The following is a 57,671-nucleotide window of genomic DNA, read 5'->3' as shown; positions in this document are numbered from 1 at the left end:
ACGGACTGACCGTCGACGGACCCTGCCGGGAGATCTACTTCGCCGACTGGGACGCGGCGGGACCGCAGGACCCGGTCTGCGACGTGGCCTTCCCCGTGAAGTGACCTGACGGGACATGCCGGTGGGCGGGGCGGGGCGTTGCACGGCTGCCGCGCCACGCCCACCTTCGTGCGGTGCAGCGCCCACCTTCGTGTGACATTGCGGGCGCCGCACCCGGGAGCCGTGTACGAGTGGGGAGTTTCGGTGGTCTCGTCCCCTCTCGGGAGTTCGCTGTGCCTTCTGTCGCTTCCTCGGTCCCCGTTCTCGCCCCCGCGCAGGGAGGCGAGGCGTCCACGGAAGTGGCGGAGTACCGGCTCACGTGGGAGGGCTACGGGTACACGGCCCGGGTCGCCCGGTACGGCTCCCCCGTCACCGAGCCGCTGCTCGTGCTCGGCGGGTCGGACCAGACGCGGTACTCGTGGACGCGGCACGAGCGCTGGCTCGGGGAGCTCGGAACCGTCGTCACCGTGGACCTGCCCGGATTCGGGGACGCGGACTTCCTGCCCGCCGAGCACGGGATCGACTTCCTGGCCGAGTGCGCGGGCCACATGCTGCGCGGGCTCGGCCTCGGCCCGGTGAACCTGTTCGCGGGCTGCTACGGCGCCGCGGTCGGGCTCCGGCTCGCCCAGCGGTATCCGGAACTGCTGCGCCGGATCGCGGTGCAGGGCATGTCGGACCACATTCCGCGCTGGTTCGCCGAGGCGCTCGTGGGCTGGGTCCGGCTCCTGGAGCAGGGGCGCGTGGAGGAGACCGCCGAGGAGTTCGTACGGTGCTTCGTCCCGCCGCCCGGCGACCGCACCGTACGCAAGCACGCCGCGCTGACCCGGCTGATGTACCAGCAGTTCGCGGCGCAGACCCCGCGCGACGTCGCCGTGACGGTCGAGCGGAACCGGCGGCTGCTGGCCCACGAGTGGTACCGGCGGGCACCCGTCCCCGCCGTCCCGTACCTCGTGTTCACCGGCGAGCACGACACGCTGACCACCCCCGACATGGTCCGCTCGGTGGCGGCGGACCTGCCGGGCGCGTCGTTCACCACGATCGCGGAGTGCGGCCATCTGGCCCATCTCCAGCGGCCCCGGGACTTCTGCGACCTGCTCGTGCGCTTCTTCCGCGACGGACGGCCGGAGGAGGCCGGTCTGCCGTACTGCGGGCCGTTCGAGCGGTTCGAGGACGAGCGGTACCAGGGCGAGCGGTTCTAGGGCACAGGGACCCCGGAACCCGTCCGGCGGATCGGGCCGGACAGGTCCCTACGGGGTGGCGGAGCGCTCAGCGCAGCTCCTCCGGGCACGGTGTACCGCGAGGGAGCTGGTACGGCGCCGCGAGCCGGTAGGTGCCCGGCTTCGGGGCGAGCAGCTCCGTCCACGTGTCGCCCGCCGGAGTCTCCTCCGTGGGCATCAGACAGCCGTTGAGGTTCTCGTACGTCTTCGGGGTGCCGTCCGTGCGGCGCTTCGAGGCCCGCGTCTCCTGGGGTGCCTTCAGGCTCTTGCCGTCCTCGTCGACGATGCTCAGCCACGGCGAGTACGGGATGCGGATGAGGATGCGGCCCGCCTGCTTCACCTCGATGGTCATCTCGCCCTGCTCGGCCAGGTCGACGACGGCGTGCGGTTCGGCGAGCGGGGTGGGGTCGGTGACGGTGAAGAGCTGCCAGTTGGCGTCGCCCCAGATCTGCTTCAGATAGGGCATGCCCCGCTGGACGAGTTCGCGTTCGCGCTGGCCGCCGTCGCCGTCCGGCTCGCCCTTGGGCAGCACGACGTAGCGGATGGCCCAGCGCTGGAGCCACTCGTGGTAGTTCGCGGAGTTGAGCGTGTCGTCGTAGAAGAGCGGGTTGCGCTCCATGTCGGCCTGCCGGTTCCAGCCGCGGGCCAGGTTCACGTAGGGAGCGAGGGCGGAGGCCTCGCGGTGCGAGCGGGCCGGGACCACCTCGACGCGGCCCTTCTCGGCGTCGACGAGCTGGAGCTGGTTGACGAGCGGGGCCAGCTCGCGCGCCCAGGACGCCGCCGGGGTCGTGTGCACGATGTCGTCGACCGTCTTGAAGCCGATCCAGCCGGTGAACACGGCGAGGGCGACGACGGTGGTGTACCACTTGCGCGACTTCGGCACGGTGAAGGGCAGCGCGGCGGTCAGCGCGACTCCCGCGAACAGCATCGCGAGGCGCGTGATGTTCGAGCCGATCTGGGAGCTGATCAGCCAGACGAGGAGCACCGCGAGGCCGTACACCGCCGCGGTGATCCGTACCGTCGTCCACTCCTTGGGCACCGCGTAGTAGACCGCGGCGGCGGACGCGAACGGCAGGATGACCGAGAAGAACGTCATCGGCTGGGTGCCCGAGAAGGGGAACAGCAGGGCCGAGAGCCCGACCACGACCGTCGGGGCGATGCCGAGGGCGTAGGCGCCGGGGCGGCGCCGCTGGAGGAACATGGCCGCCGCCAGCAGGCCCACGAACAGTCCGGCGACCGGTGAGGCGGCCGTCGCGAGCGCCGCCAGCGGCGCGGCGCACAGGGCCTTCGCCCAGCGCTTGTAGCGCCAGCGGTGGGGCCAGCAGAAGACGACGGCGACCGCGCCGAGCGCGAACGCCGTGCCGAGGCCGTACGTCACCCGGCCGGAGATCGCGTTGCAGACCAGCGCGAAGATGCCCGCGAGCGAGGTGGCGATCGGGTTCCGGACGACGCGGCTGCGCACGAGGATCAGCGTCAGCAGACCGGCCGAGAGCGTTCCGGCGATCATCATCGTCGTGCGGACGCCGAGCACCGACATCAGGTACGGCGACACGACGCTGTAGGAGACCGGGTGCATCCCGCCGTACCAGGCGAGGTTGTACGCCGAGTCCGGGTGCCGGCCGACGAACTCGGCCCACGCGTCCTGCGCCGCGAGGTCGCCACCACTGTTCGCGAACGTGAAGAACCACACGATGTGGAGCACGCCGGCGAAGGCGGTGAGGAGGAGGACGGGGTAGCGGCGCAGAAGACCGAGCGGCGCGAAGCCGGCCGAGGCGACCGGTCCGGTCACGACGGTCTCGGGGTCGGCGGGTTCGGGGTCTGCGGGTTCGGACGCGGCAGGGTCTCCCGCGGGCCTGTCGTCGGGCTCGGACCCTGCGGGCTCCCCGGCGGGCTCGGACGCGGCGGGCCCTCCGGCGGACTCGGACCCGCCCGGCTTCCCCGCCGGCTTCCCACCCGGGCTCCGGTCCGGGGCCCCTGCGGTGCCACCGTCCGGATCCTCGGCCGTGTCGGTACGCGCGCTCGCGTCCGCGTGCGTGTCCGCGTGTGTGTCCGCGGCCGGGCGCGCCTGCACGCCCGCGCCCGCGACTACGTCGTCCCGCACCGCTTCCTGGATGCCGACGCGCGGTATTCGCGGGCCCGTTCCGTGGCCCGCGTCGGCGTCGTCGGCGTGTGTCGGCTCCGCTGTCGCCACTGCAAGGTTCTCCCGCTGTCCCGTTGGTCCGTTCTGGGCCGGGACCCGCGGCTCGCGAGCAGCCCCGATTAGCGCGACGCTAGCACGCACACCGCCGGACGGCCCCCGCGTGGGGCACCGTCCGACGGTGTGCGGTGCGGGTGCTGCTCCCCGCCCTACCTCACCGATGCGTGCGCGCGTACGTCATCGGCGCGTGTGTGCGCTCAGCCGACCCGGGTCACCTTCGCGCCGAAGCCGGGCTCGGCCAGGTCCGACTGGAGGGCGACGGGGATCCGTACCGCCTCGCTGGAACCGTCGCCGACCCTCAGCTCGCCGACGACCGTGCCGGCCTCGCCGCTGTGCGGGACGGCCGTCTTGCCCTGACCGATGCTCAGGTTCGTCTTCAGGCCGGGCCAGCCGATCGCGGTCATGTTCTTGGTGGCGACGACCGGGGTGCGGCCGCCGAGCTGGTCGTCCACGTAGCCGACGACCTGGCCCTTCTTCACCACCGTGGCGGTGACCAGGCTCTTCTGGACCTTGTCGATCAGCTTCTGGCTGTTGGTGATCGCCAGGTGGAGGCTGTCCCAGACCTTGCCGGTGCCGGCGTTCTGGTTCATGACGGCGCCGTAGATCGTCTGGGTCTTGCCGTCCACGACCTTGGTCGCGGCCCACACCAGGTTGCCGCCCGCGGGCGTCGACGAACCGGTCTTCAGGCCGATCACACCGACCTGCTGCACCAGCAGGTCGTTGTTGTTGTAGATCGGGTTGGGCAGCCCGGGGATGTCCGCCTTGGCCATCCCGACGACGCTGCGGAACACGTCGTTCTTCATGACCTGCTTGGCCAGTTTGACCTGGTCGGTGGCCGTGCTGACCGTCGTCTTCTGCAGACCGCTCGGGTCCGTGTACGTGGTGTTCGTCATGCCGAGGTCCTTGGCCGCGGCGTTCATCTTGGTGACGAACGTCTTGGCGTCGGAGTCCCAGCGGGCCAGCAGCCGCGCCACGTTGTTGCCGGAGGGGATCATCAGCATCTGGAGCATCTGACGCTCGGTGAACTGCTGGCCCTTGGACAACGCCGCGGTCGACTCGTCCGGCAGCTTCGACTCGTCCTCGGCCTGCTGGTCGACGGTGATCTTCTCGCCGTCCTCGTTCCCCTTCAGCGGGTGCTCCTGAAGGATGACGTACGCCGTCATGATCTTGGCGACGCTCGCGGTGGGCGCGGGGGTCTGCTTGCCGTCGGTGCCGAGGCTGCCGACGCCGTCCACCTCGATCGCGGACTGTCCCTGACCGGGCCAGGGCAGGTCGAGGCTGCCGCCGCCGAAGGTGTACGTGCTGTCGGCGCTGAGCGCGAGCGTCGGGGCCGGCAGCGGGCGGAAGGCCTGCGCGACTGCAAAGATCACCACGAGCAGCAGGACCAGCGGCGTCCAGATCTTGACCCGCCGTACCAGCGTGCGGACCGGGGTCTGCGGCGGCGGCGGGGTGTTCGTCAGCTCGGCGAGCAGGTCCAGCGGGGGCTTCGGCGGAAGCGGGAGCTGGGTGGTGCGTTCGGGGCCCACCTGCGGGATGGCCGCGGTGGCCGCAGCGGGCCTGTCGACCGGCTTCGGGGTGGAGGCGGGCGCGGCGGCCGGCCCGGGCTTCGCGGTCCGCTCCGGCTTCGCGGAGGGCTCGGGCGCGGGCTTCGGGCGCGCCGGGGGCGGGAAGTCGTCGAGGCGGTTGAGCGGGACGAACTTGCTGGTGCGCGCGGGGGTGCCGGCGGGCTTGGCACCGGACTCGCCGGTGGGCTTGTCGGCGGGCTTTGCGCCGGGCTTGTCGGCGGACGGGTCCGCGGGCTTGGCGCCGGGGGCGTCCGTCGGTTCGGCGGCGGGCTTGCGGTCGGCGGGCTTACGGGTGGCGTCGCCCAGCTTGAGCATGGTGGTGGGCTGGTCCACGGCCGGGCGCCGGGGGGTCTTGAAGACGGCGGTGGGCTGATCGACGGCGGGCTCGGCGGCGGAACCCTTGCCGGTCTTCGAGTCCGCGTCCGAGTCCTTGCCGGTCGTCGAGTCCGCGTCCTCGCCGGTCTCCGTGTCGCGGCGCTCGTCCGGCACCGCGTCCGAGGGCTCGTCGGACACCGTGTCCGGGACCGCGTCGGCGGGGGCGTCCGCGAGGGCGTCGGAGGACTCCTCGTCGCCGTCGCGCTCGTCCTCGGGTTCGGGTTCGGCGTCGTGCTTGCCGTCGGACGCGGGGGCGGGCTCGTCCTCGGCGGCGGTCGCGGAGGCGGGTTCGTCCTCCTCGTCCGCGGGTGTCTCGCCGGAGGCGGCTTCGGGTTCGGCCTGCGGCTCCCGGCCGGACTCGGGCTTCTCGTCGGTGGCGCCGTCGGCGGGTTCGGCGGCCCCCTCGTCCGTGCCGGACGCCGCGTCGGACGCCGTGCCGGACGCCGCGGGCGCCTCGGACGCGCTCTCGGCCCGCGCGGAGTCCCCGGGCTCGCCCGGCTCGTCGTCACCCTCGGCCGCGTCGGCCGGCTCCGCGTGGTCCGTGTCCGCGACCGCGCTGTCCGCTTCCGCGTCCGACCCGTCGGCGTCGGAGGCCTCGTCGGAGGCGTCGTCGTCGGAGGCCGTGGCGTCGTCGGCGCCCTCGGGGCCGTCGTCGTCCGCCGAGCCGGCGCCGCCCTCGGAGCCCTCGGATCCGGCCGTGTCCGCCGGAGCGGACTCGTCCGCCCCGGAGACCCACGCGGCCACCGCGGCGCGCAGCCGGGTGTCGCCCTCGGCGTTCTTGTCACCGGCCGCGGCGTCGCCGGCCTCGGACCCGGAGGCCCGCTCCGGCTCCGCCGTACCGGGGGCGTCCGCCGTGCGGGCGCTCTCGCCCGAGAGCGCCTTCGTCGAGAACACGGCCGTCGCCTGATCCACCCGTACCGTGGCGGCCCGCTCGCGGGCCATCGCCATCCGGGGGTCGGCCGGAGCCGAGCTCTGGGTCGACGCCGGCGCGCCCGACCGCGCCGGACTCGGAACCGATGCCGGGCTCGCCGGCGTCGCTTCTGCCGACGACGCCGACGACTCGTGCTGCTTCGACCTGTCGGGGGACTCGCCCGCCACCGATGCCTCCTCCATGCGGCGCGCGCCCTCCGCGCACCGAAAACGAACCGTCAAACCCTTGAACCGCCGCCCGGACACCGCTGCCCGAACCAGGTACCAGTGTCCTGTGCCAGGGCTCGACCCTTGCGGTAGACGAGAACGACATACCTGCCGGTTCCCTCATATTCCGGTCACGTGCTCTCGACAGACCAATGTGAGAGGGGTCACCCTGTCATTCATCCACGCGGGGAGGCATGGATGGGCAAGAGCCGCAGAACAATTCCGGAGGAGCTTCTGCTGCTGGCGTTGGACCCGGCCACGGGTACCACCGCGCAGCCGCAGTCGCTCGACCTCGGTCTGGCCGGAGCACAGCTAGTGGAGCTGGCGCTGGCCGGACGGATAGCCCCAGACGGGGATCGTATCGCCGTGGTGGTGCCACGGCCGACCGGAGATCCAACACTGGACTGTGCGTTGGAACTCCTTCGCCGACGCGGAGCACCCGTACGCGCGGTCAACTGGATCGGCGGACCCCGCCTGGGGCTCCGCCAGACCTACCTCTCGCATCTGGAGAGGTGCGGCATGGTCCATGCCGTGGCCGGCCAGATGTGCGGGGTCCTTCCGACGACTCGCTACCAAGCGACGGACACGGAGATCAGCCGGGAGATCCGAACCCGGCTGGACAACGCGATCCGCACCGGCGTACCGCCGGACCCGCGGACCGCGGCGCTCGCCGCGCTGGCCCACGCGGTCGGTCTCGGCAAGCACCTGTATCCGGGGAACGAGGGACGCTCGTCCCGCTCCCGGCTGCGGGATCTGATCAGGCACGACCCCATGGGCGGCCTCGTGGCGCACGCCGTGATGGACGTTCAGAGCGGTGTGGCCGCACAGCCTCGCCGCACCCCGGCACCGGCAGGCCGTCCGGCCACCGCCGGCGTCAGGACCGCACCGGAGACCGCACGCGGTGTTCCGATGCAACCGCGCCATGGTTCGATGGCGCGCGCCGTGGCGCACTGAGCCGCGGGCCCACGACGGCCCGCGTCCCGCACCGCCGGCACCATCGGCGGCACACAGCACCCGCACCGCCCGCACCGCCGCACCACACCAGCGCCGCACCGCAGTCCCCATGATCCGGTTCGGGAGCCGCCGGCTCGCGCGGGGTGGCTGAGACCGTACGTCCGGACGACGACACGGTCCCAGCGCCCCGCGCGACCGCATCGGGGCGAGGGAAGGCCCGTCCCCGACCCGCCGCGATCTCGCCGACCCGTCAGCGGAGTTCGGCCGGGCCGTCGACTCGGGCGTACGAGCACGTATACACGCCGAATCTGCGAACTTGCGCCCACCAGGCGCATATACGCCGTTTCCCAGCGGTAGAAAGCACCTTGGTGGCAATCTGCTCAACAGCAGATACGCAAAGTACAGGCCCGCAGCCGGAGGTGCACGTCCCGTGGCGTCAAGTGTCAATCCCACCGTCCGGCGGCGCCGGCTGGGCCAGGAGCTTCGGCGGCTCCGCGAACTCAAGGGCATGACGGCCGAAGAGGTCGCCGAGCGCCTGCTCGTGTCCCAGTCGAAGATCAGCCGGCTGGAGAACGGCCGGCGCAGTATCAGCCAGCGCGACGTCCGCGACCTGTGCGGAGTCTACGAGGTCGAGGACCACCGGATCGTCGACTCGCTGATGCAGATGGCCAAGGACTCGCGCCAGCAGGGCTGGTGGCACTCCTTCGGCGACATCCCGTACAGCGTCTACATCGGTCTGGAGACCGACGCCGCCAGCCTGCGCGTGTACGACCCCCAGGTCGTCCCGGGCCTGCTGCAGACCCGGCAGTACGCCGAGGCCCTGATCGCGGGGGCGCTGCCGGAGACCGCTCCCGCCGACATCGACAAGCGCGTCCAGGTGCGGATGAAGCGGCAGGAACGAATCTCCGCCCCCGACAACCCGCTGCGCCTGTGGACCGTCCTCGACGAGGCGGCCCTGCGCCGCGCCGTCGGCAACCGCTCGGTCATGCGCGAGCAGCTCGAGTACCTCGTGGAGCAGTCCCAACTGCCGCACGTCACCGTCCAGGTGATCCCCTTCGACATGGGCGCGCACCCGGGTCTGAACGGCCAGTACGCGATCCTGGAGTTCCCCGACGCGGCCGACTCCAGCGTCGTCTACATCGAGGGCGTGACCAGCGACCTGTACCTGGAGAAGGCGAACGACGTCCAGAAGTACAGCGTGATGTACGAGCACCTGCGGGCCCAGGCCCTGAACGTGGAGCAGTCACGGCAGTTCATCGCGGACCTCGCGAAGGACTACGCGCGCTGATCGGCACGGGGGCGGCCCGAGAGGGCGCCCCCGCCGATGAGTGGCCGGACCCTACACTGTCGTCACCCCGGGGCGGAAGACCCCCATGGAATATGCCATCCAGTCGAGTGAATAGTCGCTTCGTCAGCCGATGTTGGCGAGTAGCGTCGATCACGCCATCGAGCAACAACGTTGGCGCAATCCGGACCGCGGGACTCCTGACGGATCCGCAGTCCGGTGGCAGTGCGCCGACGGCTTCGTGGCGGCAACTCATCGACGAACGACAGCTTTCTGGAGCGATCATGGCAATTCAGCAGGGCGCCCTCGACACCTGGACCAAGTCTTCCTACTCCACCGGCAACGGCGCCTGCGTCGAGGTCAAGTCCCCGGTCGTCTCGGCCATGGCGGTCCGGGACTCCAAGGTCACCGCCGGCCCCACGCTCGCCTTCCCCGCGGACGCCTGGAACGCCTTCGTCACCGAGGTGAGCCGCGGAGCGTCCGACCTCGTCTGACCCTGTGGCCGGAACAACTTCATACACCCCACCGAAGAGCCCTCTCGTCCGGCCCGCCGTCCTGGCCGAGAGGGCGGGTGCGCGTCAGCGCAGACGGTCCACGTAGGTGTCCGTCCCCGGGATCGTGGGGATGAACGGGGCCACCAACTCCACCCGCCCCAGGCCCGATTCGGCAACGGCCTCGTCCAGGCCCGTGAAATGGGCCTCCCAGCAGTCGCGCGGGTCCTCCTGAAGGAACCACAGCAGGGTCAGCCGGGTGTCCACGCCCTCCACCTGCTTGACATAGGTCATCCGGTCGCCGGGGAGCGGAGTCGGCCGGAAGACGGTGACGAGGGCGGCGGGTGAGCCCGTGAGCCGCCGGGGCAGGTGCCGGGAGCGCAGCCACTCCAGCAACTCCGCCCGCTGTTCGGCCGATTCGGCGTCGACGACCTCGACCACGAGGCCCGCGTAGGGGTGGTCGAGGGCGTGGAAGTCACGGGGGCCCGCGGCGCCGTCGCGGTAGACGGTGGCCTCGTGGTCCTGGAAGGCCGTGAAGACGTGCGTACGGTCCTGGTAGACGCGGCCGTCGCGGTTCAGCCGCTTGTTGATGCCGACGGTCCACTTCATGTGGTCGTCGTAGCGGCCCTCGGTGACCCAGTAGGTGGAGATGTAGCAGCCCGCGGTGACCGGCTGGGCGACCGCCGACTTCTCGGGGTAGCGCAGGAGCTGGAGGTCGCGGGTGGCGACCCAGCGGCGTCCGGCGTACATCCAGGGCATGGCCATCGCGCCGGCGTAGTAGTGGTCGTCCTCGTACCAGCGGTTGTAGGCGTACTCGTGGCCCGGGTGCGGTTCGACCAGGGTGATCAGGGCGTGGCCCGGGTGGACGCCGTACGGGCCGAGGGCGGCCAGTTCCGCGTAGGTCTCGCTGCGGGTCTCCTCCGGCATGACGAACCCCTTCCTCGGTGGGATGTGCGCGGGACTTCCTTCCTCCGCCGGACGCCCATACTCTGACGCCCCGTCAGACAATGCGCCAGAGCCGAGGAGGCCCCGGATGTCTTTGCTCGCCGGCAGGACCGTCGTGGTGTCGGGTGTCGGGGCCGGGCTCGGCCATCAGGTCGCGGCGGCGGTGGTGCGCGACGGGGGCAACGCCGTGCTCGGCGCCCGCACCGAGGCCAATCTCGCGAAGTCGGCGGCCGAACTGGACCCGGACGGCACGCACACCGCGTTCCGGGCGACGGACATCACCGACGAGGGGCAGTGCGAAGCGCTCGCGGCGCTCGCGGCCGAGCGCTTCGGGCGGATCGACGCGGTGGTCCATGTCGCCGCCTGGGACAGCTACTTCGGCGGGCTTGAGGACGCCGACTTCGCGACCTGGCAGTCGGTCATCGACGTGAACCTGCTCGGCACGCTGCGGATGACCCGGGCCTGCCTGCCCGCGCTGAAGGAGCGCGGCGGTTCGGTCGTCGTCATCGGGACGCAGTCCTCGGTCGCCGCGCCGAGCCAGGTGCGGCAGGCGGCGTACGCGGCCTCGAAGGGCGCGCTGACGAGCGCGATGTACTCCCTGGCGCGGGAGCTGGGCCCGCACCGGATACGGGTCAACACCGTGCTGCCCGGTTGGATGTGGGGCCCTCCGGTCGAGGCGTACGTGCAGTTCACGGCCTACACCGAGCAGGTGCCCGAGGCGGACGTCTTGAAGCGGCTCACCGAGCGGATGGCGCTGCCCGAGCTGGCCACGGACGGCGACGTCGCGGACGCCGCGGTGTTCCTGGCCTCCGACCGGGCGCGGGCGATCACGGGGCAGTCGCTGCTCGTGAACGCGGGCGAACTCATGCGGTAGTCGATACGGCCGGCGGCCCCTCTCCCAGGCGCACGGGACCCGCATCCCGTACGGCTGTCGACTTGTCGTTGCTGTTGTGGGTCCGGCGAAGTGCCCGCCCATGGTGTGGCTCCCGTCACGAACACGACAACAGCCCGGTGGGTAAAGTAGAGGCAAAATCGTTCTGCTTTCTGATCTGTGTTCATATCTGTGACCGCGAAGGGTCTTGACCGCTCCCTCCGAACGGCGGTTCAATCCCCGAAGTCCCCGCTCCCGCACGGGGCGCCCGCCCATGCACGTACCGGCGAAGTGCCGTCCGGTATCTGCAAGTTCACAAGGCGGACCCCTGGAGGGGGCACATGAACGGTCTCGACTGGGCCGTCCTGGTCGCGTACTTCGGCGTGATGACCGCGATCGGTGTCTGGTCCCACAAGCGTGTGGACGATGTCAGCGACTTCTTCACCGCGGGCGGCAAGATGCCGTGGTGGCTGTCCGGCATCTCGCACCACATGTCGGGCTACAGCGCGGTGATGTTCACCGGCTACGCCGGCATCGCGTACACCTACGGCATCACCTCGTACGTCACCTGGGCACTGCCCATCGCCATCGGCGTCGCCATCGGCGCCAAGGCCTTCGCGCCCCGGCTCAACCGGCTGCGCTCACGGCTGCACGTCGCCTCACCCCTCGAATACCTCAAGGACCGCTACAACGTGCCCACCCAGCAGGCGCTGGCGTGGTCCGGCATCCTGCTGAAGATCGTGGACGTCGGCGCGAAGTGGGCGGCCATCGCCACCCTGCTCAGCGTCTTCACCGGTGTCACGCTCACCCAGGGCATCATCATCACCGGCGGCATCACGGCCGTGTACTGCACGATCGGCGGTCTGTGGGCCGACGCGCTGACCGAACTCGGCCAGTTCGTCATCCAGTTGCTGGCCGGTCTGTCGATGCTGATCATCGTGCTGAACAAGATCTCCGACCAGGGCGGCCTCTCCAAGGCGCTGGACTCGCCCAAGCTGCACGGTCACGGGGACGGGTTCGCGGGCCCGTATCTGACGGTGTTCTTCATCGCGTACCTGTTCATCAAGCTCTTCGAGTACAACGGCGGCATGTGGAACCAGGCCCAGCGCTACATGGCCACCCGTGACGCCAAGCAGGCGACGCGGTCCGCGTTCCTGTCCGCGGGACTGTGGTTCGTGTGGCCGGTCGTCCTGTTCATCCCGATGTGGCTCTCGCCGCTCCTCGTCACCGCGCAGAAGCCGGACGGCTCGGACGCGTACGGCCTGATGACCGAACAGCTCCTGCCGCACGGGCTGCTGGGCCTGGTCGTCGTCGGGTTCTTCTCGCACACGATGGCCATGTGCTCCTCGGACGCGAACGCCATCTCGGCCGTGTTCACCCGTGACGTGATGCCGGTGTTCTCCCGGGCCGCGCGCGCCTGGGACACCCGTGCGGGGCTCATCGCGGGCCGCGTGACCACCGTCGCCTTCCTCGGCCTGTCCATGGCCGTGGCGACCCAGGTCAACTCCCCCACGTTCAAGGACATCATCACCGTCGTCATCAAGTGGGTGGCCGGTCTGATGGGGCCGATCGCGATCCCGTTCATCCTCGGTCTGCTGCGGCCGTTCCGCAGGTCGGGACCGACGGCGGCGCTGACGAGCTGGGCCTGCGGTCTGCTCGCGTTCTTCTTCGTCAACTACCACCTGGACTTCTCGCAGCGCACGGACGTGAAGCTGGAGTACCAGGTCGCCCTCCCGATGGTCATCTCCCTGGTCCTGTACGTCCTCATCGGCTTCCTGCGGCCCGAGGACACCCCGGAGCGGGACGCCGTCCTCGAGCTGATCAACACCGACGACGACGGCTCGGCCGCCGCGGCGATCCCGGCACCGGCGGGCGCGGAGGCGTCGGACGGCGCGGTCGCCACGCAGGTCAAGGACTAGGGCGTGTCCGACCCTTCCCGTCCGCCCGGCCTCGGCGGGCGGACACACCCCGGGACCGCTCAGGCGCGGGGGTAGCGGGCGAGCCAGCCCGGGGACGATCCGGCGGGGCCGTGCAGCGCGGGCCCCTGGGTCATCTCCATCGCGAAGTCGTCCGCGAGGACCAGCACCGTGGGACGGCCCTCCAGTTCGGCCAGCCAGGCCGGCGGGAGGGCCGTCTCGCCGTGCAGGGCGCCCAGCAGACCTCCCGTGAGGGCGCCGGTGACGGCGGATGGCCCGCCGTGGTTCACCGAGAGGCACAGGCCGTGCCGGACGTCCTCGCCGACCAGCACGCAGTACACCGCGGCGGCGAGGGCCCCCTCGGAGATACCGCTCACGGCGAGCTCCTGGACCCGCTCGGCGGAGGGCATGCCCTGCCGTACGGCGCCCAGCGCGTGCTGGAGCGCGGCGGCGACCGGCTGGTGCCCGGGCCGGGTCGTGAGCAGCGCGAGGGCCTGCTGCACGGCCGCGTCGAGGTTCTCGCCGCGGGCCAGCGCGTGCACGATCACGGCGTACGCCCCCGCCGTCAGGTACGCCGAGGGGTGGCCGTGCGTCTGCGCGGCGCACTCGACGGCGAGCTGCATCACGAGCTGCGGCTCCCAGCCGACGAGCAGCCCGAAGGGCGCGGAGCGGGCGGCGGCCTCGGGGCCCTGCTCGCCGGGGTTCTTGGGGGCGTCCAGCGTCCCCATGATCTCGTCGGCGAGGCCGAGCAGACAGGCCTTGGCGGGGTCGCGGCGGGCGTAGAGCCACTCCTCGCGGGCCAGCCAGCCGTCGTCCTTGCGGCGCTCGTCGGGCCCCCAGTCGCTCTGGGTGGCCGCCCAGCGGCGGTAGGCGCGGTGCAGGTCGGAGGGCGGATGCCAGGCGCCGGTGTCCCGGCGCACCTGGGCGCGGACGAGTCCGTCGACACCGAACAGGGTGAGCTGGGTGAGGCCGGTGACGGCGCCGCGCCGTCCGTACGCCGGGGCGGGACCGACGAGGCCCTCCGCCCCGTACGTCTCCCGGATCGCCTCCAGCGAGAGTCCGTCGACCGGCGCGCCCAGCGCGTCGCCGACGGCGGCACCCAGCAGCGTCCCGCGGACCCGGCTCCGGAAGTCCTGCTGCTCCCCACGGCCCCAGACGGCACCGGCTGTCGCACCCACCGAGACCTCCTGAGGCACTGTCCCTACGTCCGACAGCAGAGCACTGTAATCGAACGCGAACGGTCGGTTGAGGCCACGGAACCATAAAGGCCCGGTCGGATCCGCGACGGGCGTGATCAGCCGGTGTGGCGCTCCCGGACGGCGTCGCGGGCCGCCGTGACCGCCGCGAGGCGCGGGGTCAGCTCGGCGGTCTCGGCGTCGGGGCAGCGCAGGAGTTCGTCGAGCACGTCCACGAGGTTCGCCAGCTCCTCCCAGTCGGGGTCCAGGGCCAGCAAGGCGGTCAGTTCCCGGTCGGCGGCGGCCCAGTCCGCGAGGGCCCAGGCGACGATGCACCGGCCCGACGCGCGGAGCCGTTCCTCCTCTTCCGTGTCCAGCAGCCGCGCCAGCTCCCGCCACCAGGGCTGCGCGGCCGCCCGGCCGCGGAACCGCCGCTCCGTCATCGCCACCTCGAAGGTGCCCGACAGCGGGGCGGTCTCGCGCAGCCGCTCGGCGAGGTCCCGGGCGTCCTCCCCCCGGCCCCTGTGCCGCAGGATCGTGACGTGGAGCTGGTCGCGGGCCGGGACGAGGGCGTCGTCCGGGCCCGGCGCCGGGTCCTCGGCCAGCCGGGCCGCCGCCTCCTCCCACCGGCCGCGGTGGATCAGCAGTTCCACGATCTCGCGGCGTGCTGTGTCGGCGTCCCCGTCCAGGGCGATCAGCCGTTCCCAGTCGGCGAGCGCCCGCTCGGTCCGGCCGGTCGCCAGGAAGACCCGGGCCCGCTGGTCGAGGGCGTAGGCGTACTCCGGGTCGGCCGCCAGGGCCCGGTCCAGCCGGACCAGCGCCTCCGCGTGCTCTCCGAGGTCGCGGAGGACCGCCCCCAGGCAGCCCGTCGCCGAGGTGTTGCCGGGGTCCCGTTCCAGGAGGTCCCGGAACACGGCGATCGCCTCCTGGTGCCGGTCGTCCAGGTGGTAGGTGTTGGCCAGCTCGATCTCGATCCAGTCGGCGTCCGGGTCCGCGGCGAGCGCGCGCCGCAGGTCCTCGTACGCGCCGGGCAGGTCCCCGAGGCGGCGCCTCGCCCGCGCCCGCATCACCAGCGCCCAGGAGTACTCCGGGGCCAGTTCGACGGCGCGGTCGAGGTCGGCCAGTGCCTCCGCTCCGTGACCCAGTTCGTGGTGCGACACCCCGCGGCCCGCCAGGGCCGAGGCGTGGTCGGGCTCCAGGGTGACGGCCCGGCCGAGCTCGGCGACGGCCTCCTCGAAGCGGCCCGCGAGCCGGTAGGTGTCGCCCCGTTCCGACGCGACCCAGGCGTTCTCGGGTTCCAGTCGGGCCGCCCGGTCCAGATCGGCGAACGCCTGCTCCCATTCGTCCGTGTCCCGGCGCAGCCGGGCTCTGCGCACGAGCGGCCACAGGAAGTCCCCGTCGATGCTCAGCGCCCGGTCGAAGTCCGCGGCCGCCTCCTCGAACCGGCCGAGGGCGTGCCGGCACACCGCCCGGGTGGCCACCGCGTCGGCGTTCGTCGGGTCGAGGGCGACGGCCAGGTCGAAGTCGGCCGCCGCTTCCGCCGCGCGGCCGGCCATGCGGTGGGTCTCCGCCCGCTCGGCGATGATCCAGGCCGTGCCGGGCCGCAGTGCGTCCGCGCGGTCGAAGGCCGCGAGCGCCGCGGGGTAGTCGCCCAGCAACTGGTGGGTCAGGCCGTGGCCGTAGTGCACCCGTGCCTCGTCCGGATCGAGCTCCAGCGCCCTGCCGTACTCGGCCAGGGCCCGCGCGTACTCCCCGGCGATCCGCAGCTCCCTGGCCCGCACCCCGTGGGCCAGGGCCCGGCCCGGACCCTGGAGTTCGGGGCGGGCGAGCAGCAGTTCCATCGCCCGGCCGACCCCGTCCTCGTCGTCGGCGAGGGCCTCGCCCAGCGACCTGCCCAGCTCGCCCGGGACCCGGGCTCCGGCCGCGTCCCCGGCCTCCTGGAGCATCCTGGCCCAGGTGCGCCCGGCCGCCGGGCCGGTGCGGCAGGCCTCGACCAGGGCGTGCAGCGCCTCGCCCAGCGCCGCGACGGGGCGCGCGCACAGCCGGTGGTAGGACTCCTCCAGCCGCAGCCGCAGCCAGGGTTCGTGGCGCCACACCTCGTCGGGATCCACCAGTCCCCGGCCCGCCTCGTCGCGCCACCGGCGGAAGACCTCCGCGAGCCGCTCGTGGCGTTCGCTCCAGCCGCGCGGGGAATGGCGCCGCTGGAGCCGGAGCATCGCCTCGCGGACGAGGTCGTGGTAGCGGACCCGGTCGCCGCGGCCGTCCACGAAGGGCAGCGCGCGCAGCCAGTCGAACAGGGCGCCGCTCTCGTCGTCCGCGTGCGCCTCGTCCGTGCGCTCGACGGCCGCCCGGACCACGTCCAGGTCCAGGCTCCGGGGCAGGGCGCACGCGAGCGCCACCGCCCGGCGCAGCGGATCCGCCTCCCACTTAAGGAAGCGTTCGACGGCCGTGGCCGAGGGGTCTCCGACGTCCCCGGGATCCGCGGGACGCTGCTCGGCCAGGGTCGAGACCAGCAGGGGGAGTCCGCCGGTGAGCCGCAGGACCTCCGCGACCACCGGCTCCGAGACGACACCCTTGCCGGCGAGGAGCCCCCGTGCCTCGGCCTCCGTGAACGGTCCGAGGGGCAGGTCGGTGACGAAGTCGCCGAAGCCGCCCCAGCGGGCGGTGTCGAGGGGGCGCTGTCCGGCGGTCACGACGACGACCGTGGCGGGCAGGACGCCGTACTCGCGGGTCGTCATCATCGCGTGGAGCCAGCCGTCGAGGAAGGAGCCGGTCCTTTCATACGTATCGAGGAACAGGACGATCCAGGGCACGGCCTGGGCCGCCTCGGACAGCTCCGCGACGAGGACCGGGGTGAGCACGGCCTGGGGCGCGAGGACCAGCCGTACGTCCTCCTGGCTGCGCAGCCGGGCGCTGACCCTGGCGTGCAGCCGGTCGGCGCCCTGGGCCAGGTGGGCGGGGTCCATGATCCCGGCGAGGGCTCCGACGCCCGGCACCATCCCGAGCCCCAGCAGGCCGGCCCGCGCCACGGTCAGGCCGGCCGCCGAGGGGCCGGGCCGCTCCGTGTCCTGCGGGCCGAGGACGGCGCTCTGCGCCTCGTGTCGCCGCTCGCGGTACGCCGTCAGTAGACGGTCGAGCTCCTTGAACCGGTGTCCCTGTGCGGCGAACTGACGGCTCATCGCCTCCAGGGCGTCGGGCAGCCCGGTGGCGTTCTCGTCGACGTACGCCGTCAACGCCGCGTGCTCGGCGGCCAGTTGTTCCATCTCTTTCAAGAGGAACGACTTCCCCACGCCCGCGTCGCCGTGCACATGGAACAGGAACCGGTGCCGCTCGTCCTCCGGCGGCAGTTCGAAGTTGGCGCGGAACAGGGCGCGTTCGGTGCCGCGCCCGACGAACCCGTGCCGTCGCCGCCCTTCGATCAGCTCCTGCATCGACGGCCGCGCCCGCACCATTCGCCCGCCCCTCCCCCGTGGTCCGCCCGATCCGTCCCCCAGTCTGACGCACCCTGTCCGGGACCGAACGGGGATGACGGGATGGGTACGGGCGGCCGGAACGCGCTTCCGGCCGCCCGTCTCGGCGGTGCCCGTGCCCGGGGCCGGGTTCAGGCCCCCGGGACCGGTGGGATCACGGGTCGATGCCCGCGCCCGAGCCGAGCTGCTGGATCTGGGTGTCGCTCAGGACGCCCTTGTAGGCCTGCACCTCGTCCACGTCGCCGCGGAGGTACTCGGTCCAGCCGTCACCGGCCTTGGCCCGGCCGACCTGGAGCGCGCCGGTGCTGTGCCAGCCGTTCGGGAAGTCCGCCGTGTCCCCGCCGCCGAGCTGTCCGTCGACGTACAGCTTGATGGTGTCGGCCCCGTCGTCGTAGACCACGGCGAGGCGGTGGCCGAGGCCCTCGCCGCCGTCCGCGAACTCGGCCTCGGACACCACCTTCTCCGGAGCCCCGGCCTCGTCCCTCTCCGGCATCACGAGCTGCCAGGTGTGCGTGGACGGCTCGTAGCGCACCCGGAAGGCGTCGGTGTGCTCGCCCGCCTGGGAGAGCACGGTCATCGCGTGGTCCGGCTCGGCGTCGGCGAGGCGGACGACGACGCCGAGGGAGAAGCTGTCCCCGGTGTCCACGACCGGCCCGTCGGTGGCCGCGTACCCGGTCTCGCCGTCCAGTTGCAGGTCCGCCCCGTCGGCCAGCGCCGGCGGCACGGGGGTGCAGTCCGGGTCGAGCTCCGGGATGCAGGAGTCGTCGGAGCCCTGCCGGATCGTCGCGCCGCCGCCGAGCCGCAGCGGTGAGCCGCCGCCCTGCTCGGGGCTCACCCCGTCCGTCGCGCTCTCCAGCGACCAGTGACCGAGCCGCTTCGGGGCGCGGTGGGCCAGTTCGGCGACCTCGCCCGGGACGACGACCCGGTCGTGGACCTGGACGTCACCGACCTCGCCGTGCCAGCGGTCGCGGTAGCCGGAGGTGCCGCGCGCGCGGCCGATCTGGAAGGCGCCGGCGGCTTCGGCGGGCGTCGCGTCCACCGCGGTGCCCGTCTCGCGACCGTTGACGTACAGCCGCGCCTTGCCGGTCTCCGCGTCGTACACCCCCAGGAGGTGGGCCCATTCGCCGGTCTCGGGCGCGCCGCCGGAGACCCGTGCGCCGCCGATCGTGAACGCCCAGGCCGGACCCGAGTCCCCGGCGCGCAGGCCGAGCGCGAAGCCGGGTGTGCCGTCGGCGTCCTGGGAGGCGACCGTCATGGTCCGGCCGGTCTCGGCGGGCCGCACCCAGGCGCTGACCGCGAAGGACTTGCGGAGGTCGGTGGCGGGGGCGTCCGGGGTGAGGAAGCCGTGGCCGCTGCCGTCCAGGCTCACCGTGGAGGCCGTGCCGGTGCCCGAGGGGGCGGGGCCGCCGAAGGCCGCGCCGATGCCGGCGCGGGCCGCGGTGCCGGTCTCCGCCGCGGCCGACCGGGAGCCGGCCGGGTCGGTCAGTTTCCAGCGGGCGACGGGGGCGCGGCCGGACTGGACGTTGAAGTCGTAGGTCGTCTGACCGCTGCTGCGGCCCGCCCGGTCGATCGCGCGGACCTGGAGGTACTTCGGCCCGCTCCTGAGCGGCAGGTACGGGATGGTCACGGCCCCGCCCGGACGGGCCGGGGACACGGTGCCGTAGGGGCCGCCCAGAAAGCCGTAGGTGTACGACACCACGTCGTCCGAGGGCGAGTCCATCGTGAAGTGGCCGTAGACGCCGACGCCGTCCACCCAGAACTTCTCGTCCGGGGTGGGGTACTCGGGCGAGGTGATCGTCGCGTTCGCCGGATTCGTGTCGTCGATGACGAACGAGCAGACCGAGCCGGCTCCCTCGTCGCTCCACGGGGAGGTGGTCTTGGTGTCGTTCGCGCGGACGTGCCAGGAGACGACCGTGTTCACGGGAAGGTCGGAGGGCGTCGTCCAGTATTGGGGCGCCCCCGACGACAGGGTGATGGTGGTGAAGGAGCGGCGCTGCTCCACGCCCGCCGAGTCCGTCCACCAGGCCTCGAACTCGCCCTTGACGGGGCTGGACTCCGAGGGCTGGTTGTCCTCCTCCGGGTCGTAGAGCACGGCGCTGAGCCGGGGCGGCTGCGCGACGTACGCCGTGTCCTCGCCCGTCGCGCACGCGCTGTTCCCCGTTTTCAGGTCCTGCACGAGCGGCTGTTTCGGCGGCAGGTTGTCCAGCGCGGACGCCGAGCCGGCGGCCGTGGCCACCAGCGCCACCGCGCAGCACCCCACCATCAGCCGACCGCGCCCGACCGCTCTTCCGGAACTCCTCAAGTCACTCTCCCCTGTTGACACTTGGCGCTTGATGATCAAGCGAGCCGCATGAACCTAACAGGGACCACCGACAGCGCAGAAAAGGTTTTCTGCGGGCCTCAGTCCAGCACCGGCAGCAGCTCCGGCAGGTGGCCGTCCGAGGCGGCCGCCGCGCGCTGCCGTTCCTGGGGGACCTCGCCGTAGAGGGTGGTGCGGGGCCTGGCGGGGCGGCCCGCCGCCTCGGCCACCGCGATCAGTTCCTTGACCGACTTGTACGAGCCGTAACTGGAGCCCGCCATGCGGGAGATGGTCTCCTCCATCAGGGTGCCGCCGAGGTCGTTGGCGCCGGAGCGGAGCATCTCGGCGGCGCCCTCGGTGCCCAGCTTGACCCAGCTCGTCTGGATGTTGGGGATGTGCGGGTGGAGCAGGAGGCGGGCCATCGCCATCACCGCGCGGTTGTCGCGGGTCGTCGGGCCGGGGCGGGCGATGCCGGCCAGGTAGACGGGGGCGTTGGTGTGGATGAAGGGCAGGGTCACGAACTCCGTGAACCCGCCGGTCTGCTGCTGGATGCGGGAGAGCGTGCGGAAGTGGCCGAGCCAGTGGCGGGGCTGGTCGACATGGCCGTACATCATCGTCGAGGAGGAGCGGATGCCGAGTTCGTGGGCCGTGGTGACGACCTCGATCCAGGTGGCCGCGGGCAGCTTGCCCTTCGTCAGGACCCAGCGCACCTCGTCGTCCAGGATCTCCGCGGCCGTGCCGGGAATGGTGTCCAGGCCCGCCTCCTTGGCCGCGATCAGCCATTCGCGGATGGACAGGCCGGTGCGGGTCGCGCCGTTCACCACCTCCATCGGGGAGAAGGCGTGGACGTGCATGCCGGGGACCCGTTCCTTCACCGCCCTCGCGATGTCGAAGTACGCCGTGCCGGGCAGGTCCGGGTGGATGCCTCCCTGCATGCACACCTCGACCGCGCCGACGTCCCAGGCCTGGGCGGCGCGGTCCGCGACCTGGTCCAGGGACAGGGTGTACGCGTCGGCGTCCGTACGGCGCTGGGCGAAGGCGCAGAAACGGCAGCCGGTGTAACAGACGTTCGTGAAGTTGATGTTGCGGGTGACGATGTACGTGACGTCGTCGCCGACGGCCGCCCGGCGCACGTCGTCGGCGATCCGGCACAGGGCGTCCAGGGCCGGGCCGTCGGCGTGCAGCAGCGCGAGGGCCTCGTCGTCGGTCAGCCGCGTCGGGTCGTCGGCCGCGGTCGCGAGGGCCGCCCGTACGTCCGTGTCGATCCTCGACGGCACCATCCCGGGGGCCGCGGCCTCCTTCAGGGCCGCCCAGTCCCCGTACACGGTGTCGAAGTCCTCGCGGCGGTCGCCCGTGCGGCCCTCGGTGTCGATGGCCTGGTGCAGATCGGTGCGCCCCGAGGACGTGAAGGCCTCCTCCGGCTCCTGCCAGGGGTGCCCCTCGACCACCGCGTCCGGCATCGCGAGTCCGGTCTCCGGGTCCGCGAGCGCCCGCACGTGCGGCAGCAGCCGCGGGTCCAGCCAGGGCTCGCCGCGCCGCACGAACTCCGGGTAGACGCAGAGGCGTTCGCGCAGCTCGAAGCCCTCGGCGGCCGACCGCTCGCGCAGCAGCTCGATCTGCGGCCAGGGCCGCTCCGGGTTGACGTGGTCGATGGTCAGCGGCGAGACCCCGCCCCAGTCGTCGATCCCGGCGCCGATGAGCCGCCCGTACTCGCCGGCGACCAGGTTGGGCGGCGCCTGGAGGCAGGCGCCCGGGCCCATGATGTGCCGGGCGACGGCGACGGCGGCGATCAGCTCGTCCAGCTCCGCGTCCGGCATGCCGCGCATCGCGGTGTCCGGCTTGGCGCGGAAGTTCTGGATGATCAGCTCCTGGATGCCGTGGTGGGCCCGGGAGATCCGGCGCAGCGCGAACAGGGAGTCGGCGCGCTCCTCGTACGTCTCGCCGATGCCGATCAGCAGCCCGCTGGTGAAGGGGACGGAGGAGCGGCCGGCGTCCTCCAGGACCCGCAGCCGGACGGCCGGTTCCTTGTCCGGGGAGCCGTGGTGGGGGCCGCCGGGCTCGGACCACAGACGGGTCGCGGTGGTCTCCAGCATCATGCCCATCGACGGGGCTACCGGCTTGAGTCGCTGGAAGTCGGTCCACGACATCACACCCGGGTTCAAGTGCGGCAGCAGGCCCGTCTCCTCCAGGATGCGGATCGAGATGGCCCGTACGTAGGCGATCGTGTCGTCGTAGCCGTGCGCGTCCAGCCATTCGCGGGCCTCGGGCCAGCGGTCCTCCGGCTTGTCGCCGAGGGTGATCAGGGCTTCCTTGCAGCCGAGTTCGGCACCCCGGCGGGCGATGTCGAGGACCTCGTCCGGGGACATGAACATGCCGTGGCCGGCCCGGCGCAGCTTGCCGGGGACCGTGACGAAGGTGCAGTAGTGGCACTTGTCCCGGCACAGCCGGGTCAGCGGGATGAAGACGCTCTTGGAGTACGTGATGACGCCGGGCCGGCCGGCCGCGTCCAGGCCCGCGTCCCGCACCCGCGCGGCGGAGGCGGCCAGGTCGTCCAGGTCCGCGCCGCGTGCCTGGAGCAGCACCGCGGCCTCGGTCACGTCGAGCGCGACGCCGTCCCGCGCGCGCCGCAGCGCGCGCCGCATGGAGTTCGCCGTCGGCCCGGATCCGGGAGTCGCGCCCGTCGCGGAGGTCGTCATCCTTCGAGCATACGGTCGAGGTCACCGGGGACAGCGGGACCCGAGGGCATTCCGGCCGCGCGGCATCTGTCGGCCTCCCCGAAAGCCGTCGATCCCCCTGGTGTGCACCTGCGTTCACTGCCTCCTCGCACAGTGGTCCGTGGCACTTCGCATCACTCATGTCACTGTCACACCCGACTCCAGGGGAGCAGCAGTATGTGCGAGGACGACCACGGCATCGGCAGACGCGCCCTGTTCGTGACGGGAGCGGCTGCCGCGCTTACGTTGGGAAGCGTGACCTTCCCCAGCGGTGCGCACGCGGAAGCGGCGGACGACCAGGAGACCCGGACGGTGCGGGGCACCCTCCCCACCGGCTCCCCCGACTTCGTGTACCTCCCGGTCGAAGTACCGGCCGGGGTGGCGGAGATCAAGGTCTCCTACAGCTACGAGCGGCCGTCGGTGCCGGCCGGCACGGCGGGCAACGCCCTGGACATCGGCATCTTCGACGAGCACGGCACGGAGCTGGGCGGGCGGGGCTTCCGGGGCTGGTCGGGCGGCGCGCGCACGGAGTTCTTCATCCGCTCGGACGACGCGACCCCCGGTTACGTCCCCGGACCGGTGCGCCCCGGCACCTGGCACATCGCGCTCGGGCCGTACACGGTGGCGCCGCAGGGCCTGGCGTACGAGGTCACGATCACCCTGACGTACGGGAAGCCGGCGCCGGCGCCGGAGCCGGTGTACCCGCCCTCGCGCGCCAAGGGCCGCGGCCGCGCCTGGTACCGCGGCGACTGCCATCTGCACTCCTGGTACTCGGACGGCCGCCGCACGCCCGCGGAGATCGCGGCGCTGGCGCGGGCGGCGGGTCTGGACTTCATCAACTCCTCCGACCACAACACGCATGCCGCGCATCCGCACTGGGCGGACCAGGCGGGTGACGATCTTCTGATCATGCTCGGCGAGGAGGTCACCACCCGCAACGGGCACGTGCTGGCGCTCGGCACCGAGCCCGGGACCTTCGTCGACTGGCGCTACCGGGCCCGCGACAACCGCTTCGGCCGGTTCGCGCGCCGGATCCGCGGTGCCGGCGGCCTCGTGGTGCCCGCGCACCCGCACGCCACGTGTGTAGGCTGCGGCTGGAAGTTCGGCTTCGGCGAGGCGGACGCGGTCGAGGTGTGGAACGGCCCGTACACCCCCGACGACGAGGTCGCCCTCGCGGACTGGGACAACATGCTGGTCGCCTCCGTGCGCGGCGGCCACGACTGGCTCCCGGCGATGGGCAACAGCGACGCGCACCGCGACCCCGACCCGGTCGGCTCCCCGCAGACGGTCGTCCTCGCCGACGACCTGACCCGCGAGGCGATCCAGGAGGGCATCCGCGCGGGCCGTTCCTACGTCGCGGAGTCGAAGCTGGTCTCCCTCTCCTTCTCGGTGTCCGGCGCCAAGGGCGAACACGCGGGCATCGGGGAACGGTTGCGGGTCGCCCCGGACACCCCGGTCACCGTCCGCCTGGAAGCCGCCGGCGCCCCGCGCTGCACGGTCCGCTTCGTCACCGACCAGGGCACGCTGTTCACCAGCGACCCCCTGCCGGTCGCGGGCTCGGGAACGGTCGAGTGGCGCACGACGGCGTCCTACGCGGCGTACGTCCGCGCGGAACTACGCCACGAGACGGCGGCGGGCCCGGTCCCGGGAGCACTGGCGGCGTTCACGAATCCGATCTTCCTGGGGGTGTAGGACTCCCCCGGGCTTCCGGGCGCGTCAGGCCTCAGAGCGCGTCCTGACCGCCCGGCGGGAGGGACAGGTCGGCGACCACTGCCGTGTGGTCCGAGGGCCATGTCCCGCCGGTCGGGCCGTCCCCGGCCCGGCGTACGGATCGGACGTGGCCCAGGCCGCCGGGGCCGGTCGGGCCGACGTGGACGTAGTCGATGCGGGCGGCGGGGCTGTGCGGGCCCACATGGGCGTTCGCCGGGTCCCAGGTGGCCCAGGGTGCCGTCGGGTCGGCGTACTCCCAGGCGTCGAGGAAGACCTGTCCGGGGACCACGGGGGACGTCTTGTACCCCCCGAACAGGCGGATCTCGTCGGAGTCCGGCCAGGCGTTGAAGTCGCCCGTGACGACCGGGGGGAAGTCGGTGCCGCCCCGGTGCGCGGCGACGAACTCCGCCAGGGCGGTGACCTGTTCGCGGCGCACGCCCGAGGCGTGGATGGCCGAGGTGAGGTGGGTGGTGAAGAAGGGCACTTCGTGGGTGGGCGTGGCCAGGCGGGTGTACAGGGCGAGCCGACCGTCGTACAGCTCCTCGGGGGCGGGCAGCCGCAGCACCTCCTGCGCCACCACCGGCCAGCGGCTCAGCACCGCGTTGCCGACCTCGACCGTGGGGTCCCCGATCCGCCGCTGCCAGCGGTCCGAGGCGTCGGAGGCGGCCCAGGTCCAGTGCATCCCGAGCTCGTCGGCGAGCCAGCCCGCGAGGTTCTGGCCCCCGCACTGCCACACCTCCTGCAACCCGACGACGTCGGGCTGCAGTTCGCGCAGCACGGCCAGGATCGCCTTCTGCCGCTCCTCCCATGGCCCGAACCGCCACCAGAGGTTCCAGGTCACGACCCGCATCCTCAGCCACCTGCTCCCGTCGCGCGACATCGGGGACCATTGAAACAACTCCCTTGTGCCACACACCAGCCCGGACAGGAGCCCCACCGACCATGGCCCGCCTCACCGACCTCAGGTTCCGCGCCACGACCGCCTTCCAGCGGCACCTCGTCAACCCGCTCGCGCGCCGGATGCCGTTCCAGACGCTCCTGGAGACCACCGGCCGCGTCTCCGGCCTGCCCCGGCGCACTCCGCTCGGCGGCCGCCGCGTCGGTGACGCCTTCTGGCTGGTCTCGGAGTTCGGGGAACGGTCGCAGTACATACGCAACATCCAGGCGGATCCGAGGGTGCGGGTGCGGCTCCGCGGCCGCTGGCACGAGGGCACCGCGCACCTCCTCCCGGACGACGACCCGGTGGCCCGGCTGCACACCCTGCCCCGGGGCAACAGCGCGGCCGTACGGCTCATCGGGACGGGGCTGCTGACGGTACGGGTGGATCTGCGGGGGTGAGGCCGCCGCGGGGTGCGGCCGCCGGGGTCCTCGCATCCCGGTCGGGCATCCCAGGCTTCCGCGTTTTCGCAGGTCATCCGGGGTGGGATGGTTCCACCGTCCCGGGTTGACGGGCAACTGTTGCCCCGGCTCCGCGAGGAATCCCATGCTGTGGATGTCGCACCGGCCGAGCAGGATCGTCCGCTCGGCGGCGCCGGCATCCCGGCCCGCCCGTCCACGGGACACCCATGTCCTCCCACGCTCAGGACATGTCCTCCCGCGCTCAGGACGGGGCGGACACCCAGGGCGGATTCCCCGCGGGGGTGGCCGGCCGCCGGCGTGTGCGACCTCCATACGGACCGGAAGAGGAAACGGGGACACCATGAACACGCCTGCCCGCAGGAACCACACCGGCCCCAGGGGCTGGAAGACCTACGCCCTCGGGGCCGCGGCGGCAGCGGCGCTGCTCGCGACCACGGCGTGCGACCCGGGCGCGGCCGAGGGTTCGGACGGTTCCACGTCCTCGGCCCGGCCGGGCACGACGGCCTCCGCGAAGCCGGGCGGCTCTTCGGGCGCCGCGAGCGGCGACGGGGCCGGTAACGGTGCCGGCGGCGCGGGGAGCACCGGCGGCAGCACCGGAAGCGGCGGCGGCACGGGCAGCGGTGGGAGCACGAGCGGCGCCGGCGGCAAGGGCGGCACCAGCAGCGCCGGCGGCTCGGGCGGCACGAGCACCGGCACCGGTGGCGGCAGCACCGGCGCCGGCGGCAAGCAGACGATCGTCGCCTGCTCCCAGACGGAACTCGGGGTGTCCGCCGTGACGGAGCGGGACGCCCGGCACCTCGTCCTCACCGTCCAGAACGCGAGCGACAAGAAGTGCAACCTGTACGGCTACCCGCTCGTGCGGCTCGGCGACGGCCGGACCACGGCCCCCGTGATCAAGGAGAGCGACCCGGACCCGGGCAAGCCCGTCACCCTCGACCCGGGCCAGGAGGGGTACGCCGCTCTGCTCGTCAGCGGCCCCATGGACGAGTACGAGGCGAAGAGCATCACCCTCACCCTCCAGGGCAGCAGGCCAGGCAGCACCGTGGGCAAGCCGATCGACGTCCCCATGCCCGTCGACACGCTGTACGCCAACGACTTCCAGCGGGTCACCTACTGGACGACGGCCTCCGGCTACGCCCTGGACTTCATCATGTCGAAGTAGCGAGGCGACGGACCCCGGGCCGGGACGTCAACCCGAGTCGGACAGGCGGTCCAGCCACTCGGTGAACAGGGCCGTCTCGGCGGTGGTGAAGGCGGGGCTCGGGTTCTGGCGGAGCTGCGCGCCCAGGCGGATCGCGGTGGCGGGGACGGTGGAGGCCTCGGATCCGGCCGTCCGCGGCTCGGGAGCGGTCACGTCCGGGGTGAAGACGGAGACGTGCACCGCGTCCCGCACGCGGCGCGACAGGCTCTCGTCCATGAAGGTCGCCGGGCGGGAGACCAGCATCAGGCAGACACCGACGTTGGCGGACATGATCATCTGCGCGGCGAGTTCGGGGGCGAGCCGCAGCTTGCCCTGTTCGGCGGCGCGGCGCAGGTCGCCGGTGAGGATGCGGTGGGCCTCCAGCGCCGCGGCGGGCGGGGTGCGCATCGCCGGGGAGTGCATCAGGCGGTAGAGGTTCGGGTTCCGCAGGGCGAACTCGGTGTGACCGTCCCACCCGTCACGCAGGTCCTGGACCGGGTCCGTGCCGGGGTGCCGTTCCCGCTTGGCCGCGAGGTAGCGCTCCCAGCCGTGGTCGACGACGGCCGACAGCAGGCCCTCCTTGTCGCCGAAGTGGCGGTAGAGCGCGGGTGCGCCGACTCCGGCGGCCTCGCACACGGCCCGGGTCGAGACGTCGCCGTCGGGGGACTTCGCGACCAGCTCGGCGGCCACGGCGAGGATGCGCGCCCGGGTGGTCACGGGGGCCGCGCCGGGGTTCGTACTGTCGCTCATGGCGGTGATCCTGACATCTTCGGCGCCGCGGGCGCAGCGGGCGGTCTCAGGCGATGCCGCCGTTGGCGCGCAGGACCTGCCCGTTGACCCAGCGTCCCCCGGGGCCGGCGAGGAAGGCGACGACCGAGGCGATGTCCTCGGGGGTGCCGAGCCGCTCCAGGGGCGGCTGGGCGGCCATCCGGGCGATGGTCTCCTCGTCCTTGCCGTCCAGGAAGAGGGCGGTGGCGGTCGGGCCGGGGGCCACGGCGTTGACGGTGATGTCCCGGCCGCGCATCTCGCGGGCGAGGATCAGGGTCATGGCCTCGACGGCGCCCTTCGTGGCGGCGTACGCGGTGTAGCCGGGGATCGCGAGGGCCAGGACGGAGCTGGAGAAGTTGATGATCGCGCCGCCCGCGCGCAGCCGGCGGGTGGCCTGCTGGTCCACGACGAACGTGCCGCGGATGTTGGTGCGGTGCATCCGGTCCAGGGCGTCGAGGTCGAGGTCGACGAGCGGGGCCAGGGTCATGACGCCGGCGGCGTGGACGACGACGTCGACGCCGCCGAAGGTCTTCTCGGCCGTGTCGAAGAGGGCGGCGACCTCCGCCTCCTCGGCGACGTCGGCGCGGAAGGCGACGGCCTGCCCGCCCGCCTCGCCGATCGCGGCGACCGCCTTGTCGGCCTCGGCGGCGTTGCCCGCGTAGTTCACGACGACGGCGTATCCCTCACGGGCCAGCCGCTCGGCACTCTCACGGCCGATGCCGCGGGACCCTCCGGTGACGATCGCGACGCGCGGGGAGGTGCTCGGCTGCTCACTCATGGCGTTGCTCCTTGTCTCGGCCGGGGTAGCGGTGTTCACCATCCCGATGGAAACAACGCTAACACCATCACCGTAGCGTCGCTACCCGAGTCCTCCCGCTCCCGCCGTAGCGGCGCTACCCGAGACCGACCGCCGCCCGCCGTCTCACCCCGGCCACACGATCGACTGGGTCTCGCTGTACGCGTGCAGGGCGTACGAGCCCACGTCGCGGCCCACGCCGCTCTTCTTGAAGCCGCCGAAGGGGGCCTCCATGTTGCGGCCGACCGTGTTGACGCCGACCCCGCCCGCGCGCAGCCGGCGGGCGACGCGGAAGGCGCGGGCCACGTCCCCGGACCAGACGTAGTCGATCAGGCCGTAGTCGGAGTCGTCGGCGAGGGCGATCGCCTCCTCCTCGTCGTCGAAGGGCAGGACGACGACGACCGGGCCGAAGATCTCCTCGCGGACGACCCTCATGTCCGGTGTGCAGTCGGCCAGAAGGGTCGGGGCGACGTAGAAGCCGCTGGGGAGGGAGGGTCGTTCGCCGCCCGTCACGATCCGCGCGCCTTCCTTGCGGCCGAGTTCGACGTAGGACTCGACGCGGTCGCGGTGGGCCGCCGAGATGACCGGGCCGACCACCGTGCCCCGCTCGCGCGGATCCCCCACTCGCACATGACCCGCGTAGGCGGCCAGTTGGCGCACGAGCGCATCGTGCACGCCGCGCTGCACCAGCACCCGCGTCGGCGCCGTGCAGATCTGACCGCTGTAGAACGAGAAGGTCGTGCCGATGCCCGACACCGCCGAGGCCAGGTCCGCGTCGTCGAAGACGATCGCCGCGCCCTTGCCGCCCAGTTCCATGAGCTGGCGCTTCATTCCGCGCCCGCACACCTCGGCGATCCGCTGCCCGACCGCCGTCGAGCCGGTGAAACTGACCATGTCGACGTCCCCGGAGTCGACCGCCGCCTCGCCGGACTCCGCCGTCGAGCCGCCGACCACGTTCACCACGCCCGGCGGCACACCGGCCGCCTCCAGCGCCTCGGCCATCCGGTACACCGACAGCGGGTCCTGCGGGGCCGGCTTGACCAGCACGGTGTTGCCCATCGCCAGCGCGGGGGCGATCTTGCCCGCCGGGTTGGCCCAGGGATTGTTGTACGAGGTGATGCAGGTGACCACGCCGACGGGCTGGCGCACGGCCAGCGCGCCCATCACGGCGGCCCCGCCGAACGGTCCCGCCTCGTTGATCTGCGGCGGCAGCGCGCTCTCGACCGGCTCGGGCCGCGCGTAGCGCCGGAACCGGGCCACCCCGACCCCGACCTGCATGCCGCGCGCCGTCCCGGTGGTGGCGCCGCTCTCCGCCTGCGCGAGCTCGGCGTACGGCACGAGGTTGCGCTGGATGACGTCCGCGGCCCGCGCGAGAACGGCGGCCCGTTCCTCAGCGGGGGTGCGCGACCAGGGTCCGAAGGCCTCGCGGGCCGCCGCCGCGGCGGCGTGCACCTGGGCCCGGGACGCCTCGGGCGCGAGCCCGACCACCTTCTCGGTCGCCGGGTCGACGACCTCGTAGAAGCCGTGCTCGGGCGCCACCCACGCCCCGCCGATGAACAGCCGCTGCCCGGCGCTCTGCGAGGCCGTCACCGGGTGCTCACCGTCCGGGTGTCGCGGCCCGACCGGAGCACCCTGCCCGGCACCGCGCCCGTCACGACGTCGTCGCGGATCGCCTCGGTCCCGTTGACCCACACGGCCCGCACCCCGATCGCCCGGGAGTCGAGACGCGGACTGTCACCCGGCAGGTCGTGCACCAGGGTGGCCTTGCCGGCGTCGATCCGTTCCGGGTCGAAGAGCACCAGGTCCGCATGGAATCCCACCTCGACGCGCCCGCGTCCGCGCAGCCCGAACAGCCGCGCCGGATCGTCCGTCAGCATCCGCACCGCCCGCTCCAGCGGCACGAGTCCGCGGCCGCGCAGGCAGTCCCCGAGGAACCGGGTGGTGTACGGGGCCCCGCACATGCGGTCCAGATGGGCGCCCGCGTCGGAGCCGCCGAGCAGGACGTCCTGGTGCTGCCAGGTCTCGGCGCGCAGGGCCCAGGAGTCCGGGTCGTTGTCGGTGGGCATGGGCCACAGGACCGTCCGCAGTTCGTCGGCCGCGCAGATCTCCACCAGGCACGCGAACGGCTCCTGGCCGCGTTCGGCGGCGATGTCCCGCACCACGCGTCCGGTCAGGCCCTCGTTCGCGGCGCTGTAGGTGTCGCCGATGACGTACCGGCCGAAGTCGGCGAGCCTCCGGAAGACGCCCGCCTCCTTGCTCTCCGCGCGCCGGAGCATCTCGGCGCGGACGCCCGGGTCGCGGAGCTTCGCGATGCGCTCGGGGACGGGCAGCGCGAGGACCGGCCCCCAGCCGGGGATCAGGTTCAGGGCGCAGAAGGCGCCGAGCGACATGTTCATCGGGGTGAGGATCGGCATGGTGAGCGCGACGACCCGGCCGCCGGACTTGCGGGCGCGGTCGCTCGCCTCCAACTGGCGCGGGACGCGCTCGGGCACGGCGGAGTCGATCGTCAGGACGTTCCAGTTGAGCGGGCGGCCCGCGACCGCGCTCATCTCGACGAACAGATCGATCTCGGCGTCGCTGAACTGGTCGAGGCAGCCGGCCGTGATCGCCTCGATCTGGGTGCCCTCGTGCTCGCCCACCGCCTGTGCGAGGGCGAGCAGTTCGGCGGGCCGGGCGTGCCGGGAGGCCACCGGGGCGCCGTCGCCGTCGGAGTGGGTGGAGGACTGGGTGGTGGACAGGCCCCAGGCCCCGGCGTCCATGGCCTCGTGGAACAGCCGCAGCATGGCGTCGAGCTGCTCCCCCGACGGCTGTCCGCCCACCGCGTCGGCGCCCATCACGTACCGGCGCAGCGCGCAGTGGCCCACCATGAAGCCCGCGTTGACCGCGATGCGGCCCTCCAGGGCGTCGAGGTAGTCGCCGAAGGTGTGCCAGTTCCAGGGCGCGCCCTCCTCCAGGGCGACCAGGGACATGCCTTCGACCCTGGACAGCATGCGGCGCGTGTAGTCGGCGTCCTCGGGGCGGTCGGGGTTCAGCGGGGCGAGGGTGAACCCGCAGTTGCCGCCCGCGACCGTGGTGACCCCGTGGTTGAGGGAGGGGGTCGCGTACGGGTCCCAGAAGAGCTGGGCGTCGTAGTGCGTGTGCGGGTCCACGAAGCCGGGGGCGAGGACGAGCCCGTGCGCGTCCTCGCTGGTCCGGGACGGCTCGGTGACCCTGCCGATCACGGCGATCCGGCCGTCGCGCAGGCCCACGTCCGCGGTGCGGGCGGGCGCTCCCGTCCCGTCCACGACGGTCGCGCCCTTGATCAGATGGTCGAGCATCGCGGAAGTACCCCCTAGGCGGCTTGGCGGAACCGGGTCGTGCGGTGCACCGGGTCCGTGTCGATCTTCGGAATGACGTGCTCGCCGATCAGCCGGATCGTCTGGAGGGTCTCCTCCTTGGGCACGCCGACGGGCAGCCCGAAGCTGAGCTGGTCGGCGCCCGCCTGCTCCCAGCGTTTGCACTGGGTGAGCACCTCGTCCGGGTCGCCGCAGATCAGCAGTTCCTCCTCGATGAGGAGCTCGACGAACTCGGGGGTGTACTCGGGGAGGGTCTCGGGCCAGACGGGGAAGCCCTCGGGGCGCGGGAAGGTGTCGTGGTAGCGGAAGACGAGGGAGGGCAGGTAGTGCAGCCCGCCGGCGACCGCGATCCGGATCGCCTCGTCGTGGGTGGGCGCGCAGATGGCGGTGGTGGTCACCATCACGTTGTCGTTGACGAAGTCGCCGATGGGCTCGGCGTTCACGACGGCCGTCTTGTACTGCTCCAGGACCCACTCCATGTCGGCGACCTTCTGCACGCTGAACCCGAGCACGCCGAGGCCCTTGCGGGCGGCCATGGCGTACGAGGGAGGCGACCCGGCGGCGTACCACATGGCCGGGTGCGACTTCCCGTACGGCTTGGGCAGGATCTTGCGCGGCGGCAGCGACCAGTGCTTGCCCTGGAAGCCGACGTACTCGTCCTGGAGCCACATCTTCGGGAACTCGGCGATGGTCTCTTCCCAGATCTCCTTGGTGAAGTTCATGTCGGTGATGCCGGGGAGGAAGCCGAGGATCTCGTGCGAGCCGGCGCCGCGGCCGGACCCGAACTCGAAGCGGTTGCCGCTGAGATGGTCGAGCATGGCGACCTTCTCGGCGACCTTGACCGGGTGGTTGACCTGGGCGAGCGGGTTGAAGATGCCGGAGCCGAGGTGGATGCGGTCGGTGGCGTGCGCGAGGTAGCCGAGGTAGACGTCGTTGGCCGAGAGGTGCGAGTACTCCTCCAGGAAGTGGTGCTCGGACGCCCAGGCGTACTTGAAGCCGGACTTGTCCGCCTGGATGACGTACTCGGTCTCCTCCATCAGCGCCTTGTGCTCCGCGAGCGGGTCGGTCTCGGCCCGCTTGCCCACGTATCCCTGTACAAAGAGCCCGAATTCCAAGGAGGTTCACCGTCCCCATCCAGTTATCTGACATACCGTCAGATTCATTGAGCCGACTGTTCCACCGTGCGCGGGGACCGTCAATAGCTGACGCGTCGTCAGAGAACGCTCACGCCCGCGAGCCAGCCGCCGTCGATCACGAAGGGCTGCCCGGTGATGTACGAGGAGTCCTCGCCGGTCAGGAACAGCGCCAGCCTGGCCACGTCCTCGGGGCGGCCGATCCGGCCGAGGGGCACGAGCTTGCCGTAGAACGCGTCGAGGGCCTGCGAGGCCTCCTCGCCGTCCGCGCCGGAGAGCTGCGCCGGATTGCTCATGGCCGTGTCGACCGCGCCGGGGCAGACGGCGTTGACGCGGATCCCCTTGTCCGCGAGTTCGAGCGCGGCCACCCGGGTCAGGCCGACGATCGCGTGCTTGGTCGCCGCGTAGGCGCCCACGTACGCCATGCCCGTGAGCCCGGTGAAGGAGGCCGTGTTCACGATCGTGCCGCCGCCGGCCTCGGCGATCTCGGGCGCGAGCGCCTTGATCCCGAGGAACACCCCGACCTGGTTGACCTGCACGATCTGCAGGAACTCGGCCAGCGGGGTGTCGACGAGCGCGTTGAAGCGCAGGATGCCGGCGTTGTTGACCAGCCCGTCGATCCGCCCGTACGCGGCCTTCGCGGAGGCGACCGCCGCGCTCCAGTCCTCCTCCCGGCCCACGTCCAGGTGCACGTAGTGCGCGCCGATCTCCTCGGCGAGTTCCCGGCCCTGGTCGTCGAGGACGTCCGCGACGATCACGCGCGCGCCCTCCGCGGCGAAGAGCCGCGCCTCCTGTTCGCCCTGCCCGCGCGCCGCGCCGGTGACGAGGACGACCCGTCCGTCCAGCTTGCCCATGCCGTGACTCCCTAGCCGAGGTGGGGCGCGACGTCCGCTCCGAACGCCGCTATCTGGTCCGTGAGTTCGGCGCGGCTCCGGCTGCGGAACCGCACCTGGATCTGGTGCACGCCCATGGCGCCGTACTCGCGCAGCGACGCGGCCAGTTCCCCGGGCGATCCGCTCAGCGTCCGCCGCCCGGTCTCCCAGCCGGGCTCGCCGACGTACAGCGGCTCGGTGATGGCGCCGATCGTCAGTGGCTCCTCGATCCCGGCCTCGGCCCGCAGTTCCCGCAGCCGGGCGATCTGCCCCGGCAGCCGGTCGCGCGGATCGCCCTGCGGCAGCCAGCCGTCGCCGCGCAGCGCGGCCCGCCGCACGGCGGCGGGCGAGGAGCCGCCCACCCACACGGGCACGCGCTGCTGGGCGGGCCTGGGCCGCTGGCCAAGCCCTTCGAAGTCGTACGTCTTGCCGTGGTGGACGGGGAACTCCTCGGGCCCGAGCGCGGCGCGCAGCGCGTCGATCGTCTCGTCGAGGACGGCCCCCCGGCGCTCGAAGTCGGCCCCGACCGCCTCGAACTCCTCCCGTACGTGCCCGGCGCCGACCCCGAGGATCAGCCTGCCGCCGGAGAGGTGGTCGAGGGTCGCGTACTGCTTGGCCGTCACGAGCGGATGGCGCAGCCCGACGACCGCGACATGACTGAGCAGCAGGACGCGCTCGGTGGCGGCCGCGAGGTAGGCGAGCGTGGCGACGGGGTCGTACCAGACGGTGCTCATGGCGTCCGCGAGCCGGCGCGGTATGGCGACGTGGTCGCAGCTCGCGATGTAGGCGAACCCGGCACGGTCGGCCGCACGAGCGATCTCGACGAGGTCGTCGGGCCCGGCGGCGGCTTCCCAGGGTTCCGCGTAGATCGCGCTCTGGGACTGGACGGGGAGCTGGATGCCGTACGCCAGCCGCCCTTCGGGCAGGACCTGCATGGCCCGCCTCCTATCTGACGGTTCGTCACTTCTTGAGTCGCGCCGCCATACTCATCCCTGACGTACCGTCAGACAAGAGGTGTGCGGGTAGCCGAGCCCGCGGCCCCGGAGGCCGGGGCACACGCATCGCATGCCTCTCAGCCCGCCCAGAGCCCGTCCTTCGTCAGCCCCAGCAGGTCGATCGCGTTCCCGCGTACGATCCGCTCGACCACGTCCGGGGCCAGGTGGCCCATCTGGGCCTCGCCGACCTCCTTCGACTTCGGCCAGGTGGAGTCGGAGTGCGGGTAGTCGGTCTCGTAGAGGACGTTGGCGACGCCGATCGCGTCGAGGTTGCGCAGTCCGAAGGCGTCGTCGAAGAAGCAGCCGTACACGTGGTCGGCGAAGAGTTCGGACGGCGGGCGGTGGACCTTGTCGGCCACCCCGCCCCAGGCGCGGTTCTCCTCCCACACCACGTCGGCGCGCTCCAGGATGTACGGGATCCAGCCGATCTGCCCCTCCGCGTACATCACCTTCAGGTTCGGGAAGCGCTCGAACTTGCCGCTCATCAGCCAGTCGACCATCGAGAAGCAGCAGTTGGCGAAGGTGATCGTCGAGCCGACCGCGGGCGGCGCGTCGGCGGAGGTCGAGGGCATCCGGCTGCTGGAGCCGATGTGCATGGCGACGACGGTGCCCGTCTCGTCGCACGCGGCGAGGAAGGGGTCCCAGTCGTCGGTGTGCACGGACGGGAGCCCGAGGTGCGGCGGGATCTCGGAGAAGGCCACCGCGCGCACCCCGCGGGCGGCGTTGCGGCGCACCTCGTCCGCCGCGAGACGGGCGTCCCACAGCGGTACGAGCGTGAGCGGTATCAGGCGCCCGCGGGCGTCCGGCCCGCACCACTCCTCCACCATCCAGTCGTTGTAGGCCCGCACCGAGAGAAGGGCGAGTTCACGGTCGGCCGCCTCGGTGAACGTCTGGCCGCAGAACCGGGGGAAGGTGGGGAAGCAGAGGGCGGACTGCACGTGGTTGACGTCCATGTCGGCCAGCCGCCGCGGCACGTCGTACGAGCCGGGGCGCATCTGCTCGTACGTGATGATCTCGAGCCGGATCTCGTCACGGTCGTAGCCGACGGCCGTGTCGAGGCGGGTGAGGGGCCGGTGCAGATCTTCGTAGACCCACCAGTCCCCGACGGGGCCCTCGTCGCCCGGCGCGCCCATCACGGGGGCGAACTTCCCTCCCAGGAAGGTCATCTCCTTCAGGGGTGCGCGGACGATGCGGGGGCCGGTGTCCTGGTACTTCGCGGGCAGCCGGTCCCGCCAGACGTGGGGCGGTTCGACCGTGTGGTCGTCCACCGAGATGATCCTCGGGAAGGCGGCCCGAGCGTCCGCCGAGGGGCTCTGCGCGGTTTCCGTGGTCTCCATACCGGCCACGGTAGCGCTGATCTGACGACCCGTCAGCTCTCTTGCGGCGCCCTGTCGACGCCCTCGCGACCACCCGCCGCCTCACCGTCGGCGGCCCGCCCGGCGGCCCGCCGAGGAGCGCCTCCGGCGACCGTGCGGAGATGAATGGGCGCGGAAGTGTGGGGAGCCTGTGTGGGGACCGTGTGGACTGCCGCACCACACCTTGTGATCGCTGTCTCGCACGGCTGACGCATCCGCCATGAACAAGGCAAACTGGCCTCGTTGTACTGACAGTTCGGCAGGGGGACAGCGATGGACGGTGTGCCGCGCGTACCGAAGCAGTGGCATCCGGGCTCCGAGGAGCCCGCGGCGTTGCGCTTCAGCGTGCTCGGCCCGGTGCGCGCCTGGCTGGGGGACGATCCGCTGCCGGCCGGGTCCCCGCAGCAACGCGCCCTGCTGGCCGCGCTGCTGCTGCGCGACGGCCGCACCGCCACGGCCTCCGAGCTCATCGACGCCCTGTGGGGCGACGAGCCCCCCTCCCAGGCGCTGGCCGCCCTGCGGACGTACGCCTCCCGGCTGCGCAAGACGCTCGGCTCCGACGTGCTGGTCAGCGAGTCCGGCGGCTACGCCATCCGCTCCCTGCGCGAGGGCGCGCTCGACCACGTCAACGCCCAGGAACTCGCCGCCGACGCCGAGAAGGCGCGCGCGGCGGGCGATCTCTCCCGCGCCCGCGACCTGCTCAGGGACGCCCTCGCCCTGTGGGACGGCGAACCCCTCGCGAGCATCCCCGGCCCCCACGCGGAGACCCAGCGGGCCCGCCTGGAGGAGTGGCGGCTGCAACTCCTCGAATCCTGCCTCGACATGGACCTGGAACAGGGCTTCCACGCGGAGGCGGTCTCCGAACTCACCGCGCTCACCGCGGCGCACCCGCTGCGCGAACGCCTGCGGGAACTGCTGATGCTGGCGCTGTACCGCTCCGGCCGCCAGGCCGAGGCCCTCGCCGTGTACGCGGACACCCGCCGGCTGCTCGCCGACGAGCTCGGGGTGGACCCGCGCCAGGGGCTGAAGGAACTCCAGCAGCGCATACTCCAGGCGGACCCGGGCCTCGCCGAACCCTCTGCCCCGAAGGCGGAGCCCGTCGTCGCCCTCGTCCGCCCGGCCCAGCTCCCGGCGACCGTCACCGACTTCACCGGCCGGGCGTCCTTCGTGCAGGAGCTGAGCGACGTGCTCGCCGCGGCGTCCTCCGAGGAGGGCCGCGTCATGGCCGTCTCCGCGCTCGCGGGCATCGGCGGCGTCGGCAAGACCACCCTCGCGGTGCACGTGGCCCACCAGGCCCGCGGGGCCTTCCCCGACGGACAGCTCTACGTCGACCTCCAGGGCGCCGGCTCGCGGGCGGCCGAACCCGAGACGGTCCTCGGCGCGTTCCTGCGGGCCCTCGGAACAGCGGACTCCGCGATCCCGGACTCGCTGGAGGAACGCTCGGCCCTCTACCGCTCCGTCCTGGACGGCCGCCGCGTCCTGGTCCTGCTCGACAACGCCCGCGACGCCGCCCAGGTACGGCCGCTGCTGCCCGGCACCGAGGGCTGCGCCGCCCTGGTGACCTCGCGCATCCGGATGGTGGACCTGGCGGGCGCCCATCTCGTGGACCTCGACGTGATGTCCCCCGAGGAGGCGCTCCAGCTCTTCACGAAGATCGTGGGCGAGGAGCGGGTCGCCTCCGAGCGGGAGGCCGCCCTCGACGTGGTCGCGGCCTGCGGCTTCCTGCCCCTGGCCATCCGCATCGCCGCGTCCCGGCTCGCCGCCCGCCGCACCTGGACGGTGTCGGTGCTCGCGGCGAAGCTCGGCGACGAGCGGCGCCGGCTGGACGAACTCCAGGCCGGGGACCTGGCCGTGAAGGCCACCTTCGAGCTCGGCTACGGCCAGCTCGAACCGGCCCAGGCGCGCGCCTTCCGGCTGCTGGGCCTCGCCGACGGCCCGGACATCTCACTCGCGGCCGCGGCGGCGGTGCTCGACCTCCCGGCCGAGGCCACCGAGGACCTCCTGGAGTCCCTCGTCGACACCTCCCTCCTGGAGTCCGCGGCCCCCGGCCGCTACCGCTACCACGACCTGGTCCGCCTCTACGCGCGTGCGTGCGCCGAACGCGACGAACAGCCCCCGAGCGAGCGGGCGGCGGCCATGTCGCGGCTGCTGGACTTCTATCTGGCCACGGCGGCCGGGGTGTACGCGATCGAACGCCCCGGCGACCGCCTGGTGGACCACCTGGAGCCGACGGCGTACACGGGGCTGACGTTCGAGGACCGGAAAGCTTCCTGGGACTGGCTGTACGCGGAAGCCGTCCCTCTCCTCGCCTGTGTACGGCAGTCGCCGGGAGCCCCGACGCTTCGGCGTGCCGTCGACCTGCTGTGGGCGGCCGTCGACCTCGCCGAATCGGGTGCCAACTCGAAGGAGTACGAGGCCGCAGCGACCGCTTTGCGGGACGCCGCGCGGGAGGCTTCGGACCCGCACGCGGAAGGGCGCGCGAGGGTTGTCCTGAGCAACGCCCTGCTGTTCTCAGGAGTGTTCGACCAGGCCTACCGCGAGGCCAAGGAAGCACTACGCCTCGCCGAGGCGTCCAAGGATCCGTTGCCCTGCTGCTGGGCGGCGAACATCCTCGGGAGCATCGCCTTCTACCAGAAGCGGTACGCGGACGCGGAGGCCTACTTCAGCCGAGCGGTCGAGGAGTTCCGCGGCTGCGGCGACCTGGCCGGGTCGGCGAGTCCGCTGTGCAACCTGTCGCGACTCCATCTCGCCACCGGACGCGCCGACAGCGCCGTCGTGCTCGCGGGCCAGGGCACCGAGATCTACGAGACGCTGGGCCACTCCCTCCGGGTGGCGAACGGCCGCTACGCGCTGGGCATGGCCCTCGGCAAGAGCGGTCGCCACACGGACGCCACGGCCGAACTCGAGGAAGCGCTCAGGGTGTTCCGGGACAGCCGTCAACGACTGTGGGAAGGAATGGCTCTCTGCCGCCTCGCCGAGGTCGACCTGGACGCCCGCAAGCCGGCCCGGGCGGCGAGCAACGCCGAGATGGCGCTCACGGTACTGCGGGGCATCGGTGGCGAATGGCGCCGGGGCAACGTACTGACCGTGCTGGGCAAGGCGCTGCTCGGAATCGGTCAGTCCGGCAGGGCCCAGGTCTGCTGGCGTGAAGCCCTGCAGATCTACGAGAAGCTGGGCTCACCGGAGGCCACCGAGGTCCGGGCGCTCCTGACTCCGATCGCCGCCGCATAGGCGCACGGACGTTCATCGTTCGTTTATCGCCGCCCGGCAGTCTTTCTCTTGTCGATCCGTCGCGTCGGGGGGCAGACGGACCGCCGCACCGGTCGCCGAACTCACAGTCTAGGGTTGGCGGCTCAAGTGGCCCGTCCGGCCATCCTCGGGGGAATGGCCGGACGGGCCCACAGTTCCAAAATGAACCGCCAAAGGGGAGGCAGCACCATGAGCGAGACCGAGAAGACGATCGCGGAGCCGGACAACACTCACGTGACGGGTGATGAGACCGGCGAGGACATCACGCCGATGAACACCCACGTGACGAGCAGCCCGATCAAGCCGCTGAGCGCCACCGACGGCGAGGCCACTCCGGACAACACCCACGTGACGGACGAGCCTGCCTGACCCGGACCACACCACACGGGGATCGACCGCGGCGGCGCGGAGGGGGAGCCGCCGCGGTCGCCGTGTGTCCGGGGGCGGTGCGCCGTGCGGCCGCCGCTCACCGCCCCCGCAACTCCCCCTTCACCACCTTCCCGCTCGCGTTGCGCGGGAGTTCGGGGACGAAGGCGACCGTGCGCGGGACCTTGTAGTTGGCCATCTCGCGGCGGGACCAGGTGATCAGGTCCTCGGCCGTGAGGGTGGAGCGGGGGCGGCGGACGACGTAGGCCCTGCCGACCTCGCCGAGGCGGCTGTCCGGGACGCCGACGACCGCCACGTCGGCGACGTCGGGGTGCAGGCCGAGGAGCTGCTCGATCTCCGCGGGGTAGGCGTTGAAGCCGCCCACGATGAACATGTCCTTGATCCGGTCGGTGATGCGGAGGTTGCCCTCGGGATCGAGGACGCCCACGTCGCCGGTGCGCAGCCAGCCGTCCGGCGTCAGGACCTCCGCCGTGGCGGCCGCGTCCTCGAAGTAGCCGCTCATGACGTTGAAGCCGCGGACCAGGACCTCGCCGGGCGCCCCGGGCGGAACCGGGGCGCCCGAGGCGTCCACGACCCGTACCTCGGTGTCCGGGATCGCCCGGCCCGAGGTCGAGGCGATCACCTCCGGCCGGTCCCCCCTGCGGCACATGGTGACGATGCCGCTCGCCTCGGAGAGGCCGTACGCCGTCAGGACGGTGTCCACGCCGAGTTCCGTGCGCAGGCGCTCGACCAGCCGCAGCGGGACCACGGCGGCGCCGGTCACCACCAGCCGCAGCGCGGAGAGGTCGTGGGTGTCGCGGGCGGGGTGGTCGAGGAGGGACTGGTGGAGGGTGGGCGGGCCGGGGAGGACGGATATGCGTTCCGCGGCCACGTTCGCGAGCACGGTGTCCACGTCGAACACCGGCTGCGGCACCATCGTCGCCCCGCGCATCAGACAGGCGATGATCCCCGCCTTGTAGCCGAAGGTGTGGAAGAAGGGGTTCACGATCAGGTAGCGGTCGCCCTCGCGCAGACCGGCGAGGTCGCTCCAGATCTCGTAGCCGCGCAGGGTCTGCGCGTGGGTGATCAGGGCGCCCTTGGGCCGGCCGGTGGTGCCCGAGGTGAAGACGATGTCCGAGGGGGAGCCGCCCGACACGGCGTCCCCGCGACGGCGCACCTCGTCCCGGCCGACGCCCTCCCCGTCGGCCAGGAAGTCCTTGAACGTGCGGAAGTCGGCGGGGGCATCGTCCGCGAGGACCACCACCCGCTCCAGGTGCGGAAGGCCGGGGAGCGGGCCGGCGCCGGGTCCGGGGACCGCCTCCCCCGCCCCTTCCCCGGGCTCCCCCGCCGCCCGGCGCAGCGAGGCCACGTACGACGTGCCGAGGAAGGTGCCCGTCACGAAGAGCAGCCTGGCCCGGCTCCTGGCCAGGACGTACGCCGCCTCGGCGCCCTTGAAGCGGGTGTTGAGCGGGACCAGGACCCCTCCCGCGGACACCGCGCCGAGAGCGGCGACGATCCAGTCGAGGGTGTTCGGGGCCCAGATGGCGACACGGTCGCCGACGCGGACGCCGCTCGCCATGCAGGCGGCCGCGGCGCGTTCCACCCGCGCGCCCAACTCCGCGTAGGAGACACGTGTCCGGCCCTCGACGACGGCCTCGCGGTCCGCGAAACGGGCCGCCGCCGACCGCACGAGTCCGGGGACGCCGCCCCACTCCAGGTCACCGCGCATCGTGTACCTCCCGCCGGAGCACCACTAGCTGACTGACCGTCAGATTAGCTGTAGCCTGACGGACTGTCAGCAGCCGGGACCGTGTGCGGAGGTCACCCATGCCAGGGCTCAAGGACGCCACAGCCGTCGTCGGAATCGGACAGACCGCCTTCGCGAAGCGACTCCCCGAGTCCGAGAAGACGCTCGCCTGCCGGGCGATCCTCGCCGCTCTCGACGACGCCGGCATCGCGCCCGCGGAGGTCGACGCCCTCGCCTCGTACACCATGGAGGAGACCGACGAGGTGGAGGTCGCCAAGGCCGTCGGGCTCGGCGACCTCACCTACTTCAGCAAGGTCGGCTACGGGGGCGGCGGTTCCTGCGCCACCGTCGCGCACCTGGCCGCCGCCATCACCGCAGGCCAGGCGACCGTGGGCGTGGCCTGGCGCTCGCGCAAGCGGGGCAGCGGGCCGCGCCCCTGGAAGAACACGGCCGTCCAGCTCCCCACCCCGGCCCAGTGGACCCGGCCCTTCGGACTGCTGCGGCCCGCCGACGAGATCGGGATGCTCGCGCGCCGGTACATGCACGAGTACGGGGCCACCCGCGACCACCTGTTCAACGTGGCCCTCGCCTGCCGCAACCGCGCCAACCAGAACCCGGCCGCGATGATGTACGAACGCCCGCTGACCCGCGAGATGTACATGACCGCCCGCTGGATCAGCGAGCCGCTGTGCCTCTTCGACAACTGTCTGGAGACGGACGGCGCGCTCGCCTGCGTGATCGTGTCCGCCGAGCGGGCCCGCGACTGCCGGCAGCGGCCCGTCTACGTCCACTCCGCCGCGCAGGGCCTGCCCGCCCAGCACCACGGGATGGTCAACTACTGGAACGACGACCCGCTCACCGGGCCCGCCTGGACCGCCGCCCGGCATCTGTGGAAGCACGCCGACCTCACCCCCGAGGACGTGGACGTGGCGCAGATCTACGACGCGTTCACGCCCCTGATACCCCTCTCGCTGGAGGGATACGGCTTCTGCGGGCGCGGGGAGGGCGCCGCCTTCACGGAGGGCGGGGCGCTGGAGATCGGCGGACGGCTGCCGGTCAACACCGGGGGCGGCGGGCTGAGCGAGGCCTATGTGCACGGCTTCAACCTCATCAACGAGGGCGTGAAGCAGTTGCGGGGCACGAGCACGGCACAGGTGCCGGGAGCGGCGACCTGTCTGGTCACGGCGGGGGAAGGGGTCCCGACCTCCGCCCTCCTGCTGAGGAGCTGAGGAGCCGGGATGACCGACACGACGGAGACGACCGGGGCGGGCGTGAGCACCCGGGCCGGCACGAAGACCACGGCCGGCGAAGACCTGACCACCGGAGCCGGCGAGAGGGCCGGGACGGACGGGAGCGTCGGGACGGACGCGAGGGCCGGGACGGACGCGAGGGCCGGGACGGACGCGAGGGCCGGGACGGACGCGAGGGCCGGGACGGACGCGAGGGCCGGGACCGAGGGACCCTTGCCGTCCTTGCTGTCCCCCGTCCCGGACGACGACGGGGCCCCGTTCTGGGAGTACGCCGCCCGGGGCGAACTCCGCGTCCAGGCCTGCGCCGACTGCGGTGAGCTCCGCTTCCCGCCGCGCCCCTGCTGCCCGCACTGCCACTCCTTCGCCGACGAGTGGCGCAGGATGAGCGGACGGGGCCGGATCTGGTCGTACGTGATCCCGCATCCGCCGCTCCTGCCCGCCTACGCGGCGCTGGCCCCGTACAACGCGATCGTGGTGGAGCTGGACGAGGCGCCGCGGATACGGCTGGCGGGGAACCTGGTGAGCGGGCCGGACGCGCCCATCGACTCCGTTCCGGCACCGCGGATCCGGATCGGGGCCCGGGTGCAGGCGGTGTTCACCGAGGTGAACGGCGTGACCGTGCCGCGCTGGGTCCTGGAGCGGGCGTGAGCGGGGCGGGGGGCGGCGGGCTCGTGGTGAGCGTCGACAAGGACGCCGGGGTCGCCGTCCTCACGCTCGACCGGCAGGAGAGGCTCAACGCCATCGACCTCCCGACGGCCGCCGAACTCGTCGCCGCCTGGCGCGAGTTCCGGTTCGACGACACCGTACGGGCGCTCGTGGTGACCGGCGCGGGACGGCGGGCCTTCTGCACCGGGATCGACCGCGGCGCCGAGGTGCCGCAGCCCGGCTCCCCGTACATGGTGGACGATCCGCTCGCCGCGATCGGGCCGAAGGCCAACGGACTGTGGAAGCCGGTGATCGCCGCCGTGAACGGGATGGCCTGCGGCGGCGCCTTCTACCTGCTGGGCGAGGCGGAGTTCGTCGTGGCCGACGAGGAGGCCACCTTCTTCGACCCGCACACGACGTACGGCATGGTCAGCGCCTACGAGTCGGTCTACCTCGCGCAGCGCATGCCGTTCGGGGAGGTGGCGCGGATGGCGCTGATGGGGACCGCCGAGCGGGTCTCCGCGCGCCGGGCGTACGAGGTGGGGCTGGTGTCCGAACTCACCGCGCCGGGCGAGGCGTTGGCGGCGGCCGTCGCGTGCGCGGCGGTCATCGCGTCCTACCCGTCCGAAGCCGTCCAGGGCACCGTGCGCGCGCTGTGGTCGGCGCAGGAGGCGACCCGGGCGGCGGCCCTGGCGCACGCTCCGCAGCTCGTCTCCCTCGGGAACCTGCCCGCCGAGCGGCAGGCGGAGCTGTTCTCGGCCCGCAGGCCGGGGTTCCGGCTGCGCTGAGGGCCCGTGGGACGACGGCCGGCCGGACACCGCTCCGGCCGGACCGGAGGAACCCTCGAACCGGACCGGAGGGCGGCCGGCCGGTGCTCGCTCCCTGTGGCGGGCCGGTCACGCGGGGCGTAGCCTCGCAGCCGGAGCGGCTTCCGCAGGCCGTCCGCGTGTACGACGGCCGCCGTCCGGAGACCCTTCCGTGCCCGGTACGGCGGCCGTCACACAAGCCCGGACCGGCCCCACGGCCCGCCGCCGCGGCGGGCGGTGGCCGCCCGGCGCGACGCCCGGACACCTCACGTCGTGCGAGCGGTGCCGGTGCCCTTCTCCGCGTCCAGCGCGTACACGCAGCGGTCCTTGCTGCACGCGTACACGACACCGTCCTTGACCACGGGTGCCCCGGTGATCTCGCCGCCGGTGGCCAGCTTCCAGCGCAGGCGCCCGTCGTCGGCCTTCAGCGTGTACAGCAGATGGTCGGTGGAGCCGAAGTGGATACGGCCCTCGGCCACCACCGGAGCGCCCACCAGGTCGCCCCCGGCCTGGAATCTCCACTTCGGGGTGCCGGTGACGGCGTCCAGCGTGTACAGGCCCTTGCCGCTGCCCACGTGGACGTGCCCGGCGGCCACCAGGACCGGCTCGGTGGAGGCGCGGGACTCGGTGGCGATGCGCCAGCGGTCGCGGCCGTCGGTCGCGTCGAGGGCGTACACCGTGCCGAGGTAGTCGGCGAGGTAGACGCCGCCGCCCGTCACCGCCGGACCCGGGGCGAAGGCCGGCGGGGAGAGGAAGACGGCCGGAGCCTCGAAGTGCCAGCGGACATGACCGTTGGCCACGTCGATGGCGAGGACGCGGGTGCCCGCGGAGATGTAGACGTAGCCGTCGGGCGCGTGGGTCATGCGGACCGGTACGCCGCCGCAGGAGGCCGCGTCACCGATCGGGTACGACCACCGCTCCTCGCCCGTACGGGCCTCCAGGGCGCGCAGCCGGGCGTCCTTCCAGACGTACACCGTGCCGTCGTGGATCGACGGACCGGCCTCCGGGGACTCGAAGTCCGTCTGGGCGCCGCTGATCTCCCAGAGCTTCTGTCCGTTCGCGGCCTCCCACGCCTGGACCCCGCCGCTGCGGGTGCCGGTGAGGACCGTTCCGCGGTCGGCCTGGAGGGAGTAGACCCAGGCGTCCGTGGACAGCCGCCACAGGTCCGCGCCCTCCCTGGCTTCGAGCGCGTACAGCGTGGGCCCGTCGGAGGCGTGGATGCGACCGTCGGCCACCGCCATCGACCAGGCCACGTCACGCGTCTTGAAACGGCGCCGGCCGGTCGCCACGTCGAGGGCGTGGACCTCGAAGGAGGTGACGTAGACGAGGTCGTCGGCGACCGAGGGGGTGCCCCACACGTCGTTCGACATGCGGAAGCGCCAGGGGCGCCAGCCCGCGGGCGCGTCCGGCGCCGGGGGCGCGACCGTGGGCACGGGCGCCGGTTCGGCGCCGTTCACGCCGATGCGCGGCCGGGACCAGGACGCCGCGAGCCCGGCCTCCGGCGGCGGCGCCTTCACGGCCGCCGCGCGGGCGTCGAGGACCCGCGGGCCGGGACCGATGGGCACCTTGCCGCCCGCGAGGCGCACGGGACCGGTGTCGGGCGCCCCCACGGGCACCGGGGCGTGCGAAGGGGGCGGAGGCACGGGACGCCCACCGCCGCTGCGTCCGCTCCCCCCGGCCGGCTGCTTGACCGGCGGACGGCCGCCGCGGCGCGTCTCGATCAGGCCCACCGCGCGCTCGGGCAGCCAGGCCGAGGCCGTGCCGCTGTCGTCGGAGCCGGAGCCGAAGAGGTGGGGTGCGAGCTGGGCCTGGAGGTCGGCGGGGTTGGGGCGGGCCGTGGCGTCCATCTGCATGCAGGACTCGATCAGCGGACGCAGCTCGTCGGGCAGGCCTTCGAGGTCCGGACCCTCCCGGAGCAGCATGAAGACCGTCTCGACCGGGTTGGCGCCGTGGAAGGGAGCGTGTCCGGTGGCGGCGAAGACGAGCATCGAGCCGAGCGAGAAGACGTCGCTCGCGCCGGTGACGCTGCGCGAGTCCTTGGCCTGCTCGGGCGACATGTACGCGGGGGTGCCGACGGCGACGTTGGTCATGGTCAGACGGGTGTTCGAGACGCCGGACGCGATGCCGAAGTCGATCACGCGCGGCCCGTCCTCGACCACGAGGACGTTCGACGGCTTCAGGTCGCGGTGGACGAGTCCGGCGCCGTGGATCGACTGCAGCGCCTCCGCGACACCCGCCGCCAGCCAGCGCACGGCCTGGGCCGGGAGCGGCCCGCACTCGTTCACTATCTCTTCGAGCGAGGGCGCGGGCACGTAGGCGGTGGCCAGCCACGGCACGGCGGCGCGGGCGTCGGCGTCGACGACGGCCGCGGTGTAGAAGCCCGACACGGCGCGGGCCGCCTCGACCTCGCGCGAGAAGCGGACCCGGAACAACTGGTCCTCGGCGAGCTCGGTCCTGACCGTCTTGATCGCCACGCGCCGGCCCGAGGCCGAGCGCGCGAGATAGACCAGCCCCATGCCGCCGGCACCCAGCCGCCCCAGCACCTCGAACGGCCCGATCCGGCGCGGATCGTGCTGCGTCAGCTGATCCACCACTTGCCTGCCACCTCCCCGTACGGGTCACGTCATCCACGTATGAACGCGGCCCAGTGCAGCGTCTCACCACCGCACCGCCATGGCGGCACGCACCCCGATTCTTCCTGGCCGAGCCGCCGGTTGCGAACCCGGGGCCGGATCGGGGTGTCTTGTGACAAAACAACCGCCCCGGCAGGAGTACGGCCGCCAGGGCTTCATGGTTCAGGGCCGAAATGCGCCCCTCACCCCAGAAGTACCCCGCTCCGGACCCCGGAAGTGCCGTCCCTCACGTCGAAAAGGCGTGCCCCTCCCCGCAGAAGCGTTTCGGCCTTTGCGGGCGAAGTACCCCCGGCTTCCTTCAACGTTGAAGCACCTTCACCGCCGACACGGCGTCACGGCTGGTCGAGGCGCCGTCAGCGTTCGAGCACCGCGAACGACGCACCCTGATTGTCGCTGACGACGGCCACCCGCCCGTACGACGTGTCGAAGGGTGTCACCTGGACACGGCCGCCGAGCCTGTTCACCGTCCCGAGTGTCTCCTCGCAGTCCTCGACCCCGAAGTGGACGAGGAAATGGGGCGGCATCTCGGCCGGGAAGACGCCCGTCACCGGAACGCGGCCGAAATCGGGGGTCGCGTCGGGCCCGAACAGCGCGTCGTGGAACAGAGCGCCGTAGAAGCGGTCGACGGTCGCGGTGTCGCGCGCGTACAGCTCGGCCCAGCAGAACGTGTCCCGCTCGTGCCGCTTGGCGAAACCGGCGTGGGTGCCGGGCTGCCAGATGCCGAACACGGCGCCCTCGGGGTCGGTGGCCAGGGCGGAGGTGCCCAGTTCGCCGGCCAGGCCCACCGCCGTGGGCACGGCGATGATCCCTCCCTCCGCCGCCACGATCCGCCGGGCGAGCGCCTCCGCGTCCGGCGTCGCGAAGTACACCGTCCACACGGTGGGCATCCGCCCGTCAAGCTTGGGCGTGAGCGCGGCGACCGGCTCACCGTCCAGCTCCGCCCAGCCCTCCGGACCCGACTCCTCGGGGAACGTCCAGCCGAACAGCTCGCCGTAGAAGCGCTTGCCCGCCTCCACGTCCGGGAGCTGGGCGTCGACCCAGCAGGGCACACCCTCGGAGAACCCTGCGACAGCGGCTGATTCGGCCATGCGGCCAAGCTAACGGCCCTTCCGCCATCCCGCAGGGCGTGCGCACCTGCTCCGGTGACGCCCCGTCCCTGCTCAGGGGCCCCGCGAGGGGATCCGGGGGCGGCCCTGCGGCGTCCCCGGGCACCTGCCCTGCGCCGGTTCGCGGGGGCGATCCCGGCGGCACTCCCCGGGAATTCCCCGAGGTGTTCCCGAAGCGCTCCCGCCAGGCACCGCCGACGCGTGTTCTTGGCGGGCGCTGCCCCCGCGTGCTCCCGGCGGGTGCTCTCCCGGCGGGTGTTCCCGACACGTGCCCCGGGGTGCTCACGGCGGCGTTCTCGCCGGGGCTCGCGGCGGCGTTCTCGCCGACCCTCCCCGCGGCGTTCTCGCCGGTGCCCTCCGCGCCTTCCCGAGCGGCTTCGGCGAAGGGGTCCGGAAACCGGCGAAAGCCCTGCCGCACCCCTGGTCGAAGCCCCTCAGAACCGCCTCCGGACCCCCGCGATGTACGGCCGCACCCCATTTGCAGTCGGCCGAATCGCGCTCCGATCACCCCTCGGTAAGCTGACGGCATGACAGGACAAGTGCGTACCGTCGACGGCCGCGTGGCCGGACGACGTGGGCAGGCGACCCGGCAGAAGCTGCTCGACTGCCTCAGCGAGATGCTCAGCTCATCGCCCTACCGGGATGTCAAAGTCATTGACGTCGCCCGGAAGGCAGGCACTTCACCGGCGACCTTCTACCAGTACTTCCCGGACGTCGAAGGCGCCGTCCTGGAGATCGCCGAGCAAATGGCCGCCGAGGGCGCCGCGTTGACCCAGTTGCTCGAAGGGCGTTCCTGGGTCGGCAAGGCCGGCTGGCAGACCGCGCAGGAACTCGTCGACGGCTTCCTGGAGTTCTGGCGGAAGAACGACGCGATCCTGCGGGTCGTCGATCTCGGCGCCGCCGAAGGCGACAAGCGGTTCTACAAGATCCGCATGAAGATCCTGAACTCCGTCAACAACTCCCTTACTGACTCGGTCACCGAGCTCCAGGCCAAGGGCAAGGTCGACAAGGACGTGAACCCGGCCGCGATGGCCGGTTCCCTCGTCGCCATGCTCGCCGCGGTCGCCTCGCACCAGAAGGGCTTCCAGACCTGGGGCGTCAAGCAGGCCGAACTCAAGCCGAACCTCGCGCTGTTGGTGTATCTGGGTGTGACCGGGAAGAAGCCGACGAAGTAGATTCCCGCGTCCGAACGCCCCAGCTCCTGTCATGCGGGCGGCAGTTCGTCCCGGAGTGATTCAGGCGGACTGCCGCCCGCTGCGCTGTACGGACCCGGAGGACCCATCGACCCCGGGCCCCCGGCCTCACAGCCCCGCCCCCTCGCAGCCCCGCACCCTCACCGGACCGCCCTCTCGGCGCCACCGCCTTCGGCCCGACCACCCTCGGCCCAACGGCCCCCGGCGGAGCGCCCCCGGCCCAGCCGCCCCCAGCCCGACCGCCCTCGGCCCGATTGCCCCGGGCCCGAACGCCCCGAGCCCGATCGCCACCATCCCGACCGGCTTCAGCCCGCCCGGCCTCAGCCCACCCCGCCCTCCCCCTCCGCCGTTGCGGCCGGCACCGCACGGCGCACGATCCTGAAGAGCCGTATCTCCCGGTCCACCCGGGCCTGATAGGTGGCGTACGGCGGCCAGAACGCCAGCACCGTCCTCCAGACCGCTTCCCGCTCCGCGCCCGTGAGGAGCCGGGCGGTCACGGGAATGTCCTCGCCCTTCCAGTTGACGACGGCGTCGGGCCGGGCCAGCAGGTTCGCCGTCCAGGCGGGATGGTCCGTGCGGCCGAAGTTGGACCCGACGAGGATCCACCCGGACCCGCCCGCCTCCGGCATGCAGGCCAGCGGGGTGCGGCGCTCCAGACCGCTCTTGGCGCCGCGCGCGGTCAGGACGACCCCGGGCAGCATCTGGGCGCTGAGCAGCACCTTCCCCCGTGTGATCCGGTGCACGGCACGGTCGAGGGCCGGGATGAGGTGCGGGGCCGCCTTGGCGAACATCCGGGTGGAGGACACCCTCTGCACCAGCCGCACACCGGGCATCCGCCGCGCCCCGGTCCCCGTACCCGGCCTCCGGCCCGCTCCGTCTCCTTCTCCCACGTCGTCCCCCGTCCCACTACCCGTACGCGAACGACCGCCCGCCGCCATCACACCGTCACCTCTCCGCCGTCGAAGAGCCTCGCCGCGTCGGCCGCGTGCGCGCGCAGCCGGTGGACGGGGCCGAAGAGCAGTTCGTCGCCCGACGCGCGCTTGAAGTAGAGATGCACGTCGTGCTCCCAGGTGAAGCCGATGCCGCCGTGGAGCTGGACCGCCTCGGAGGCGGCGGTGCGCAGCGCCTCCAGCGCCTGGGCCAGCGCGAGTCCGCCCACGCGCTCCCCGCCGGTCCCGGCGGACCACGCCGCGTAGTAGGCCGCCGAACGGGCCGACTGCACGCCCACGTACACGTCCGCGAGCCGGTGCTTGACCGCCTGGAAGGAACCGATCGCCCGCCCGAACTGCTCACGTCTGCCGACGTGTTCGACGGTGCGCTCCAGTACGCGGTCGGCGGCGCCCACCGCCTCCACCGCGAGGACGGCGGCCGCGGTGTCCCCGACGGCGGCCAGCGCGCCGGGCACGTCGGCGTGATCGTCACCCAGCAATTCGGCCTGTACGTCACGCAGTTCGAGCCTGGCCTGCGGCCGGGTGGCGTCCAGGGAGGTCTGCCGCGTGCGTACGAGCCCCTCGGCGTCGTCGCTCACGAGGAACAGCAGCGTCCGTGACCGCGCGAACCCGCCGGTGTGCGCGGCGACGAGCAGCAGTCCGGCGCTGTGCCCGTCGAGCACCTGCGCCGCCTGCCCGTAGAGCCGCCACGCTCCGTCCGCCCGGCGCGCCTGGACACCCCCGGCGCGGCCGCCGCCGGCCCAGTCGCCGTGGTTGTCGCCGGTCAGGGCGAGGGCGGTGGCCAGGCCCGCGCCGGGGACGGCGAGGGCGGCGGTCAGCGCGCCCGAGGCCAGCGGCGGCAGCAGGGCGGCGCGCTGCGCCCCGGTGCCGAGGGCCAGGATCAGCGGGGCACAGAGGACGGCGGTGGCCAGCAGGGGCGAGGGGGCGAGGGCGCGGCCCGACTCCTCGCAGGCCAGGGCGAGTTCGGTGGCCGAGCAGCCGGCACCGCCGTAGGCCTCGGGGAGGGCGAGCCCGGGCAGCCCGAGTTCCCCCGCGAGGGTCTCCCAGAGGGCCGGGTCGTGGCCGGAGGGGGCCTGCTCGGCGGCCCGCAGCTCCCGCGGTCCGCACCGCTTCGCCAGCACCTCCCGCAGCGTACGGCGGATCTCCTCCTGCTCCGCGGTGAGACGGGCGTCCATGGGCGGGCTCCTCCCTCGTCGGGGGGCTTGAACGGGACAAGTCGATCTGACGGGCCGTCATGTTAGGGCGGGGGACCCCAGAAGCACAGGGGCGCGACGGCCTCCCGGTGCGGCACTTATCTGATGTACCGTCAGATTCATGACGCATGCCACTCCGGGCCACGGCCGTCGGAAGGTCGCGGTCGTCGGCGTATCCCTGTCCGACTGCGGCCGGGTGGACGACGCGACCCCGTACGCGCTGCACGCGCAGGCCGCGCGCCGGGCACTGGCCGACTCCGGCCTGGACCGCTCGGTGATCGACGGCCTCGCGTCGGCGGGGCTCGGCACCCTCGCGCCGGCCGAGGTGGCCGAGTATCTGGGGCTGCGGCCCGCCTGGGTCGACTCGACCTCGGTCGGCGGGTCCACCTGGGAGGTCATGGCGGCCCACGCGGCCGACGCCATAGCCATGGGCCACGCGAACGCCGTCCTGCTCGTCTACGGCTCCACCGCCCGGGCGGACATCAAGGCGGGCCGCCGCACCGGCAACCTGTCGTTCGGCGCCCGCGGCCCCCTCCAGTTCGAGGTCCCGCACGGCCACACCCTCGTCGCCAAGTACGCGATGGCCGCGCGCCGCCACATGCACACGTACGGCACCACGCTCGAACAGCTCGCCTCGGTGGCCGTCCAGGCCCGCGCGAACGCGGCCCGCAACCCCGAGGCGATGTTCCGCGACCCGGTCACCGTCGACGACGTCCTGTCGGGGCCGATGATCGCGGACCCCTTCACCAAGCTGCACTGCTGCATCCGCTCCGACGGCGGCGCGGCGGTGCTGCTGGCGGCCGAGGAGTACGTACGCGACTGCCGTACGGCCCCGGTGTGGGTGCTCGGAACCGGCGAACACGTCTCCCACACCACCATGTCCGAGTGGGCGGACTTCACCGTCTCCCCGGCGGCGGTGAGCGGCCGGCTCGCCTTCGAGCGCGCCGGAGTCCGCCCGGCCGAGATCGACTTCGCCGAGATCTACGACGCCTTCACCTACATGACGCTCGTGACCCTGGAGGACCTCGGCTTCTGCGCCAAGGGCGAGGGCGGCGCCTTCGTGGACGCGGCGAAGGGACGGCTGCTGCTGGACGGGGAGCTGCCGGTGAACACGGACGGGGGCGGTCTTTCGGCCCAGCATCCGGGCATGCGCGGCCTGTTCCTGCTCGTGGAGGCCGTACGGCAGTTGCGCGGCGGCCTTCCGGAGGAACGCCAGGTGCGCCGCCCGGACGGTTCCCTGCCCGAGCTGGCGGTGGCGTCCGGGACGGGAGGCTGGTTCTGCTCGTCGGGGACGGTGGTGCTGGGGCGCGCGTGAGGGGCCGGGGGACCCGGGTCCGGGTGGCGGCGTGAGCCCTCGCCGCTCCCCGCGCCGCGCTCGGAGGTACTCGGAGATACTCGGACCCATGGAACCGGATCTTCATGAGCTGCTGAGGTCGCTGCGGGTGTGGGACACGGAGCTGCCCGGCTTCGCGGCCGAGGACGCACCGGCGGACCCGCTGACCCTGTTCACCCGGTGGTTCGCGGAAGCCGTGGCGGCCGGACAGGCCGAACCGCACACGATGACGCTCGCGACGGCCGACGAGGACGGTTCGCCCGACGTCCGGACGGTGATGCTGCACGGCGCGGACGCCGACGGCTGGGCGTTCGCCTCGCACGTGACGAGCCGCAAGGGACGCCAGCTCGCCGCGCGACCGTACGCGGCCCTCGGCTTCTACTGGCCCGCGCAGGGCCGCCAGATCCGGCTCCGCGGCCCGGTCACGGCCGCCTCGCCCGAGGAGAGCCAGGCGGACCTGCACGCCCGCTCCACCGGGGCACTGGCCGCGGCACTGGTGGGCCGGCAGAGCGAAGTCCTGCCCTCGCGGGCCGAGTTGGACCGGGCCTCCGACGCCGCCTGGGAGCGGGCCGAGGACGCCCCGCACTCCCCCGCCCCCACCTGGACGCTCTACCGCCTCCGCCCGGACGAGGTCGAGTTCTTCCAGGGCGACGCCCGCCGGCGCCACGCCCGGCTCGTCTACCGCCGTACGGAGACGGGCTGGACCACCGAGCTGCTGTGGCCGTGAGCCACCCGCCCCGCAGCCCGGCCCTACACGCCGCCTCCCTCGCGCCCCTCGTACGTGAAGTCGTACGTCGCGAAGTCGGAGACGGGGCGGTAGCCGATGCGCTGGTACAGGCCGTTGCTGGTCGGGTTGGCGAGGTCGGTGAAGAGCAGCACCTCCCCGACCCCGGAGGCGACCGCGGCCCGGCTCACCTCGGCGGTGACGGCACCGGCGTACCCCCGGCCGCGCAGGTGCGCCGGCGTGTAGACGGGGGCGACCCGGAGCTGTCCGGCGACGGGCGGGGTCGCGCCCGCCATGGCGACGGGGGTGCCCTCGGCGTCCTCCCAGAGGGTGATGCCGCCGTAGGAGATACGGTCGTCGGCCCAGGAGCCGCTCTCGCGGTGGGCGCCCTCGCCGATGGCCTCGGCGAACTCCGTGTACCAACGCGCGAGCAGGTCCCGGTCGCCCGCGTCCGCGACCCTGGGGCGGCCGGGCGGGGCGGGCTCGGGCACCGCCAGGTCGTCCAGCCGGTAGAGCCGCTCGCTCCGGAGCGGCACCGTCCTCGCCCCGGTCCGCCGCCCCCACGCCGCGGCGAAGGCCTCGACCGTGTCCGTGTCGGCGGAGACCCCGGGCACCTCGATCCCCGCGTCCGCCAGCAGCGCGGCGAGGGTCTCGGCACCCCGCTCGTCCAGCGAGGTGAGGTTCAGCCGGTACGGCGGGGTGCGGAAGAAGGCGGCCCGGACCGCCCCGTCGCGCTCCAGCGCTCCGAAGACCGGCGCGTCCTTCCCGTACTGGCTCATCCCCCGTCTGCGCAGCGCTTCCGTCACGGTCAGCGCGACGGTGTGCCGCGCCGGCCGCGACCGGAGGAAGTCTCCGGCCCGGGTGAGAAACGCGTCGAGGTCGTGGGTGAGCTGCCAGTCGTACGTCACGGAGGTCATGTCCGATGATCCCCTGCGGCCCCGGAGAGGTGCCCGCGAATTTCCTCCAGGGAGTGACCCGTGGGCCGGGAGGGGTTTGAATGGCTGGATGACCGAAGCCCATGTGCAGTTCTCCGTCGAGCCCGCCCCCGAGCTTTCGGGCCTGGGACTGCGACTGCGCCCCTGGGACCCGGAGTCCGACGCCGACGTGTCGGCGTATCTGCGCGGGCTGAGCGATCCCGAGCTGCAGCGGTGGAACACCCCGCTCAGGTTCGTGCGGGACATCGGCACCGCCCGCGAGTCGCTGCGGACCCGCGTCGCGGCGGCGGTCGGCGGCACCGGGGTCTCGTTCTGCGTCACCGAGGCGGAGACCGGCGAGACGCTGGGCCACATCGGCGTCAACGAGATCGACCACGTCATGAGCTGCGCCCGTATCGGCTACTGGGTCCTGCCGGAGGCCCGCGGCGGCCGGGTCGCCACCCGTGCCCTCACCCTCGCGGCCCGCTACGGCTTCACCGACCTCGCCCTGCACCGCCTCGAACTGGGGCACGCCGTGGGCCACGAGGTGTCCTGCCGGGTCGCCGAGCGCTGCGGGTTCCGGCACGAGGGGACTCTGCGCGGCGCGATGTTCGAGGCCGGCCGCCACGACGCGTTCCGCGACGTGCACCTCCACGGACGCCTCGCGACGGACCCCGAGCCGGCACCCGCCCCCGATCCGTCACCCTCCGGCGGGTGAGGCGGGCCGGAACACGGGGATCCCCGCCCGGAAGGCCACCTCCAGTTCCATCCCGATCCGCAGGGCCGCCTCCGGGCACCCGATCACCTCGGTCATCATCCGGGGGCCCTCCGCCAGGTCGACGACGGCGGCCGCGTACGGCACGCGCCCGCCGAACGGCGGCAGGTCGTTGCGGTGGACGACGGACCAGGTGTAGAGCGTGGCGCGGCCGCTCGCCGGGTGCCAGCTCACGTCCTCGGACCAGCAGTGCGGGCAGAACTCCCTGGGGTAGTGGTGAACGCGGTCGCAGGCCGCGCAGTGCCGGATCAGCAGCCGCCCCTCCGCCGCCGCGTCCCAGTACGGCCGGGTGAACGCGTCCACCTCGGGAACGTCGGCCCCGGCCCCCCGGCCCGCCGGCCCGCTCACCGGAAGAGCCCCAGGGCGTCGTCCAGGGACCACGTCTGCCAGGACATCGCGAACAGGCCGACGGCCGAGACGAGCGCCATCATCGCGTTCTGCCCCTGCTCGGCCCAGTCGTGGATCATGAGGGTGAAGTAGAGGACGTTGAGGAGCAGTCCCCCGACCAGCGCGACGGGGGTCAGCAGCCCGACCACCAGACCGAGCCCGAGAGCCAGTTCCGCGTACACGACGACGTACGCCATCGTCCGGGGACGCGGTGCGACGATCGTGTCGAAGCCCGAGCGCACGGCGTTCCAGCGGTGCTTGGCCGCGACGTCCGCCGCCCAGGCGATGCCGGTCCCCCGCTCGAACCAGCCCTTCTTGTCCTTGTGCCGCCAGCTCTCGAGCCACCAGAGGCCGAGCCCGATACGGAGCACGGCCAGCCACTCCGCCCCGTCGAGCCAGATCGTGTCCATGGCCGAACCTCCCGCGAAGGCACCACATCTGACGGAACGTCAGTTTCAATGCCCTGGGACGACCACGCAAGGGCCCCGCACTCCTCACCGACGAAGCGGGCGACCACCGCGCGGCCACCTTTCCGGTTCCACCCCTCCCGAGGGGCGCACGGGCCCGGTCCCGCGCTCCGGCGAAAGACGTACGCCGGGCCGCCCACCTGCGACAACAGCGCACTTTTCGCACACCCCCACCCCATCGAGGTGACCTACGCCACCGGGCCCACCCACCCCTCCCACAGTCGTGACCACTTCGCAACCGATTCCGGTCTTGACCGAGACCTATCAAGCTGAGGCGTGATTACGCTCGCGCTATGGCCGACTCGACTGCTTCCACGACCTCCCGCACGGTGCCCTCCCACGAGGACCGCCCCGTGTACGTGATCGGAGGCGGCCCCGGCGGACTCGCGGCGGCGTACGCGCTGCGCGCCCGGGGCGTACGAGCGGTCGTGCTCGAGAAGTCGGACCAGGTCGGCGCGTCCTGGCGGCGCCACTACGACCGGCTGCACCTGCACACCACCCGCCGGCTGTCCGCGCTGCCGGGGCTGTCGATGCCGCGCTCGTTCGGCCGGTGGGTGTCACGTGACAACGTGGTGCGCTACCTGGAGAAGTACGCCGAGCACCACGGCCTGGAGATCGTCACGGGCGTCGAGGTGTCCCGTATCGAGCCCGCACCCGGCGGCGACGGCTGGCTGCTGCACGCCACCGGCGGACGCGAGCTGACGGGCAGCGCGGTGGTCGTCGCGACCGGCTACAACCACACCCCGCGCGTCCCCGACTGGCCGGGCCGCGACACCTACACCGGCGAGCTCCTCCACGCCGGCCAGTACCGCAATCCCGCCCCCTACGCGGGCCGCGACGTCCTCGTCGTCGGCATCGGCAACACCGGCGCCGAGATCGCCGTGGACCTGGTGGAGGGCGGCGCCCGGCGCGTACGGCTGTCCGTCCGCACCGCGCCGCACATCGTGCGCCGCTCGACGGCGGGCTGGGCCGCGCAGTTCACGGGCATCGCCGTACGACGGCTGCCGGTGCGGCTCGTGGACGCGCTGGCCGGGCCGATGGCGAAGCTGAGCGTGCCCGACCTCGGGGCGCACGGGCTGCCCCGGCCGGACACCGGGCTCTACTCCCGTGTCAACGAGGGCTCCATCCCCGTCCAGGACGTCGGGCTCATCGACGCCGTCCGCAAGGGGAAGGTCGAGATCGTGGCCGCGGTGGAGGGGTTCGAGGACGACAAGGCCGTCCTCGCCGACGGGAGCCGGGTGGATCCCGACGTCGTGATCGCCGCGACCGGGTACGCGCGGGCACTGGAGGGCATGGTCGGGCACCTCGACGTGCTCGACGGGCGGGGGCGTCCGGTCGTCCACGGCGGTCACACCCCGCGGAACGCGCCCGGCCTGTACTTCACCGGGTTCACCAACCCCATCAGCGGCATGTTCCGCGAACTCGCCCTGGACGCCGAGAAGATCGCCAAGTCGGTGTCCCGCCACACGACGAAGCCCGAGCCCACCGCCTGAGGCCCCACGTTCTCTCGCCCCCTCCGCCCCTACCCGTCCCACCCTGGGGCTCCGCCCCAGACCCCGCTCCTCAAACGCCGAAGGGGCTGAAAATTTCGCCGGCCGGAGCTGAAAGCTTCGGCCGACCGAGCGGGGAAGCTTCGGCGGGCCGGGGTTGGAACCGCCTGGATCACGCACCCGCAGTCGGCCGCGCGCCGTCGGGGCCGTGCCGGTACATCAATGGCCGTCGCCACCGACGGTCACTCCTCACCCAACGGCGACGGGCTGATGCACCGGCACGGCCCCGA

Annotated in this window: 44 protein-coding genes (1 of these 44 cut by a window edge); 20 read left to right on the top strand and 24 right to left on the bottom strand. The window is 72.8% G+C overall.

Features of this window, described 5'->3' with window-relative positions; translation table 11 throughout:
• Positions 1-104, top strand: partial view of a MerR family transcriptional regulator gene (locus ACZ4TO_RS27065; RefSeq protein WP_468025425.1) — the end only. 745 nt of this gene lie to the left of the window's left edge; the window shows 104 of its 849 coding nt (coding positions 746-849); its start codon lies off the left edge, out of view; the stop codon is at positions 102-104.
• 168 nt (positions 105-272) lie between these two features.
• On the top strand, positions 273-1,238 hold the full coding sequence (locus tag ACZ4TO_RS27060) for an alpha/beta fold hydrolase (protein ID WP_468025424.1): 966 nt from the start codon (positions 273-275) through the stop codon (positions 1,236-1,238).
• A gap of 67 nt (positions 1,239-1,305) precedes the next feature.
• On the opposite strand, the gene ACZ4TO_RS27055 is transcribed toward ACZ4TO_RS27060, so the two are convergent.
• Entirely contained in the window at positions 1,306-3,447 is a 2,142-nt protein-coding gene (locus tag ACZ4TO_RS27055) for an MFS transporter (RefSeq protein WP_468025423.1), read from the bottom strand.
• Positions 3,448-3,650: 203 nt separating this feature from the next.
• Positions 3,651-6,335: a D-alanyl-D-alanine carboxypeptidase family protein gene (locus tag ACZ4TO_RS27050; RefSeq protein WP_468025422.1), complete on the bottom strand. Its 2,685-nt coding sequence runs from the start codon at positions 6,333-6,335 to the stop codon at positions 3,651-3,653.
• A gap of 393 nt (positions 6,336-6,728) precedes the next feature.
• Between ACZ4TO_RS27050 and ACZ4TO_RS27045 the strand changes: the two genes are divergently transcribed.
• The 3 genes from ACZ4TO_RS27045 (at position 6,729) to ACZ4TO_RS27035 (ending at position 9,263) form a co-directional block, all read left to right on the top strand.
• A complete protein-coding gene (locus ACZ4TO_RS27045) occupies positions 6,729-7,484 on the top strand; it encodes a GOLPH3/VPS74 family protein (protein ID WP_382791399.1) in 756 nt (251 codons plus the stop codon).
• Positions 7,485-7,914: 430 nt separating this feature from the next.
• Positions 7,915-8,772 carry a helix-turn-helix domain-containing protein gene (locus ACZ4TO_RS27040; RefSeq protein WP_382791396.1) on the top strand — a complete coding sequence of 286 codons (858 nt, stop codon included), beginning with the start codon at positions 7,915-7,917 and terminating at the stop codon, positions 8,770-8,772.
• A gap of 281 nt (positions 8,773-9,053) precedes the next feature.
• Positions 9,054-9,263 carry a DUF397 domain-containing protein gene (locus ACZ4TO_RS27035; RefSeq protein WP_382791393.1) on the top strand — a complete coding sequence of 70 codons (210 nt, stop codon included), beginning with the start codon at positions 9,054-9,056 and terminating at the stop codon, positions 9,261-9,263.
• A gap of 84 nt (positions 9,264-9,347) precedes the next feature.
• Here the strand turns inward: ACZ4TO_RS27035 and ACZ4TO_RS27030 are convergent, their stop codons facing one another.
• Positions 9,348-10,187, bottom strand: a complete 840-nt coding sequence (locus ACZ4TO_RS27030) for a hypothetical protein (RefSeq protein ID WP_382791390.1) — start codon at positions 10,185-10,187, stop codon at positions 9,348-9,350.
• Positions 10,188-10,293: 106 nt separating this feature from the next.
• On the opposite strand from ACZ4TO_RS27030, the gene ACZ4TO_RS27025 reads away from it, so the two are divergent.
• A complete protein-coding gene (locus ACZ4TO_RS27025; RefSeq protein ID WP_382791387.1) occupies positions 10,294-11,079 on the top strand; it encodes an SDR family oxidoreductase in 786 nt (261 codons plus the stop codon).
• A gap of 338 nt (positions 11,080-11,417) precedes the next feature.
• Entirely contained in the window at positions 11,418-12,995 is a 1,578-nt protein-coding gene (locus tag ACZ4TO_RS27020; RefSeq protein ID WP_382791384.1) for a sodium:solute symporter family protein, read from the top strand.
• Positions 12,996-13,054: 59 nt separating this feature from the next.
• Here the strand turns inward: ACZ4TO_RS27020 and ACZ4TO_RS27015 are convergent, their stop codons facing one another.
• The 4 genes from ACZ4TO_RS27015 to ACZ4TO_RS27000 form a co-directional block, all read right to left on the bottom strand.
• The gene (locus tag ACZ4TO_RS27015) at positions 13,055-14,170 is read right to left on the bottom strand and encodes an ADP-ribosylglycohydrolase family protein (protein ID WP_468025421.1); all 1,116 of its coding nucleotides are present in this window, start codon (positions 14,168-14,170) and stop codon (positions 13,055-13,057) included.
• 116 nt (positions 14,171-14,286) lie between these two features.
• Entirely contained in the window at positions 14,287-17,619 is a 3,333-nt protein-coding gene (locus tag ACZ4TO_RS27010; RefSeq protein ID WP_468025420.1) for a tetratricopeptide repeat protein, read from the bottom strand.
• A gap of 172 nt (positions 17,620-17,791) precedes the next feature.
• Complete coding sequence (locus ACZ4TO_RS27005; protein WP_468025556.1) at positions 17,792-19,900, bottom strand: LamG domain-containing protein; 2,109 nt, start codon at positions 19,898-19,900, stop codon at positions 17,792-17,794.
• A 137-nt stretch (positions 19,901-20,037) separates the two neighbouring features.
• Positions 20,038-22,632: a bifunctional FO biosynthesis protein CofGH gene (locus tag ACZ4TO_RS27000; RefSeq protein ID WP_382791373.1), complete on the bottom strand. Its 2,595-nt coding sequence runs from the start codon at positions 22,630-22,632 to the stop codon at positions 20,038-20,040.
• Positions 22,633-22,827: 195 nt separating this feature from the next.
• Here ACZ4TO_RS27000 and ACZ4TO_RS26995 point away from each other — a divergent pair, with 195 nt between their 5' ends.
• Complete coding sequence (locus ACZ4TO_RS26995) at positions 22,828-24,342, top strand: CehA/McbA family metallohydrolase (RefSeq protein WP_468025419.1); 1,515 nt, start codon at positions 22,828-22,830, stop codon at positions 24,340-24,342.
• A 31-nt stretch (positions 24,343-24,373) separates the two neighbouring features.
• Here the strand turns inward: ACZ4TO_RS26995 and ACZ4TO_RS26990 are convergent, their stop codons facing one another.
• A complete protein-coding gene (locus ACZ4TO_RS26990) occupies positions 24,374-25,210 on the bottom strand; it encodes an endonuclease/exonuclease/phosphatase family protein (protein WP_468025418.1) in 837 nt (278 codons plus the stop codon).
• Between the two features lie 92 nt (positions 25,211-25,302).
• Here ACZ4TO_RS26990 and ACZ4TO_RS26985 point away from each other — a divergent pair, with 92 nt between their 5' ends.
• On the top strand, positions 25,303-25,698 hold the full coding sequence (locus tag ACZ4TO_RS26985) for a nitroreductase/quinone reductase family protein (RefSeq protein WP_382791365.1): 396 nt from the start codon (positions 25,303-25,305) through the stop codon (positions 25,696-25,698).
• A gap of 361 nt (positions 25,699-26,059) precedes the next feature.
• Positions 26,060-26,881, top strand: coding sequence for a DUF4232 domain-containing protein (locus tag ACZ4TO_RS26980; protein ID WP_468025417.1), 822 nt, complete (start codon positions 26,060-26,062; stop codon positions 26,879-26,881).
• Positions 26,882-26,908: 27 nt separating this feature from the next.
• On the opposite strand, the gene ACZ4TO_RS26975 is transcribed toward ACZ4TO_RS26980, so the two are convergent.
• The 8 genes from ACZ4TO_RS26975 to ACZ4TO_RS26940 all read right to left on the bottom strand — a co-directional run bounded on the left by ACZ4TO_RS26975 (position 26,909) and on the right by ACZ4TO_RS26940 (position 36,135).
• Positions 26,909-27,649, bottom strand: coding sequence for a TetR/AcrR family transcriptional regulator (locus ACZ4TO_RS26975; RefSeq protein WP_382791360.1), 741 nt, complete (start codon positions 27,647-27,649; stop codon positions 26,909-26,911).
• A gap of 46 nt (positions 27,650-27,695) precedes the next feature.
• Positions 27,696-28,445, bottom strand: coding sequence for an SDR family oxidoreductase (locus tag ACZ4TO_RS26970; RefSeq protein ID WP_468025416.1), 750 nt, complete (start codon positions 28,443-28,445; stop codon positions 27,696-27,698).
• A 144-nt stretch (positions 28,446-28,589) separates the two neighbouring features.
• Complete coding sequence (locus ACZ4TO_RS26965) at positions 28,590-30,053, bottom strand: aldehyde dehydrogenase family protein (RefSeq protein WP_468025415.1); 1,464 nt, start codon at positions 30,051-30,053, stop codon at positions 28,590-28,592.
• Positions 30,050-31,780 carry an N-acyl-D-amino-acid deacylase family protein gene (locus ACZ4TO_RS26960; RefSeq protein WP_468025414.1) on the bottom strand — a complete coding sequence of 577 codons (1,731 nt, stop codon included), beginning with the start codon at positions 31,778-31,780 and terminating at the stop codon, positions 30,050-30,052. The genes ACZ4TO_RS26965 and ACZ4TO_RS26960 overlap by 4 nt, the downstream gene beginning before the upstream one ends.
• A 14-nt stretch (positions 31,781-31,794) precedes the next feature.
• Positions 31,795-32,913: an LLM class flavin-dependent oxidoreductase gene (locus ACZ4TO_RS26955; RefSeq protein ID WP_355759585.1), complete on the bottom strand. Its 1,119-nt coding sequence runs from the start codon at positions 32,911-32,913 to the stop codon at positions 31,795-31,797.
• A 98-nt stretch (positions 32,914-33,011) separates the two neighbouring features.
• Positions 33,012-33,785, bottom strand: a complete 774-nt coding sequence (locus ACZ4TO_RS26950) for an SDR family NAD(P)-dependent oxidoreductase (protein WP_382791347.1) — start codon at positions 33,783-33,785, stop codon at positions 33,012-33,014.
• Positions 33,786-33,796: 11 nt separating this feature from the next.
• Positions 33,797-34,738, bottom strand: coding sequence for a TIGR03619 family F420-dependent LLM class oxidoreductase (locus ACZ4TO_RS26945; RefSeq protein WP_468025413.1), 942 nt, complete (start codon positions 34,736-34,738; stop codon positions 33,797-33,799).
• Between the two features lie 137 nt (positions 34,739-34,875).
• The gene (locus tag ACZ4TO_RS26940) at positions 34,876-36,135 is read right to left on the bottom strand and encodes an amidohydrolase family protein (RefSeq protein ID WP_385042426.1); all 1,260 of its coding nucleotides are present in this window, start codon (positions 36,133-36,135) and stop codon (positions 34,876-34,878) included.
• A 291-nt stretch (positions 36,136-36,426) separates the two neighbouring features.
• On the opposite strand from ACZ4TO_RS26940, the gene afsR reads away from it, so the two are divergent.
• Positions 36,427-39,384, top strand: a complete 2,958-nt coding sequence (gene afsR / locus ACZ4TO_RS26935; protein ID WP_468025412.1) for an SARP-family global regulator AfsR — start codon at positions 36,427-36,429, stop codon at positions 39,382-39,384.
• A gap of 207 nt (positions 39,385-39,591) precedes the next feature.
• Entirely contained in the window at positions 39,592-39,771 is a 180-nt protein-coding gene (locus tag ACZ4TO_RS26930; protein ID WP_382791336.1) for a hypothetical protein, read from the top strand.
• A gap of 97 nt (positions 39,772-39,868) precedes the next feature.
• Here the strand turns inward: ACZ4TO_RS26930 and ACZ4TO_RS26925 are convergent, their stop codons facing one another.
• Positions 39,869-41,497, bottom strand: a complete 1,629-nt coding sequence (locus tag ACZ4TO_RS26925) for a FadD3 family acyl-CoA ligase (protein WP_468025411.1) — start codon at positions 41,495-41,497, stop codon at positions 39,869-39,871.
• 98 nt (positions 41,498-41,595) lie between these two features.
• On the opposite strand from ACZ4TO_RS26925, the gene ACZ4TO_RS26920 reads away from it, so the two are divergent.
• From ACZ4TO_RS26920 to ACZ4TO_RS26910, 3 genes are all read left to right on the top strand, one after another.
• Positions 41,596-42,744: a lipid-transfer protein gene (locus tag ACZ4TO_RS26920; protein WP_468025410.1), complete on the top strand. Its 1,149-nt coding sequence runs from the start codon at positions 41,596-41,598 to the stop codon at positions 42,742-42,744.
• 243 nt (positions 42,745-42,987) lie between these two features.
• A complete protein-coding gene (locus ACZ4TO_RS26915; RefSeq protein ID WP_382792060.1) occupies positions 42,988-43,413 on the top strand; it encodes a Zn-ribbon domain-containing OB-fold protein in 426 nt (141 codons plus the stop codon).
• On the top strand, positions 43,410-44,198 hold the full coding sequence (locus tag ACZ4TO_RS26910; RefSeq protein ID WP_468025409.1) for an enoyl-CoA hydratase/isomerase family protein: 789 nt from the start codon (positions 43,410-43,412) through the stop codon (positions 44,196-44,198). Before ACZ4TO_RS26915 ends, ACZ4TO_RS26910 begins: the two co-directional genes overlap by 4 nt.
• A 284-nt stretch (positions 44,199-44,482) precedes the next feature.
• Here the strand turns inward: ACZ4TO_RS26910 and ACZ4TO_RS26905 are convergent, their stop codons facing one another.
• Positions 44,483-46,810, bottom strand: a complete 2,328-nt coding sequence (locus ACZ4TO_RS26905) for an outer membrane protein assembly factor BamB family protein (RefSeq protein WP_468025408.1) — start codon at positions 46,808-46,810, stop codon at positions 44,483-44,485.
• A gap of 392 nt (positions 46,811-47,202) precedes the next feature.
• A complete protein-coding gene (kbpA, locus tag ACZ4TO_RS26900) occupies positions 47,203-47,937 on the bottom strand; it encodes an AfsK-binding protein KbpA (RefSeq protein WP_382791322.1) in 735 nt (244 codons plus the stop codon).
• A 545-nt stretch (positions 47,938-48,482) separates the two neighbouring features.
• On the opposite strand from kbpA, the gene ACZ4TO_RS26895 reads away from it, so the two are divergent.
• Positions 48,483-49,130 carry a TetR family transcriptional regulator gene (locus ACZ4TO_RS26895; protein WP_355759605.1) on the top strand — a complete coding sequence of 216 codons (648 nt, stop codon included), beginning with the start codon at positions 48,483-48,485 and terminating at the stop codon, positions 49,128-49,130.
• 338 nt (positions 49,131-49,468) lie between these two features.
• Here ACZ4TO_RS26895 and ACZ4TO_RS26890 read toward each other — a convergent pair whose 3' ends face one another.
• Entirely contained in the window at positions 49,469-49,981 is a 513-nt protein-coding gene (locus tag ACZ4TO_RS26890; RefSeq protein WP_468025407.1) for a nitroreductase family deazaflavin-dependent oxidoreductase, read from the bottom strand.
• A 104-nt stretch (positions 49,982-50,085) separates the two neighbouring features.
• Positions 50,086-51,273, bottom strand: coding sequence for an acyl-CoA dehydrogenase family protein (locus tag ACZ4TO_RS26885; protein ID WP_385042420.1), 1,188 nt, complete (start codon positions 51,271-51,273; stop codon positions 50,086-50,088).
• A 139-nt stretch (positions 51,274-51,412) separates the two neighbouring features.
• Between ACZ4TO_RS26885 and ACZ4TO_RS26880 the strand changes: the two genes are divergently transcribed.
• Both ACZ4TO_RS26880 and ACZ4TO_RS26875 read left to right on the top strand, forming a co-directional pair.
• The gene (locus ACZ4TO_RS26880; RefSeq protein ID WP_468025406.1) at positions 51,413-52,606 is read left to right on the top strand and encodes a thiolase C-terminal domain-containing protein; all 1,194 of its coding nucleotides are present in this window, start codon (positions 51,413-51,415) and stop codon (positions 52,604-52,606) included.
• An 88-nt stretch (positions 52,607-52,694) separates the two neighbouring features.
• Complete coding sequence (locus ACZ4TO_RS26875; protein WP_382791307.1) at positions 52,695-53,351, top strand: pyridoxine/pyridoxamine 5'-phosphate oxidase; 657 nt, start codon at positions 52,695-52,697, stop codon at positions 53,349-53,351.
• Positions 53,352-53,374: 23 nt separating this feature from the next.
• Here the strand turns inward: ACZ4TO_RS26875 and ACZ4TO_RS26870 are convergent, their stop codons facing one another.
• Entirely contained in the window at positions 53,375-54,265 is an 891-nt protein-coding gene (locus tag ACZ4TO_RS26870) for a GNAT family N-acetyltransferase (protein ID WP_468025405.1), read from the bottom strand.
• A gap of 88 nt (positions 54,266-54,353) precedes the next feature.
• Here ACZ4TO_RS26870 and ACZ4TO_RS26865 point away from each other — a divergent pair, with 88 nt between their 5' ends.
• The gene (locus ACZ4TO_RS26865) at positions 54,354-54,980 is read left to right on the top strand and encodes a GNAT family N-acetyltransferase (RefSeq protein WP_382791303.1); all 627 of its coding nucleotides are present in this window, start codon (positions 54,354-54,356) and stop codon (positions 54,978-54,980) included.
• Here ACZ4TO_RS26865 and ACZ4TO_RS26860 read toward each other — a convergent pair.
• Both ACZ4TO_RS26860 and ACZ4TO_RS26855 read right to left on the bottom strand, forming a co-directional pair.
• A complete protein-coding gene (locus ACZ4TO_RS26860) occupies positions 54,963-55,340 on the bottom strand; it encodes a Zn-ribbon domain-containing OB-fold protein (RefSeq protein ID WP_468025404.1) in 378 nt (125 codons plus the stop codon). The two genes, ACZ4TO_RS26865 and ACZ4TO_RS26860, sit on opposite strands and share 18 nt — an antisense overlap.
• 41 nt (positions 55,341-55,381) lie before the next feature.
• Complete coding sequence (locus ACZ4TO_RS26855) at positions 55,382-55,834, bottom strand: DoxX family protein (protein ID WP_385042416.1); 453 nt, start codon at positions 55,832-55,834, stop codon at positions 55,382-55,384.
• 350 nt (positions 55,835-56,184) lie between these two features.
• Here ACZ4TO_RS26855 and ACZ4TO_RS26850 point away from each other — a divergent pair, with 350 nt between their 5' ends.
• On the top strand, positions 56,185-57,384 hold the full coding sequence (locus ACZ4TO_RS26850) for a flavin-containing monooxygenase (protein WP_382791293.1): 1,200 nt from the start codon (positions 56,185-56,187) through the stop codon (positions 57,382-57,384).
• The last annotated feature ends 287 nt before the right edge of the window (positions 57,385-57,671 follow it).

Source organism: Streptomyces sp. NPDC028298 (genome assembly GCF_055565895.1).
The sequence above is the reverse complement of the archived record's forward strand: the minus strand, read 5'-3'. Positions and strand labels throughout refer to the sequence as shown.

Coding starts and splice junctions, on each gene's coding strand:
- ACZ4TO_RS26980 (WP_468025417.1), top strand. CDS start 26,060: ATGAACACGCCTGCCCGCAGGAACCACACCGGCCCCAGGGGCTGGAAG.
- ACZ4TO_RS26985 (WP_382791365.1), top strand. CDS start 25,303: ATGGCCCGCCTCACCGACCTCAGGTTCCGCGCCACGACCGCCTTCCAG.
- ACZ4TO_RS26865 (WP_382791303.1), top strand. CDS start 54,354: ATGACCGAAGCCCATGTGCAGTTCTCCGTCGAGCCCGCCCCCGAGCTT.
- ACZ4TO_RS26870 (WP_468025405.1), bottom strand. CDS start 54,265: ATGACCTCCGTGACGTACGACTGGCAGCTCACCCACGACCTCGACGCG.
- ACZ4TO_RS26880 (WP_468025406.1), top strand. CDS start 51,413: ATGACGCATGCCACTCCGGGCCACGGCCGTCGGAAGGTCGCGGTCGTC.
- ACZ4TO_RS27000 (WP_382791373.1), bottom strand. CDS start 22,632: ATGACGACCTCCGCGACGGGCGCGACTCCCGGATCCGGGCCGACGGCG.
- ACZ4TO_RS26945 (WP_468025413.1), bottom strand. CDS start 34,738: ATGCAGGTCCTGCCCGAAGGGCGGCTGGCGTACGGCATCCAGCTCCCC.
- ACZ4TO_RS26970 (WP_468025416.1), bottom strand. CDS start 28,445: ATGAGTGAGCAGCCGAGCACCTCCCCGCGCGTCGCGATCGTCACCGGA.
- ACZ4TO_RS26855 (WP_385042416.1), bottom strand. CDS start 55,834: ATGGACACGATCTGGCTCGACGGGGCGGAGTGGCTGGCCGTGCTCCGT.
- ACZ4TO_RS27045 (WP_382791399.1), top strand. CDS start 6,729: ATGGGCAAGAGCCGCAGAACAATTCCGGAGGAGCTTCTGCTGCTGGCG.
- ACZ4TO_RS26975 (WP_382791360.1), bottom strand. CDS start 27,649: ATGAGCGACAGTACGAACCCCGGCGCGGCCCCCGTGACCACCCGGGCG.
- ACZ4TO_RS27025 (WP_382791387.1), top strand. CDS start 10,294: ATGTCTTTGCTCGCCGGCAGGACCGTCGTGGTGTCGGGTGTCGGGGCC.
- ACZ4TO_RS26995 (WP_468025419.1), top strand. CDS start 22,828: ATGTGCGAGGACGACCACGGCATCGGCAGACGCGCCCTGTTCGTGACG.
- ACZ4TO_RS26895 (WP_355759605.1), top strand. CDS start 48,483: ATGACAGGACAAGTGCGTACCGTCGACGGCCGCGTGGCCGGACGACGT.
- ACZ4TO_RS26875 (WP_382791307.1), top strand. CDS start 52,695: ATGGAACCGGATCTTCATGAGCTGCTGAGGTCGCTGCGGGTGTGGGAC.
- ACZ4TO_RS27005 (WP_468025556.1), bottom strand. CDS start 19,900: ATGGTGGGGTGCTGCGCGGTGGCGCTGGTGGCCACGGCCGCCGGCTCG.
- ACZ4TO_RS26890 (WP_468025407.1), bottom strand. CDS start 49,981: ATGCCCGGTGTGCGGCTGGTGCAGAGGGTGTCCTCCACCCGGATGTTC.
- ACZ4TO_RS26960 (WP_468025414.1), bottom strand. CDS start 31,780: ATGCTCGACCATCTGATCAAGGGCGCGACCGTCGTGGACGGGACGGGA.
- ACZ4TO_RS27030 (WP_382791390.1), bottom strand. CDS start 10,187: ATGCCGGAGGAGACCCGCAGCGAGACCTACGCGGAACTGGCCGCCCTC.
- ACZ4TO_RS27050 (WP_468025422.1), bottom strand. CDS start 6,335: ATGGCCCGCGAGCGGGCCGCCACGGTACGGGTGGATCAGGCGACGGCC.
- ACZ4TO_RS26885 (WP_385042420.1), bottom strand. CDS start 51,273: ATGGACGCCCGTCTCACCGCGGAGCAGGAGGAGATCCGCCGTACGCTG.
- ACZ4TO_RS26950 (WP_382791347.1), bottom strand. CDS start 33,785: ATGGGCAAGCTGGACGGACGGGTCGTCCTCGTCACCGGCGCGGCGCGC.
- ACZ4TO_RS27020 (WP_382791384.1), top strand. CDS start 11,418: ATGAACGGTCTCGACTGGGCCGTCCTGGTCGCGTACTTCGGCGTGATG.
- ACZ4TO_RS26925 (WP_468025411.1), bottom strand. CDS start 41,497: ATGCGCGGTGACCTGGAGTGGGGCGGCGTCCCCGGACTCGTGCGGTCG.
- kbpA (WP_382791322.1), bottom strand. CDS start 47,937: ATGGCCGAATCAGCCGCTGTCGCAGGGTTCTCCGAGGGTGTGCCCTGC.
- ACZ4TO_RS26850 (WP_382791293.1), top strand. CDS start 56,185: ATGGCCGACTCGACTGCTTCCACGACCTCCCGCACGGTGCCCTCCCAC.
- ACZ4TO_RS26930 (WP_382791336.1), top strand. CDS start 39,592: ATGAGCGAGACCGAGAAGACGATCGCGGAGCCGGACAACACTCACGTG.
- ACZ4TO_RS26920 (WP_468025410.1), top strand. CDS start 41,596: ATGCCAGGGCTCAAGGACGCCACAGCCGTCGTCGGAATCGGACAGACC.
- ACZ4TO_RS26990 (WP_468025418.1), bottom strand. CDS start 25,210: ATGCGGGTCGTGACCTGGAACCTCTGGTGGCGGTTCGGGCCATGGGAG.
- ACZ4TO_RS27010 (WP_468025420.1), bottom strand. CDS start 17,619: ATGGTGCGGGCGCGGCCGTCGATGCAGGAGCTGATCGAAGGGCGGCGA.
- afsR (WP_468025412.1), top strand. CDS start 36,427: ATGGACGGTGTGCCGCGCGTACCGAAGCAGTGGCATCCGGGCTCCGAG.
- ACZ4TO_RS26940 (WP_385042426.1), bottom strand. CDS start 36,135: ATGGAGACCACGGAAACCGCGCAGAGCCCCTCGGCGGACGCTCGGGCC.
- ACZ4TO_RS27035 (WP_382791393.1), top strand. CDS start 9,054: ATGGCAATTCAGCAGGGCGCCCTCGACACCTGGACCAAGTCTTCCTAC.